At 52.1% G+C, this 57671-nt stretch carries 51 protein-coding genes and 2 pseudogenes (2 of these 53 only partly in view); 15 read left to right on the top strand and 38 right to left on the bottom strand.

The window, feature by feature from the left end; translation table 11 throughout:
* The 3 genes from A6A26_RS08255 to A6A26_RS08245 form a co-directional block, all read right to left on the bottom strand.
* Positions 1 to 136, bottom strand: partial view of an ABC transporter ATP-binding protein gene (locus A6A26_RS08255; RefSeq protein ID WP_063878285.1) — the beginning only. Its footprint begins 1202 nt before the window's first position; only the first 136 of its 1338 coding nucleotides appear in the window; it begins with the start codon at positions 134 to 136; the stop codon falls past the left edge of the window.
* Between the two features lie 10 nt (positions 137 to 146).
* Positions 147 to 1883 (bottom strand): ABC transporter permease, encoded by a 1737-nt coding sequence (locus tag A6A26_RS08250; RefSeq protein ID WP_063878284.1) that lies wholly within the window; start codon positions 1881 to 1883, stop codon positions 147 to 149.
* A gap of 719 nt (positions 1884 to 2602) precedes the next feature.
* A complete protein-coding gene (locus A6A26_RS08245) occupies positions 2603 to 2917 on the bottom strand; it encodes a hypothetical protein (protein ID WP_063878283.1) in 315 nt (104 codons plus the stop codon).
* A 392-nt stretch (positions 2918 to 3309) separates the two neighbouring features.
* Between A6A26_RS08245 and A6A26_RS08240 the strand changes: the two genes are divergently transcribed.
* From A6A26_RS08240 to A6A26_RS08230, 3 genes are all read left to right on the top strand, one after another.
* Positions 3310 to 4278 (top strand): hypothetical protein, encoded by a 969-nt coding sequence (locus tag A6A26_RS08240; RefSeq protein WP_063878282.1) that lies wholly within the window; start codon positions 3310 to 3312, stop codon positions 4276 to 4278.
* A gap of 5 nt (positions 4279 to 4283) precedes the next feature.
* Positions 4284 to 4886, top strand: coding sequence for a hypothetical protein (locus A6A26_RS08235; protein ID WP_082875166.1), 603 nt, complete (start codon positions 4284 to 4286; stop codon positions 4884 to 4886).
* A 139-nt stretch (positions 4887 to 5025) separates the two neighbouring features.
* A complete protein-coding gene (locus A6A26_RS08230; protein ID WP_063878281.1) occupies positions 5026 to 5619 on the top strand; it encodes a hypothetical protein in 594 nt (197 codons plus the stop codon).
* A 319-nt stretch (positions 5620 to 5938) separates the two neighbouring features.
* On the opposite strand, the gene A6A26_RS08225 is transcribed toward A6A26_RS08230, so the two are convergent.
* Positions 5939 to 7279, bottom strand: coding sequence for an aspartate aminotransferase family protein (locus A6A26_RS08225; RefSeq protein ID WP_063878280.1), 1341 nt, complete (start codon positions 7277 to 7279; stop codon positions 5939 to 5941).
* Positions 7280 to 7342: 63 nt separating this feature from the next.
* Positions 7343 to 8707 (bottom strand): ethanolamine permease, encoded by a 1365-nt coding sequence (gene eat, locus A6A26_RS08220; RefSeq protein WP_063878279.1) that lies wholly within the window; start codon positions 8705 to 8707, stop codon positions 7343 to 7345.
* 244 nt (positions 8708 to 8951) lie between these two features.
* On the opposite strand from eat, the gene A6A26_RS08215 reads away from it, so the two are divergent.
* Both A6A26_RS08215 and A6A26_RS08210 read left to right on the top strand, forming a co-directional pair.
* Positions 8952 to 9956 carry a phosphotransferase enzyme family protein gene (locus tag A6A26_RS08215; RefSeq protein WP_063881100.1) on the top strand — a complete coding sequence of 335 codons (1005 nt, stop codon included), beginning with the start codon at positions 8952 to 8954 and terminating at the stop codon, positions 9954 to 9956.
* 129 nt (positions 9957 to 10085) lie between these two features.
* A complete protein-coding gene (locus A6A26_RS08210) occupies positions 10086 to 11153 on the top strand; it encodes an AraC-like transcriptional regulator QhpR (protein ID WP_063878278.1) in 1068 nt (355 codons plus the stop codon).
* Between the two features lie 341 nt (positions 11154 to 11494).
* Here the strand turns inward: A6A26_RS08210 and A6A26_RS08205 are convergent, their stop codons facing one another.
* The 6 genes from A6A26_RS08205 to A6A26_RS08180 all read right to left on the bottom strand — a co-directional run bounded on the left by A6A26_RS08205 (position 11495) and on the right by A6A26_RS08180 (position 18491).
* Positions 11495 to 12823, bottom strand: coding sequence for an MFS transporter (locus A6A26_RS08205; protein ID WP_063878277.1), 1329 nt, complete (start codon positions 12821 to 12823; stop codon positions 11495 to 11497).
* Positions 12824 to 12900: 77 nt separating this feature from the next.
* A complete protein-coding gene (locus tag A6A26_RS08200; protein ID WP_244915416.1) occupies positions 12901 to 14412 on the bottom strand; it encodes a xylulokinase in 1512 nt (503 codons plus the stop codon).
* Between the two features lie 24 nt (positions 14413 to 14436).
* Positions 14437 to 15477, bottom strand: a complete 1041-nt coding sequence (locus tag A6A26_RS08195; RefSeq protein ID WP_063878275.1) for a zinc-dependent dehydrogenase — start codon at positions 15475 to 15477, stop codon at positions 14437 to 14439.
* Positions 15478 to 15507: 30 nt separating this feature from the next.
* Positions 15508 to 16317, bottom strand: coding sequence for a class I fructose-bisphosphate aldolase (locus A6A26_RS08190; RefSeq protein WP_063878274.1), 810 nt, complete (start codon positions 16315 to 16317; stop codon positions 15508 to 15510).
* Positions 16318 to 16342: 25 nt separating this feature from the next.
* Complete coding sequence (locus A6A26_RS08185; protein ID WP_063878273.1) at positions 16343 to 17308, bottom strand: D-2-hydroxyacid dehydrogenase; 966 nt, start codon at positions 17306 to 17308, stop codon at positions 16343 to 16345.
* A gap of 508 nt (positions 17309 to 17816) precedes the next feature.
* Positions 17817 to 18491, bottom strand: a complete 675-nt coding sequence (locus A6A26_RS08180) for an EAL domain-containing protein (RefSeq protein WP_244915418.1) — start codon at positions 18489 to 18491, stop codon at positions 17817 to 17819.
* Positions 18492 to 18972: 481 nt separating this feature from the next.
* Here A6A26_RS08180 and A6A26_RS08170 point away from each other — a divergent pair, with 481 nt between their 5' ends.
* Complete coding sequence (locus tag A6A26_RS08170) at positions 18973 to 19413, top strand: GNAT family N-acetyltransferase (RefSeq protein ID WP_063878270.1); 441 nt, start codon at positions 18973 to 18975, stop codon at positions 19411 to 19413.
* A 107-nt stretch (positions 19414 to 19520) separates the two neighbouring features.
* Here the strand turns inward: A6A26_RS08170 and A6A26_RS08165 are convergent, their stop codons facing one another.
* Positions 19521 to 20711 (bottom strand): alpha/beta hydrolase-fold protein, encoded by a 1191-nt coding sequence (locus tag A6A26_RS08165; RefSeq protein WP_063878269.1) that lies wholly within the window; start codon positions 20709 to 20711, stop codon positions 19521 to 19523.
* Positions 20712 to 20958: 247 nt separating this feature from the next.
* Between A6A26_RS08165 and A6A26_RS08160 the strand changes: the two genes are divergently transcribed.
* Positions 20959 to 21171 (top strand): hypothetical protein, encoded by a 213-nt coding sequence (locus A6A26_RS08160; RefSeq protein WP_063878268.1) that lies wholly within the window; start codon positions 20959 to 20961, stop codon positions 21169 to 21171.
* A gap of 224 nt (positions 21172 to 21395) precedes the next feature.
* On the top strand, positions 21396 to 22640 hold the full coding sequence (locus A6A26_RS08155; RefSeq protein ID WP_063881099.1) for an ADP-ribosylglycohydrolase family protein: 1245 nt from the start codon (positions 21396 to 21398) through the stop codon (positions 22638 to 22640).
* Positions 22641 to 23252: 612 nt separating this feature from the next.
* Here the strand turns inward: A6A26_RS08155 and A6A26_RS08150 are convergent.
* From A6A26_RS08150 to A6A26_RS24730, 6 genes and pseudogenes are all read right to left on the bottom strand, one after another.
* Positions 23253 to 24542 carry an MFS transporter gene (locus tag A6A26_RS08150; protein WP_063878267.1) on the bottom strand — a complete coding sequence of 430 codons (1290 nt, stop codon included), beginning with the start codon at positions 24540 to 24542 and terminating at the stop codon, positions 23253 to 23255.
* Positions 24539 to 25030 carry a NanQ anomerase/TabA/YiaL family protein gene (locus tag A6A26_RS08145; RefSeq protein ID WP_063881098.1) on the bottom strand — a complete coding sequence of 164 codons (492 nt, stop codon included), beginning with the start codon at positions 25028 to 25030 and terminating at the stop codon, positions 24539 to 24541. The genes A6A26_RS08150 and A6A26_RS08145 overlap by 4 nt, the downstream gene beginning before the upstream one ends.
* A 52-nt stretch (positions 25031 to 25082) precedes the next feature.
* On the bottom strand, positions 25083 to 26000 hold the full coding sequence (locus A6A26_RS08140; RefSeq protein ID WP_063878266.1) for a dihydrodipicolinate synthase family protein: 918 nt from the start codon (positions 25998 to 26000) through the stop codon (positions 25083 to 25085).
* A 46-nt stretch (positions 26001 to 26046) separates the two neighbouring features.
* A pseudogene (locus tag A6A26_RS08135) lies at positions 26047 to 26741 on the bottom strand (PfkB family carbohydrate kinase).
* 291 nt (positions 26742 to 27032) lie between these two features.
* A complete protein-coding gene (locus A6A26_RS08130) occupies positions 27033 to 27248 on the bottom strand; it encodes a hypothetical protein (RefSeq protein ID WP_063878265.1) in 216 nt (71 codons plus the stop codon).
* Complete coding sequence (locus tag A6A26_RS24730; RefSeq protein WP_306277960.1) at positions 27245 to 27835, bottom strand: DUF2778 domain-containing protein; 591 nt, start codon at positions 27833 to 27835, stop codon at positions 27245 to 27247. Before A6A26_RS24730 ends, A6A26_RS08130 begins: the two co-directional genes overlap by 4 nt.
* 649 nt (positions 27836 to 28484) lie before the next feature.
* Between A6A26_RS24730 and A6A26_RS08120 the strand changes: the two genes are divergently transcribed.
* The 7 genes and pseudogenes from A6A26_RS08120 to A6A26_RS08085 all read left to right on the top strand — a co-directional run bounded on the left by A6A26_RS08120 (position 28485) and on the right by A6A26_RS08085 (position 36489).
* Complete coding sequence (locus A6A26_RS08120) at positions 28485 to 29771, top strand: MFS transporter (protein WP_063878264.1); 1287 nt, start codon at positions 28485 to 28487, stop codon at positions 29769 to 29771.
* A gap of 402 nt (positions 29772 to 30173) precedes the next feature.
* On the top strand, positions 30174 to 31718 hold the full coding sequence (locus tag A6A26_RS08115) for a methyl-accepting chemotaxis protein (RefSeq protein WP_063878263.1): 1545 nt from the start codon (positions 30174 to 30176) through the stop codon (positions 31716 to 31718).
* Positions 31719 to 32472: 754 nt separating this feature from the next.
* On the top strand, positions 32473 to 32991 hold the full coding sequence (locus A6A26_RS08110) for a DUF2778 domain-containing protein (RefSeq protein WP_063878262.1): 519 nt from the start codon (positions 32473 to 32475) through the stop codon (positions 32989 to 32991).
* A 242-nt stretch (positions 32992 to 33233) separates the two neighbouring features.
* A complete protein-coding gene (locus A6A26_RS08100) occupies positions 33234 to 33725 on the top strand; it encodes an Hcp family type VI secretion system effector (RefSeq protein ID WP_063878260.1) in 492 nt (163 codons plus the stop codon).
* A gap of 13 nt (positions 33726 to 33738) precedes the next feature.
* Positions 33739 to 33903, top strand: a pseudogene (locus A6A26_RS25420) (chemotaxis protein); the annotation flags it as partial.
* 515 nt (positions 33904 to 34418) lie between these two features.
* Positions 34419 to 35288: a phosphorothioated DNA-binding restriction endonuclease gene (locus tag A6A26_RS08090; RefSeq protein ID WP_063878258.1), complete on the top strand. Its 870-nt coding sequence runs from the start codon at positions 34419 to 34421 to the stop codon at positions 35286 to 35288.
* Positions 35289 to 35610: 322 nt separating this feature from the next.
* The gene (locus tag A6A26_RS08085) at positions 35611 to 36489 is read left to right on the top strand and encodes a LysR family transcriptional regulator (RefSeq protein ID WP_063878257.1); all 879 of its coding nucleotides are present in this window, start codon (positions 35611 to 35613) and stop codon (positions 36487 to 36489) included.
* Positions 36490 to 36533: 44 nt separating this feature from the next.
* Here the strand turns inward: A6A26_RS08085 and A6A26_RS08080 are convergent, their stop codons facing one another.
* The 20 genes from A6A26_RS08080 to A6A26_RS07980 form a co-directional block, all read right to left on the bottom strand.
* The gene (locus A6A26_RS08080; protein ID WP_063878256.1) at positions 36534 to 37499 is read right to left on the bottom strand and encodes a DMT family transporter; all 966 of its coding nucleotides are present in this window, start codon (positions 37497 to 37499) and stop codon (positions 36534 to 36536) included.
* A gap of 124 nt (positions 37500 to 37623) precedes the next feature.
* On the bottom strand, positions 37624 to 38271 hold the full coding sequence (locus A6A26_RS08075; RefSeq protein ID WP_253851876.1) for an AMP-binding protein: 648 nt from the start codon (positions 38269 to 38271) through the stop codon (positions 37624 to 37626).
* Between the two features lie 23 nt (positions 38272 to 38294).
* On the bottom strand, positions 38295 to 38747 hold the full coding sequence (locus A6A26_RS08070) for a hypothetical protein (RefSeq protein ID WP_063878255.1): 453 nt from the start codon (positions 38745 to 38747) through the stop codon (positions 38295 to 38297).
* Between the two features lie 536 nt (positions 38748 to 39283).
* Complete coding sequence (locus A6A26_RS08060; protein WP_063878253.1) at positions 39284 to 39835, bottom strand: tyrosine-type DNA invertase; 552 nt, start codon at positions 39833 to 39835, stop codon at positions 39284 to 39286.
* A gap of 813 nt (positions 39836 to 40648) precedes the next feature.
* The gene (locus tag A6A26_RS08055) at positions 40649 to 41323 is read right to left on the bottom strand and encodes a helix-turn-helix domain-containing protein (RefSeq protein WP_063878252.1); all 675 of its coding nucleotides are present in this window, start codon (positions 41321 to 41323) and stop codon (positions 40649 to 40651) included.
* Positions 41320 to 41991, bottom strand: coding sequence for a response regulator transcription factor (locus A6A26_RS08050; protein ID WP_063878251.1), 672 nt, complete (start codon positions 41989 to 41991; stop codon positions 41320 to 41322). Before A6A26_RS08050 ends, A6A26_RS08055 begins: the two co-directional genes overlap by 4 nt.
* A gap of 71 nt (positions 41992 to 42062) precedes the next feature.
* On the bottom strand, positions 42063 to 42764 hold the full coding sequence (locus tag A6A26_RS08045; RefSeq protein WP_244915420.1) for a LuxR C-terminal-related transcriptional regulator: 702 nt from the start codon (positions 42762 to 42764) through the stop codon (positions 42063 to 42065).
* Between the two features lie 105 nt (positions 42765 to 42869).
* Positions 42870 to 43415, bottom strand: coding sequence for a fimbrial protein (locus tag A6A26_RS08040; protein ID WP_172823886.1), 546 nt, complete (start codon positions 43413 to 43415; stop codon positions 42870 to 42872).
* Positions 43416 to 43446: 31 nt separating this feature from the next.
* On the bottom strand, positions 43447 to 44532 hold the full coding sequence (locus tag A6A26_RS08035; RefSeq protein ID WP_244181367.1) for a fimbrial protein: 1086 nt from the start codon (positions 44530 to 44532) through the stop codon (positions 43447 to 43449).
* Positions 44533 to 44546: 14 nt separating this feature from the next.
* Positions 44547 to 47105, bottom strand: a complete 2559-nt coding sequence (locus A6A26_RS08030; protein ID WP_063878250.1) for a fimbria/pilus outer membrane usher protein — start codon at positions 47103 to 47105, stop codon at positions 44547 to 44549.
* Positions 47106 to 47195: 90 nt separating this feature from the next.
* A complete protein-coding gene (locus tag A6A26_RS08025) occupies positions 47196 to 47882 on the bottom strand; it encodes a fimbrial biogenesis chaperone (protein ID WP_063878249.1) in 687 nt (228 codons plus the stop codon).
* Positions 47883 to 47960: 78 nt separating this feature from the next.
* The gene (locus A6A26_RS08020) at positions 47961 to 48482 is read right to left on the bottom strand and encodes a fimbrial protein (RefSeq protein WP_063878248.1); all 522 of its coding nucleotides are present in this window, start codon (positions 48480 to 48482) and stop codon (positions 47961 to 47963) included.
* A 495-nt stretch (positions 48483 to 48977) separates the two neighbouring features.
* Positions 48978 to 49526 (bottom strand): tyrosine-type DNA invertase, encoded by a 549-nt coding sequence (locus A6A26_RS08015; protein ID WP_063878247.1) that lies wholly within the window; start codon positions 49524 to 49526, stop codon positions 48978 to 48980.
* A gap of 718 nt (positions 49527 to 50244) precedes the next feature.
* Complete coding sequence (locus A6A26_RS08010) at positions 50245 to 50979, bottom strand: SDR family NAD(P)-dependent oxidoreductase (RefSeq protein ID WP_063878246.1); 735 nt, start codon at positions 50977 to 50979, stop codon at positions 50245 to 50247.
* Between the two features lie 3 nt (positions 50980 to 50982).
* The gene (locus tag A6A26_RS08005; protein ID WP_063878245.1) at positions 50983 to 51231 is read right to left on the bottom strand and encodes an acyl carrier protein; all 249 of its coding nucleotides are present in this window, start codon (positions 51229 to 51231) and stop codon (positions 50983 to 50985) included.
* A gap of 71 nt (positions 51232 to 51302) precedes the next feature.
* Positions 51303 to 52115 (bottom strand): MaoC/PaaZ C-terminal domain-containing protein, encoded by an 813-nt coding sequence (locus tag A6A26_RS08000; protein ID WP_063878244.1) that lies wholly within the window; start codon positions 52113 to 52115, stop codon positions 51303 to 51305.
* Between the two features lie 3 nt (positions 52116 to 52118).
* Entirely contained in the window at positions 52119 to 53384 is a 1266-nt protein-coding gene (locus tag A6A26_RS07995) for a beta-ketoacyl-[acyl-carrier-protein] synthase family protein (protein WP_063881093.1), read from the bottom strand.
* Positions 53385 to 53399: 15 nt separating this feature from the next.
* Positions 53400 to 54788 (bottom strand): efflux transporter outer membrane subunit, encoded by a 1389-nt coding sequence (locus tag A6A26_RS07990; protein ID WP_063878243.1) that lies wholly within the window; start codon positions 54786 to 54788, stop codon positions 53400 to 53402.
* Positions 54785 to 56731 carry an ABC transporter permease gene (locus tag A6A26_RS07985; protein WP_063878242.1) on the bottom strand — a complete coding sequence of 649 codons (1947 nt, stop codon included), beginning with the start codon at positions 56729 to 56731 and terminating at the stop codon, positions 54785 to 54787. The genes A6A26_RS07990 and A6A26_RS07985 overlap by 4 nt, the downstream gene beginning before the upstream one ends.
* Positions 56724 to 57671, bottom strand: the 3' portion of a protein-coding gene (locus tag A6A26_RS07980; protein WP_082875226.1) for an efflux RND transporter periplasmic adaptor subunit. The gene runs 123 nt beyond the window's last position; the window shows 948 of its 1071 coding nt (coding positions 124-1071); its start codon lies beyond the right edge, outside the window; the stop codon is at positions 56724 to 56726. The genes A6A26_RS07985 and A6A26_RS07980 overlap by 8 nt, the downstream gene beginning before the upstream one ends.

The following is a 57671-nucleotide window of genomic DNA, read 5'->3' as shown; positions in this document are numbered from 1 at the left end:
CGTCATCGAGGATCAGCACTTCGCCATGCGTTTTATCGTAACCGTGCTTAATGCCTTTTACCGACAGGACCGCTTTGCGCCCTTCTGGTTTTCTGTTCGACACGTCTGCGTTCAGTGTGGATGGGTTGTTTAACATCAGGTGTCCCTTAATTAGCACGGAATTTTGATTCGGCGTACACGTACAGTGGTCGCCACAGCAGACGGTTGAACAGGGTGACAAACAGCGACATCACCGCGATCCCCAGAATGATTTTGGGAAAGTCGCCGGCGGCGGTTTTTTGTGCAATATAAGCACCTAAACCGTGCGCCGTGACCTGAGTATTTCCCCACTGCACGAATTCAGACACGATGCTGGCATTCCACGCGCCTCCGGAGGCGGTAATCGCCCCTGTAATGTAGTAAGGAAAAATGCCGGGTAACATCACCTGACGCCACCATTGCCAGCCGCGGATATGAAAGTTCGCTGCGGCCTCTTTATAGTCATTGGGAAACGCCGTGGTCCCCGCCACGACGTTGAACAGAATGTACCACTGGGTGCCCAGCACGATGAGCGGTGACAGCCAGATGTCCGGATTAAGATGGAAATGCACAATCATAATCACGAATACGGGAAACATCAGGTTTGCCGGGAAGGCCGCGAGGAACTGGGCGACCGGCTGGATTTTCCCCGCCAGGGCAGGCCGCAGGCCGATCATGACGCCCAGCGGCACCCATACCAGCGACGAAATCAGGATCAGTATCGTCACACGTAATAAGGTAATCAGCCCCAGCGTAAAGACGTGTTTCACCTCATCGAGCGTGACGCCGAGTTGAACATAGGTGATGACCCGGTAAACCACATACAGGGTCAGTAAGATCACAAAGGCACCCCAGACAATATCACCCCACCGCGAGGCGCGTTGCGTACGGCTCTCAGCACGTACCGGTCCCCTTGCTGGCCAGCGCCACGAGATACGCGCCAGCGCTGACAGCAGCAGCCGTAATGGCGTAAAGATTTGGTGAATCAGACGCGTCCTGCGCATCAGGTCACGCACCCATGATGTGGGTGCATTGCCTGAACGCGTGTTTTCCATACGGAATTTATCCGCCCAGGCGACCAGCGGCCTGAACAGCAGTTGGTCATAAGCCAGAATCACAATCACCATGGTCAGTAATACCCAGCCCACCGCGTGAATGTCTTTATGCAGAATAGCCTGCGCCAGGTAGCCACCCACGCCGGGCAAGGTAAAGGTGTTATTGCCCACGGTAATCGCTTCAGAGGCGACAATAAAGAACCAGCCGCCTGACATCGACATCATCATGTTCCAGACCAGCCCTGGCACGGCAAAAGGCGCATCCAGCTTCCAGAAACGCTGCCATCCGGTCAGATGGAAGCCGCGCGACACTTCAACCAGGTCGGCTGGCACCGTGCGTAGCGACTGATAAAAGCTAAAGGTCATATTCCAGGCCTGACTGGTGAACAGGGCAAAGATGGCCGCCAGCTCAACGCCCAGCACCTGCCCCGGAAAGAGCGCAATAAAGAAGGTGACAGTAAAGGAGATGTAGCCCAGCACCGGCACGGACTGCAGGATATCCAGAATGGGCACCAACACTTTTTCAGCGCGACGGCTTTTGGCGGCCAGCGTGCCGTAAATCAGGCTGAAGACCAGTGAAGCCAGCATCGCCACCAGCATGCGCAAGGTGGTGCGCATGGCATATTCTGGCAGATTAGAAGGATCGAGCGAGATCGCCTGCGTTTTTAAACTGTCTATCGGCATCAGCGTTTGATGAAAGCCCACCGCCACCATCGCAATCAGGCAGATAATCAGGGGAAAAGCCACGGCATCCCAGACGTTAGGCAATAACCGTCTGTTGGCCGCCAGCATGGTGAATCGGAAGTTCATGAACCCTCTCTTCTTTTCATCACGGGAGCGACTGAATTATTTCAGGTGAGGGATTATCAGGCAGGATTATTAAACGTATGCTCACCTGATGACGGGGTTTTTGTTAATTTTTTATGAAGGCAAAACCCCGATCTGATCGCTCATCCCCAAATGCATTAGTTTCCCATCAAAAACCGGCCCGGCAATGTCGTCAGGACGCCTTCAAACATCCAATGCCTACTGAAGCATAGAGTAGATTTATTGCTATAAATAAAACACGCGACGGCGCTACTAACGGCGATGGCGAATTTATCATGCCCTGTCACATAAGTTTCTGGCAGGTGAGCGTCCTGCTTGTGAGATGACAATCAGGAAGAGAGTGGCATAAAAGCATTAGAAAAGTTAAACAAGATGATGATTTCGTGCAGGCGGCTTAACGAAGGCGCTGAGTCAGGATCAACACGGTTGCTCTCAAAACGGATGCCTGGTCACTCACGCAACGTCTGTGCTTTGCGGCAGCAAGACGGCTCGGGAAGGGGAAAACATCTCACGCTGCTGATGCTGAGCGATTGCAACGTGAATATTCAGATCGGGTTCGTGCCACTAAAATGGGTACAACCGTTGAAAGAAACGCGCGTTCAAGACAGGAAACCACGGGATGGGTGTTTCTTTGATTTATTGCGAAAGGCGAACCGGTAAACGGAGATTCCCTGCCCGAAATACAGGCAGGGAAACGGTTTTTAGTTATGTACTTTAACTGGCGTACATTTTGGCACGGTGACGACCGGTTCCTGGCCCAGGATGCCGGGGATCATCTGAGACTGACAGTCAAAAATACGGCCTTTATCTGTGGTTGCACGATAAGACAGCATTTGAGATCCCAGTGTATCTGGTTTTGTCGCGGACACGTTGGTTACGGTCAGCTCATCAGAAGAACTCAAACCCAGCATTTTTGCTGTCTCGGTCTGAAGGGGAGGAATGGCGTCATTAGAAGACATCGTGCTACAGCCACTCAGCGCAAGGAGAGCAAAAGCAACAAGTACCCTGTTTTTCATGATTTTATTTATCCCAAATAAATGTAAAAGGAGAGGTTAAAAAAACTCAAGCATTTGATTAATTCCTGCACGATAGTTTTAAACCTTTCCGCCACATTAAAGCAACAAATTATGTCGCTTTGGTGCTACGCGTTTTGTTGATAAAACGGATATAACCTGGCTGACAGCGCATAAGTCGCGGCATGAAAAGGTTGCATTGTCATGAAATGTAAAGCAGGGTTAATCACTTGATAAGCCACAAACTTCTTACAGAGGGATGGCTGGCATGGATGGCGACATCGACACATTGATGGCTCTAATGGATCATTAAGACTATTCCTAATTAATTCGTTTCCGCTGCGCTTTACCCTTGACGCTTCATAACCCGGTCATCATCAGCAAGGAGTGAGCTAATGGCCTTATCAGAATCCTATTCAAATAACCTTCCGGATTACGGCCTTGGCCGACGGATGGGCCTGGTGTCCGCAGATGACATTGATTTCACCGCCCTGGCCAATCGTCTGGATTGCACGCGCGATTTTAGTCAGGTGGGCATCATCTATTCCGATGGCCGCGAACAATGGCTTGTTCGCCCTTCTCGCCGCTACGCTTCGCCAAACCGAAGTAGTGTGAGTCATGTGGTGATTACTAAGGTCAATGCCACTACGCCGCAGGTAGCAGCGAAGTCACTCACGGATACGCTGAGTAAGCCTTCTTTGGCGAATGAGATTACGTCGACGGCGTTTTCATGTGGGGCAGCTGTGGCGACAGCATTTCTCGCCATCGCAGCAGGAAGCACAGTACCATTAACAGCAGGAGCAACTGGCGTTGTTGCCGGGATAATCGCCGCTGGAACCTTTGCAACTGTAGGTCAGTGTTTAAATGGTGGAGCCCGACTATTGTTAATCAGTGCAGGAAATGAAGAAAGCGTCAGTTGGATAGATAGTCAAGGTTGGTACTCAGCAACTTGTACCGCTTTAGATGTGATTTCTTTAGCAGGTGCAGGCGCAGGACTAAAAAGTATTTTTGATACTTACAAACTGATGAGGGGTGCTTCATCCGCACGCGCAATCGAGTGGTTGAAAACGTTGAGCAGAGCAGAGAGAAAGCGAATTACTCAAGAGATCATCCGTATTCAAAACCCGGGTATTTCAAATTCTGGCATCAAAGCCATTATGCAAATGGGCGGATACCCTAAGCGTTTTCCCACTGAAGCATTGCAGAAATCACTACAAAAAGAGTTAGCTAACGCCATTATTAATACCTCTGCATTTGTCGGCAGTGCCTTGACAGGGACCATTCGTAATCCACAGAACATATCACAGTCAGGAAAATATATTATAGGATTACTCCAGTCATTTAATGCTACAGGGGTTAATTGATACACATGCTGAAAAAGCTCAAAAAAACGCTGACCCTAAGCGAAATTTATAACAAAAAAATTGATACATCTGATATTGCCAAACTGGAATTAATAAAAGATGAAATGATTGACGAGATGAAGAAACCTGTCGGTTGGCACACAATGGGCGTTCCACTTGTTGCAAGTTGCTTTCTGGCTTTATTTAGTTTTATTATTCCTCAGGTCTCGTTTTGGAAAGGCATTTATGCACTAATGGGATGGCCACAATATGCTTTAATGATTGGCATTATGGTTTCAGCATTTTCCTATGCGTTCCTCATTGTTCTTTCATTATTTTTTGTGGCAAAAGGCAGTTATCTTTTTTTAAAATTCCACTTAGTTATTCTTTCGATAACAACATTATCTTCTTTGCTCTTCATCATTTATTGTTTTTTTTCGGCATTAGCAGACTCAGACGTGCATGTATTACTATTTGGTCTTTCATTTGCGGGAGTTTTTGCTGTATACCTTTCCTTTAAGTGTCTGGATACTAGCATTTTTTACCGCATGATTGCCTACTGCTTGCACAATCGCGCATGGCGTAAGCAAATTGAAATGCAAAGAAAAAAACCACACCTCGTAAAGTAAAAAGTTTATAGCAACTAAATTGTACAATTTACAGCCTCGTTTCGAGGCTTTTTTGTTTAAATATACGATCCGTATTGTATTTGATTAAATCGATATATCCTTTTTTAATGAAAAATGCACAGGGAGGGCTTTGACAATCATGCTTAATCATTTGAAAAGTTCATTAGCGCTCAGTAAAAAAGTCACCGTACAAATTATCCAGGCTAATGACGAACAGCTTGAATCCATTAAAGATGAGATGACAGATGAGATGGACGTGCCGATTGGATGGCATACTATGGGTCTTCCACTGATAGCAAGTGTCATGCTCACATTGATAAGTTTTTCTCTTCCTCAAATCTCTCTCTGGCATGGCATTTCAAATTGGATGAACTGGTCAGAACATGCTTTTTTGACAGGAACAATAATCACAGATTTTATATATTGCATCATCATAAACCCTTTAATGATTCTGATAGCAAGAGGGCAATACTGGGCACTTAAAAGCTATGTTTACTTAACCTTTAGCACTACCGTGTTAGTCGTGCTATTTTTTATATATACCACATTTGGCATGTTACTCGGTGCAGAGATAAAAACCACTCATTTGGTAGCCTCAATCATTGGAACCATTTTAATTGCATTGAGTTTAAGATGTCTTAACAGCATGATTTTTTATCGCATGATTGCCTACTGCTTGCACAATCGCGCATGGCGTAAGCAAATTGAATCAGAACGCAAGCACGCGTCGTAAGCAGGAAGTTTACATTAATCAGATTAAACGATCTCAGGCCTTTTCCCAGGGCCTGATTAAAAAACCTTAGCAAACGCTGAGTACAAAAAATTATAATATTCAACCCGTAACAAGATACACACCTGTTAAATTAACCTCATTATAAATCCTTTAAGTTAAATTAAAATAAGACTGAAAGCCTCAATATTTAACACAATATTCCGTTTTGCTGACCTGACTGAGCCCGGCATGCGTCGGGCTTTCTTCGCTCACCAATCACCGCTACACCGCCAGCCGGGCCATACGCCGGGCAGTTAGTCATCCTGTGCCCGGCGACGGTTTATCCCTGCAGTTTTCTCAGGCAGCGATCCATGGCACTGACCACCCAGTCGATATCGCCCGTCTGGAAACAGAGCGGCGGTCTGATCTTCAGCACGTTGCCGTAAGGCCCGGCGACAGACGTCAGCACACATTCCTCGCGCAGCGCCTCAACCAGATCGAGCGCCAGCCTTTTGTCTGGCTGCTTAGTTTCTCTGTCCGTGACCAGCTCAAAGCCGATAAACAGGCCTGCGCCGCGCACGTCGCCTATGCAGGCATAACTATCCTGAAGCGACTGCAAGGCCGATAACAAGGCTTGCCCGGTTTTCAGGCTGTGTGCCTGAAGTGCCTCCTGCTCAATCACATCCATCACCGCATGCGCCGCCGCCATCGAAACCGGATTGCCGCCAAACGTATTGAAATACGGCAGCGAATCACTGAAGGCCGCCATAACCGGCGCTTTCGCCATCAAACCGGATACGGGAATACCGTTACCCATCGGCTTGCCCGTCGTTACCACGTCGGGCACCACGCCGTGGCGCGCAAATCCCCAGAATGCTTCCCCCGTGCGGGCAAAACCGGGTTGAACCTCATCGGCAATAAAAATCCCGCCGTTTTGATGAACCACTTCAATCGCCTGCTTTAAAAAGCCAGGCTCGCCGGGCAATACCCCGTCAGAAGAGAAAATCGAATCGGCCAGGAACCCCGCAAACTTGATACCGTGCGCGGCCATATCATCGATCTGTTTCTGAATTTCGTGGGCAAACCAGGCACCCTGATCGGCAGGCTGAATGCGATAAAAATCGGGCGATGCCACCAGTCGGGTATGCGATGACAGCGGCTGACCGCTGCCCAGTGCCGGTGATACACCGGACGTCAGCGCACTGGTACCGTGATAGGCCTCTTTCGAAACGATAATGCCCGTGCCGCCGCTCCAGGCGTGCGCCATGCGTATTGCCAGATCGTTCGCCTCGGAACCCGTACACATGTACATAGCCCGATCGATGGCCGTCGGCATCGTTGCCAGAATTCGTTCGCTATATTCCAGGATAGACTCATGCAGATAGCGCGTGTGCGTATTCAGCCGCATCATCTGCTGATGCACGGCCTCCACAACCGCCGGATGGCAGTGGCCGATGCTGGCGACGTTGTTATACATATCCAGGTACTGGTTACCCGCCTGGTCCCAGAGATACTGACCCTGTCCCCGCACCAGATGCACGGGATTACGATAAAACAGCCGATACGACTCGCCCAGCACCTTACTGCGTTTATCGGTTAACTGGCGAATCGCCGGGGCCAGCGCTTCCGCGTTCTCTGCACGAAAGCTGTTGGTATCCATAATGGTTGAACGTACCGTCATCATTGCTCCTCAGGTTCAATGCAGACGCTGGCGCACATCAGTGCGCGGCAGCGCCTGTCTGCGTTAGTCGATCTCCGCCGCGACAGAGGTTTGCGCGATCGTGCCGCGCCGGGAGTGGGTGGTCAGAAAATAGAGGTAACCCACGACCATAAAGGCCAGGAACAGCGCGCCAATCTCTGGGTTAAACCACAACATCGCCGCCAGGCAGATCAGCGAGCCGCACAGGGCAATCGCGGGGATAACCGGATAACCCGGCGCGCGGTAGCTGCGTTCCAGCCCGGGGGCCGTGCGACGCAGCTTAAACAGGCTCAGCATGCTCATGATGTACATCACAATCGCACCAAATACCGACATGGTGATCATGGCAGCGGTCAGGCTCATCCCCTGAAAGCTGATACCGTCAGAAAAAATGGCCAAAATCCCTACCACGCCACCGGCCAGAATCGCACGGTGCGGTGTGTTAAACCGCGACAGCTTCGCCAGAGCGGGCGGCAGATAGCCTTCACGGGCCAGCGCAAAGAACTGGCGCGAATAGCCCATGATGATGCCGTGAAAACTGGCAATCAGACCGAATAAGCCAATCCAGACCAGCATGTGCATCCAGCGCGAATCATTACCGACCAGCATTTTCATCGCCTGCGGCAGCGGATCGTTGATGCCCGATAATGTACGCCAGTCGCCTGCACCGCCCGCAAACACCATCACGCCAATCGCTAAAACCACCAGCGTTAAAATGCCGCTGATATAGGCGCGAGGAATAGTGCGGCGCGGGTCTTTTGCCTCTTCTGCCGCCATCGCAACGCCTTCAATCGCCAGAAAGAACCAAATGGCAAAGGGAATCGCGGCAAACATGCCGGACACAGAAGCCCCTGAGAAGGTTTCTTGTCCTGCCCAGCCGTGGGCAACAAAATTCGCCAGACTAAAGCCGGGTGCCACAACGCCCATAAAGACCAGCAGCTCAATCACGGCAAGCAGCGTGACCAGTAACTCAAAGGTGGCAGCGATGCTGACGCCGACGATATTCAGCCCCATAAACACCAGATAGGCGCACACGGCGATAAGCTTTGGATTGATCTCCGGAAACTGTACATTGAGATAGGCACCGATCGCCATCGCAATAGCGGGAGGCGCAAACACAAACTCGATCAGCGTAGCGATACCGGCAATCAGCCCGCCGGTGTCACCGAACGCCCGGCGGCTGTAGGCAAACGGGCCACCTGCCTGAGGAATGGCCGTTGTCAGTTCGGTAAAGCTGAAGATAAAGCAGGTATACATGACGGCAACAAAAAACGTCGTAACCAGAAAGCCCAGGGTGCCAGCTGCGCCCCAGCCGTAGCTCCAGCCGAAATACTCACCCGATATCACCAGCCCCACGGCGATGCCCCAGAGTCGCAGGGTGCCCAGGGTGGGTTTCAGTTTCTCTTTCATCACTGCGTTCCCCGTCTGTGTTAATGGAAAATAGGCTGCACAAAAGCTGTCGGGTAGATGATGGACACAGTGAGGAGGGAAAAACTTGACCGCAGAAAACAGAACGCCGTGATTTAAGGTCAACTTGCCCCAGGCCAGGCCGTCAGGTGCCTGCCAAAGTCAATTTTCCTCTGCTTTCAGGTCAAGCGTGCAGGCAGGGTTCAGCGCCATGCTGACTCCACACGCAGAAACCTGGGAGCCGGACATGAGCATTAAACAGTATGACACGCTGAGTAACGACACCATCCTTCAGCTTGCCCACCGGGCATTAATAAACTATCCCGCCTGTTCGCAGGCAGAGGTCAGGCTGCTGTGCCGCTCGGAAAACGCCACGCTTTCTGTCAGCACGCCGCAGGGCCGCTATGCGTTACGGATTCACCGCGGCGATTATCACGCGAAGCAGGATATTGAAAGTGAACTGCTCTGGCTGGACGCACTTCAGGCGGCAGACATTATAGTGCCCGTCGCTGTAGAAGATCGGCAAGGTGAACGCATTCAGATCCTGCCGCTGCCCGACGGTGGCGAACGCTATGCGGTGCTGTTCCACTGGATAGAGGGCGATATGCTGACCGACAGCGTCGATCCGGCAGCGTTTCGCCAGTTAGGTGCCATCACTGCCCGTCTGCACCAGCACAGTCGGCAATGGCAAAAGCCGCAGGGATTTCGCCGCATTATCTGGGATCACCATACGATGGTTTCTCCGTCCGGCCATTGGGGAGACTGGCGTGACGTAGCAGGCTTACCCGCCGCCGAGCACGCGGTAGTGGAAGAAACACTGGAACATGTGCGCCGCCAGATGATGGATTTTGGCCAGTCACCCGCGCGCTATGGGCTGATTCATGCAGACCTGCGTCTGACAAACCTGCTGGTAGATAAAGGTGAAACCCGGGTGATCGATTTTGATGATTGCGGCATGGGCTGGTACTTACACGACCTTGCCGCCGCGATCAGTTTTGTTGAACATCATCCGAGCGCGCCCCAGTGGGTAGAAAACTGGTTAAAGGGATATGAACAGGTCGCGCATATCAGCGATCAGGAACTGGCGATGATCCCGGCCATGCTGATCCAGCGGCGCATCCAGCTTACCGCCTGGGTGGCTTCCCACCGTGAAACCGAGATGGCGCGCAGCCTGGGTCACCAATGGGCCAGCCACACCGTGCGGCTGTGTCATCGTTATCTTGAGGGCGCTGCGCTGCCGATTGGCGTTTAACGCACCGCCGCAGTGCCTGATTGCGGTGCAAAAATAAAAGCGCACCGGGTAAGCGGTTGTTATCACGGATATTCCAGCTGGTATGTTTTTTGCAGAATAACAAGACGTTCACTTTTTGCGGAAAACAAGATGACCATCAGAGTTCCAGAAGCCGCTTTAACGGCCATCTCCGGCGCAGGCAGTGGCCATCGCGGTGTGTTATCCGCCGCCGCAACGGGCTTAGGCGAATTTATCAATGCACAGGGCGGCGATGTCGATCGCATTTTCGGGATCAGCGGGATCGATCCCGATACGCTCGCCTGCCCCACGCTGAGTCTGGATTTGGTCAGCTACTGCCGGGTGCTGGAGGAAGCCGCAAGCCAGGCCGGCGTGGACAACTTTGGTCTGCAGTACGGTCACCAGTTCCGGCCACAGTCCCTGGGGCTGATTGGCTATATCGGATTGTGTTCCGCCACGCTGGAACAGGCCCTGCATAATGTGGTGAATGCTTTTCCCTTTCACCAACACAACACCTGCATCCGGCTGACAGAACGCAGCGACTGCTGGCAACTGGACTATCAGGTACGTCATGGTGTGATCCTGATGCGCCGACAGGACGCCGAGCTGACACTGGGCATGTTCCTCAACCTGATCCGCCATGCCGCCGGTCGCCACTGGGCACCGCGCGAAGTGCATTTTGAGCATCCGCGTCCGGAGCACTGGCATGAACACTGCAAAGTGTTTGATGCACCGGTTTACTTCGATCAACCCTTTAACTCGATGATCATCGCGAAGGCGGATCTGAACCGAAAAATGCCGGATCATGATCCTATGCTGCTACTGGTCATGCAGGATGCCATCCGCCGGCTTAGCCCGCCCGTCGTTCGTCAGGATACCGTGAATCAGACCCGAACCGACATCCACCTTCAGTTACTGAACGGAGAGCCGTCGTTAGAAATCATTGCTGAAAAACAGGGCTTATCCGCCTGGTCGTTGCAGCGGCGCTTGCGCGATGAGCGCACCTGCTTTTCAGCACTGGTCGACAGCGTTCGCAAAGAGATGGCTACCCATTATCTGAAACAGCATCATCTTTCTGTTTCCGAGATGGCGCTGCTGCTGGGTTACTCTGAAGTGAGCGCCTTTTCGCGCGCCTTCCGCCGCTGGTTCGGTTGCAGCCCGCGCGATTGCCGTAAATCACAAGAGGGGCTGTTCTTGTAGGCATTAAATGAGGGCGATACGTGGCAGCACAGACGCTTTCCCTGCCCGGGCACCACCGGCGCAGATACGCCACAGGGTAAAATCTCCGCGCTGCTTTTTATCAATGGCAAAATGAAAAGCGCACCGACCAGCGCGTGTCCGATCGGTGCCCGATGCTGCCTTTCTGAATTAAGCGGTTTGCCAGCGTCCGTACACCGTCGGCGCCATCATCACCACCTTGTCATACCGCACACCGGCTATTCGGTAAACGGGTCAGCGCGCCAGAGACTGACACAACGTTATGTTCTGCTTTGCTGACGGGCAAAGACGTTACTGTGCCTTTCATTATCAGGCTGTGAGTCTTACTTCGGCTCATCAATAATCAGCAGCAACACCAGACCAATCACCGCGCAGATACCGAAATACGTAAACACTGAACTAAATTGCCCGGTTTTATCCAGTAAATAACCCGCTGCCATAGGTGATACAAAGCCGCCCAGATTACCGCCGCTGTTCACCAGTGAAATGGCGATAGGATAGTTTTTCCGGTCTACAACGCCCATTGGATAAGCGGTAAATGAAGGCCAGCCAATGTTGAGTAACAGCCCCACCATAAACAAGGCTCCCGCGACCATAGCGGTACTCTGCGGCACGTGAATCATCACCACCATCATAAGAATGGTCGCCAGTGCAGTGAAAATCATCGTGGGCTTACGACGTCGGCCAAAAATGTTGTCAGAGATCCAGCCACCAAAAATAGAGCCAATAAATCCGCCGATGAACGGCATGGCCGCGACGAAGCCCATTTTGACAAATGAGAAGCCTTTCTCATTCACCAGATAAGAGGGAATCCAGGTCAAAATGCCGTACATGATACTGACCATCATAAAATAGGCGATGGTGTTTCCCCAGACATTGCGCGAACGGAAAATCCTGGCGGCAGAATCAAGCGGCTTAATTTCCCTTACCCTGATGATTTTATCCAGTGTTGCAAACCGGCTATGTTGCACAATATTCTCAATAGTGACCTCATCACCGGACTCTGTTTCAGACGCACGGATATATTTCAGCTCACTGGGAGAAACAAATTTACTCTCTTCCGGTCTGGATTTGACCAGGAAATACCATATGACGGCCAGTAATAGCCCGGGAATGGCAAACAGGAAAAACACCCAACGCCAGCCAAAGGTTAAAGAGATCCACACCACTAAAGGCGGTACAAGGATAGGCGCAAACATGGTGGAAGCGATGTAGATCCCTGTTGCAGTCGCCTTTTCTTTTGGTGGAAACCAGTTGTTAATGGTTGATGTTAACCCGACCGGCGTTGGAGCTTCGGTAACCCCCAGGCCGAGCCGTAACCATTTGATGGAAAGCGCCGAAGACGCTGTACCGATTAACCAGGTAAAGGCCGAGAAACCGAGGATGGAAAGCGTGACAATCCCACGCACACCGCGTTTAGCCAGCAGGAAACCGGCTGGAATCTGGCAAATGGCATAACCCAGGAAGAACATACTCGCAATTTGACCTGCTTCGAAATTGGTCATATTAAATTCTTCAGTAATAAAGGGTAATACCGAACCTATATTTGAACGATCTGCATAATTCACGGCATAAACAGCAAAGATTAATGCCAGCACCACCCAGCGAAAATTCGTGGCGGGTTTTACCTGTGACAGAGAAGAGGTTTTCATAATTTTCCCTTTTGCAAAAGAAAAAATAAAGAGACGTTATAAATAACGATTCCTGTTTGGTTATTATTTTAAAAAAATTACAGTGTGTTTTTATTGCTCGCTAATGAATGCATGGTTGATTTAAGTATCGGGTAAAGTGAATCGTAAATACGGTAATGGTTGTGATAAAGGTCGATCAGTTTTTTATCATTACTGGGTTTAAAACTGGCTTCTTCCGTTTTTAATATCGGCAAGTCGGGATCGTTAATACCGCAAAAAAAGCCGGCCCCGGTTGCGCCTGTCATTGCCGCACCAAATGCTGCTGCATCACTGGTTTGGGCAAGGTTATATTCAATATGGAGGATATCTGCCTTTATCTGCGTCCATAACGCATTACGAGAACCGCCCCCTACACTTAAAATTTCATCAAGCCTGACGCCCCACTTTTCATAAGCGATTTCCAGGATCTGTTTCATGCCATAAGCGGTTCCCTCCATTGCTGCGCGGATTAAATCGTTTCGTTTGTGCGACAGTCTTAACCCCACCCAGGCGCCAGAAGCCCGCGTGTCCCATAAAGGGCTGCGCTCGCCCGCCAGGTAAGGAAGATAAATCAACCCGTTAGCGCCAGGCGCAGACATCGCGGCCAGTTTTTCCAGTTCGCCGATATCCTGCATTTCTGGCCACAAGGCCTGATTGAGCCAGCCAAAGGTGCCGCCGGTGGTGGACATTGCGCCATGGGCCAGCCACTGATTAGGCACAACGTGGTAACGATTCATGAAACGGCTGTCGAAGTTCGGCGTTTCAAGGCAAAACGTGATGACGCCCGAGGTGCCGGTCGACTCAAAGGCCGTCCCACCATCGATAAGCCCTACAGAAAAGGCCGCCGCCGCGGTGTCAGCAGAACCAAGAATAACAGGCACGCCTTCCATTAAGCCGGTTCTGTGACTGACGGCTGCAGTGATATGCCCCACAACCGACGTGCACTGGTAAATTGGCGGCAGGATGTTATGGTCAAACTTCCAAAACCTGAGAAGATCGCTCGACCATTTTGGTGCAGAAGACAACACCACCGCGCCAGAATAGGCCGCCTGCGTGGGATCGATACCCGTTTTCTTCGCACCGAGTTGCAGCGCAAGATAGCCGTTTAACAGCACGACATTGTGGACTTTTTTCATTAACTCCGGCTGCTCTTTCTGCAACCAGCCCAGCGTCCCCACCCAACAGGCAGAAGGTCCGGGGCTGTTATGCGTTAATGAACGGACATACTCTTTCTTGTCTCCCAGCGTTTGGTTAATAAACGCCTCTGAACGCCCATCCAGATAAGTGATCGCGTTACATACGGGCTTACCTTGTTTATCCAGCAAGACCAGTGTTGGACAAGCGACGGAGAAGCCAATCGAGACAATATGCTTTACTTGCGCCGTTACCTCTCTAATCGCGTCTTCAACCTGTAACCCGTATTCCTCAACGGCTATTTCATGGCTTAAGGCGGTTTTCGATATAATGGTGACATCACGTGCGGCCTTAGCCAGCAACTCTCCGTGAAAATTAAAAGCGCAAACTTTAACGCCACTGCTTCCCGCATCAATACCAAGAAAGGCTTTTTCCATCGCTATGACCTCCATTGGCTGACGTTAATCGTTATGAATAATGATCTTCACCGCATCGCCATTTTGCGCATGGCGGAGCGCTTCGTTTATCTCCGATAAGCTAAAACGGTGCGTAATTAAGGCTTCGACGTTTATTTGCCCCGATGAAATAAGCGCAAGGGCCTTTTCATAACCTTCGCGGCTGAGCGCACTGGCACCGGTAATCACCAGTTCGTTGTAGTGGATCAGATTGACATCAATATCGGCCGTATCATCTTTTGAGAAACCGGCAAACAGATTGGCTCGACCGCCTTTTCTCAGTAATGCCAGCGACGGATTAACCAGCGCGGGAATGCCGATAGCCATGATCACCACATCTGCTCCCAGCCCGGCCGTCTCAGACAGTACAATGGCCTTCAGGTCCTGCTGACTGGCGTCAACGGCCTGGGTGGCCCCGCATTTCAGGGCGACCTGACGTCTTTTTTCATTGAGATCGCTGACGATGATTTTCGATGCGCCTGACAGCTTCGCCAGCGCGACGTGCATCAGCCCTATTGGGCCTGCGCCCATAATGACCACCACATCCCCCAGATGGATACCCACGTTTTTCTGCCCGTTAATACAGCAGGCTAAAGGCTCTGCCAGCGCGGCGGCATCATAAGAGACGGTGTCGGGTAGTTTGAAAACATTGCCGGCCTCAAGGGCAATGGCCGGTATTTTGACGTACTCAGCGAAAGCCCCATCAAACTCGTAACCTATAGCCTGACGGTGCTGACAGACGTTTTCTTTTCCACTGCGACAATACAGACAGGAACGGCAAGGAATAACAGGATCAACAGCAATGCGATCCGAGAGCGCAAAGTGAGTGACATCCTGCCCGACATCAACCACTTCACCGGCAAACTCATGACCGATAACCGAAGGAAAACGTACCCCTTTTGTTTTTCTGCCGGTTATGATGCGGCTGTCTGTACCACAGATAGCCGCTGATTTAACACGCATGACCAACTCACCTTGCGCCGCTTTAGGTGCATCAACGTGAATCACTTCAAGTTTGTTGGCCTCAAATAGCACTGCTGCTTTCATACTGATTTCCTCATTTATGCTGTCGCGGACTTAGTTGCCGCCGGCTTGTTTGTAAACCGCGATCGCCTCGTCTACGCTGCAATCGTCATTAATCATGGCGTCCAGTGCGCGGACAACGGCGGTGGGGTTGTCGTGCTGCCAGACAAAGCGGCCATAGGTGACCCCGCCCACGCCGATATCCAGTGCTTTCCGGGTGTTGGTCAAAAAGCTCACCAGATCTTTACCCATGTCCCCACCGGCCAACGCCACCATTGCCGGACAGCACGCCACGACCTCTTTAAAGGTGTCAGCAGAACCGGACCACAGGGTTTTAATGATATCCACCCCCAGTTCAGCACCGGCGCGGACGCAGTAGGCCAGATTTTTGGCATCGAAGGGGTTATCTACCATCGGCCCTTTGGGATAGATGTGTGCGACAACCGGCAGCCCTGCCGAGCCTGCTGCTTTGGTGATCTGCCCCAGAAAGGTCAGTTGCCTGGCCTGTTCCGGCCCACCCAGAATGCAACCCACCGAGATGGCGTCTGCCCCAAAGCGAATCGCTTCGTCTACATCCGCAACGGGCGTATCAAACGCCTCGTGATAAGGAATGGAGTAACTGGTGGCTTTCATGATGATGGAGACATCGGAATCGGCATAAGGCGCAAAGGATTTTTCAATGATGCCTTTGTGCATCGTAATGGCATCGGGTTTACCGGCGACAACCTTGCCCATGACCTCGTTTATCGGGCCAATGCCAGGTAAAACGCCGCGTGTAATAGGATGGTCCATGGTGATGGCCAGCAGACGTCCTGATTTTTTATTTAGCAGTCGTTTTAAGCGGATTTCTTTTCCCAAAAACATAATTATTCTCCTGGTGTTTTATGTACTACGGGTTAACGATATTTATTGGTTTGCCACTCAGCCAGGCATTAATATTGTCGATGAGTTTGTCGGCTAATGATTGAATCGCTTCCTGGCTGGCCCATGAAATATGTGGCGTTAAGATAAAGTTCGGGAGTTGCGTGAGTTTCATGATCGGCGCGTCATTGTCTGGCGGCTCATGTTTTGCCACATCAAAAGCGGCCCCGGCAATACGCCGCGTCATTAATGCACGATATAAATCCTCTTCATTGACGATGCCACCGCGTGCCGTATTAATAAGCAGGACCTCAGGCTTCATGAGTGCAAACTCATTTTCGGTAATCATATTTTCCGTTGAGGGTAATAACGGACAATGAAGTGATAAGATGTCGCTGGTTTTCAACACTTCGTCAAAATCGGTATAAAGCGGCCCCATATTACTGACCCCTTTATACGCAGCAAAAAGCACCTTCATTCCCAGACTTTTCGCTATTTCGCCCACTCGCTTACCGAGTACGCCATCGCCAATAATGCCCAGAGTCGAACCGGCCAGATTTTTAATGCTGTAGTCGAAAAAACAGAACTGGCCTGCCTGCTGCCAGCGTCCTTTCTGCACGGCCTGATGATAGGCCGTAATGCTGCGGCGCAGGGCGAACAGCAAGGCAAAGGTGTGCTCAGGTACGGTATCCACCGCATAATCCCGAATATTCGCGACGGGGATATTTCTGGCTTTGCAGGCGTCGATATCAATTGCATCAAAACCTGTGGCAGCCACCGCAATAAATTTAAGATCCGGTGCCTGAGCGATCAGCTCTGACGTTAACTTGACTTTATTAGTAATGACCACATCCGCCTTTGCAATGCGTTCAGCGCATTGCTCCGGTGAGGTTCTTGCGTGCAAGATTAAATTATGCGCGCCATGAATCGTTTTTAACTTCACACTCCCGGGAAAGGTAGCGTAATCAAGAAAAACGATATTTTTATTGTCCATTGCATGAGCATCCTTTGAATGTCTTGATATTCAGCCATTATCCACACAGACATTCATCAGGCTATATGCAAAAAAACATAATAGTGCGCAATAATTATCATACTTCCTGTGTAATTAAACAAATCGCTGCGAGACTTCTCGCATAAACTTCGTTTTAATTAATTAAACCCGTAATAAAAAAAGAGGATCATTCGGTAAGGTTCGCTCGAATTTATCCTTTCTGTTTTTACCCGCCCTTCCCTTTTATTTAGCTGAACACGTTAATGGAATAGCCTGTTGGCCTCCGGTTGGCGGCTGCAATATTGCGTCAGCAAAGCGGGGGGCAGGAAAGCGGTATGAAAAGGCGGTAAAAAGGGGTGAGGACAGAGAGGGAACGTCACCCTGCTTTGGCAGGGCCGGGATGCATCAAGAGAGGCTATCAGCGTGCGGGCGGCCCGGGTAGTGAAGCGTGGGATTGCGCCGGGTGTGGCTGAAACGACCATTTCTGGTTAGCGGCTAAACGCGATGTTCAGCCCAATGCCTCAAAATTGATGGCGTCAAACAGGTAGCCCTGGAATGCCGCGGCATAGGGTTTAGCAAACTGAAAGTAAGTTTCCTGTTCAACGCCTTCTACAATAATAAACTGACAATAGTCTTTAATTTGCATCAGGGTATCTTTCCAGAGCGGGCTGTTATGGTGCTTCCAGAAAAAAAACTTATCGATTTTAACGGCCTCATATAATCCCTTTTGCAAACAGGGAAAATGGGAAGAGGCACTGCCAAAATCATCCAGCCATAAGGTGTAATGATTATATAACTTTCGCAGTAAGGGATTATTCAGCCCCTCCGCCAGATTGGGGAAGTCTTCTGATACTTCAATGCGCAGAAAAGAATGCGCTGTGGCGAGTTCGTAAATATCCCGTTCTTCCAGCAGCGCAAAAGCCATCTCTACATCGACATTGACAGAACACAGCAACTGGTGACTTTCAAAGAAATGTCTTTTTTTATCAATCAAGAACAACTGGTCTCTTAAGAGACTTATTTTCTGTTCTTTATGCATGTTATTTATATGGAAAAAAGGCGTCCCTGGTGCGGCAAATCGGGTTAAGACTTCAACGGCAATACGTTCAGATTTCAGGTTTACAATAGGCTCAGCAATGAACCGCCAGGCACGGTTGTTATTATCAAGATTCTGGATTTCCATTCCCATGCTCTGATTAACGGCATTAAAGTAGATCGATTATTGATCGTCGCCAGCTATCAATCAAATGAATTTTAACGGATTGGTCTATGATTAAACCTATCAAACTTTAAAAATCGATCGTTAAACCCTTGTTATTTAATGAAGACTCGAAAACTGAAAAACTCCAGTTACGTCTGGATCGTATTGTGGTCAGGTTATGCAGGCTCAGCCAGGATACCTTTATTAATTCCTTTCAGCGTACAAGGGAAAGGGGGAATACGGCTCAGGCCGCCGGTCATCGCCGCATTAAGTCCAGCGTAAAACAGATGAAACTGGCAGGCCGATGACGCCAGGATGCCAGGATGCCAGCGAAATGACAAAACAAGATTAAAAACGGTATTTGTAGAAAAGCGGCACCCCATGACGTTTTACGCCTTGAAACGCCGTTATTCAGGCGATACTGTTTGACCACCTGCCATCGTCATTTTCATTCAGAGCTGCCATGCGCCTCTCATTTTCTAAACTTGAACCTCATCATCTTAAAGAAATATATGAAATACGCTTTTCCGTAACGGAAAATCGCCTGCACGCGCATCAAATCCACTATTTACAGCGTGAACAAGCGCTCGACGATATTCGTCAGGGCGGCGGCTGGATTTGCCAGGTGGACGGTGAGTATGCCGGTTACGGGTTAGGGATCAATGCGCCCGAACCGCTTATTGGCGGGCTGTTTGTTAAACCTGAATATCAAAAACAGGGCATCGGGACACAACTGCTGAACGCTATCACACAGTGGTTTATCGATCAGGGCGCGGAGGCCATCGTACTGACCACCGATCCCGGCTCGAACGCGGAAGGGTTTTATCAGGCAAATGGTTGGGTCGCAGAAGGCAGTGATGCGTTTGGGCAGCGGGTGATGCGTAAGCGCTTACCGCGTGGCTGACATGATGCCATCCGCCGCCAACGAAACCGCAGCGTTCCCGCCGCGTTGGGGAGAATGCGCACAGGATGTCCTGCTCATCCTGTGCGCGGTCCGCGTTGAAGCCGGGATTAGTGCGACTGGGGTTTAAACAGCTGCTGCACAAACTCCACATATGCCGGTCGCCAGACGTCCATCTCATGCCCTAAGCCCGGATACTGGGTGTAATGGAAGGTTACGCCCTGCTTTTCCAGCTCGGTTTTGAGTCCGGCAATGTCTTTGCCTGTCACGATATCTTTATCGCCCACCACCAGCGTAAAGTTTTTCAGCTGCTTATTCACGGTCTGCGGCTGGCTCAGTTGGCGCGTCACGACCTCATTAGGCACGGTACTGGTGGTCACGCCGCTAAAACTGGCCAGCCAGCCAAAGTCGCTCAGGTGCGTCATGCCTGACACCAGCGCCTGATAGCCGCCCTGGGACAGCCCGGCAATCGCCCGGTCATCCGGTTTACGACTCACGGTAAAGCGTTTTTCCACCAGCGGGATAATGTCCTGCATTAACTCTTTATCCGCAGCGGCGGCATTGAGGGGATAAAAGTCTTTGCGACGATCCGCAGGTGGGAAGTTTTCAGGAATAGCCTGCACGATGTCGGTTTCGGTATCGGGCACCACCACCAGCATCGGCTTGATTTTGCCCTCTGCCAGCAGGTTGTCCATGATCTGCGGCAGGCGCAGTTGCGAAATGGCGGACAGCCCGGTATCGCCAAAACCGTGATAGAAGTAGAGCACCGGCAGCGGTTTATCATCGGCCTTGTAACCCGGCGGCGCCCAGACAAACACCTGACGTTCCGACTTCAGGGCGGTGGAATGATAGGTCAGGGTCAGCACATCGCCGTGCGGCACGTTGCGCTCATCCAGAATACTGCCCGGCACCAGAATCATACTGGTGTTCACCTGGCGCTGCGGTTTAGGGAAACGGCTGCCGGTATCCGGCGTGCGGAAACCGTCTACGTCGAAATAGTATTCATACAGGTTGGGCTTCATCGGCGCGCTGGTCCACGACCAGATGCCGGCACTGTCCTTTTTCATGTCATGCGATTGCTGGCTCAGCGGCGTGGCGCCGGTCACCACGGCAACCTGCTTCGCGGCAGGCGCAAAGAGACGGAAGGTAATGGAGTGATCAGGATTGAGCGCCGTAACGTAGCGGCTCACCGGGATACTTGTATCCGGGGTTTGCGGTAAAGGTGCGGCAATCAGTACAGGGACATATCCCGTCAGCAGGCTTCCTGCCAGGAATGCAAAACAGGCTAAGTTTTTTTTCATCGTGGGTTCCGTTTTGTGTATGGCGAGGTAGTTATTACATCTTTCTGTCCCCGGAAGAGAGAAAATGGATTCGCAAAAAATGCAGGGTGTGATGCGGTTCAAAAAATTCCGCCACGCTCTGGCATGCAAAACCCGCCCTTTTTTCTGCAACCATCGTGCAACGACTCGCATTTTCTCACCCGCCAGCCTCGCATTAGGGTTATCGTCGCAGCATTAACACCTTCCCCTTTATAAGGACTGAGTATCGATGCGTAAACTTCCCTTTCTGCTGGTCACACTGGGCCTTTTGATGTCGGTCGCCTCTCAGGCACAGGCCGAAGGCTGCCTGAAAGGCGCGCTGGTGGGCGGCGTGGCGGGCCATCTTAAACATCATGCGGTTGCCGGTGCCATGGCGGGCTGCGCGGCGGGGCATTACCTGGCGAAAAAGCATAAAGAAGAAGACAGTAAGCAAAGTCACTAGCGGTTCAGTTGGGGTTGCCGGTGGGCCGCCCCGCTAAAGGTCAGGCTTCGGCGTGGCAATGAAATCCACGCCTGTCTTTCCCGTCCTGCTTTCCTCCCCCCTGCCCGCCAATAGCCTTTGATCGACATCGCTTTCAACTCGCGTTAATGTGTCAAATCGTGTTTGAAAAGCCGAGAAGCGTGCCGCCCTGGCTGGCTGGCGCTGAGGTAAATCAGGACAAATGGATGAATGCTGATAAAATCAATCGGGCTAAAGGCGCATTAGTTGGGTTGGCGCTGGGCGATGCGTTAGGTACCACCCTTGAATTTCAGCCCAGACCGGCAAAACCGGTGGTAACCGACCTGGTTGGCGGTGGCCCCTTTATGCTTGAACCCGGTCAATGGACGGATGACACGTCCATGATGCTGTGTCTGGCTGACAGCCTGATCGAACGGGGCGAAAATGTACCTGCCGATCAAATGCGACGCTATATCAACTGGCGCGATTATGGTTATAACTCCTGCACCGGAACCTGTTTCGATATTGGCACGACCGTCGCCCTCGCGTTAAAAACATTCAGCGCTGAAGGCATTGCGCTGGCGGGCAGCACCGCCCCCAGAAGTGCGGGCAACGGCAGCCTGATGCGCACCGCGCCTGTGGCATTATTCATGCATCACGCCCCTCTCACTGCGGTCTTTGAAGCGACGAAACTGGCCAGCGCCACCACTCATGCAGAACAGCGATGTATTGAGGCCTGCCAGTACATCACGGGCCTGATCCACATGCTGCTCAACAGCGATAACACGCCGACCAAAGCAAGGCTATTCAACGCGTTTCATTCTGCGCAGTACGCATGGATAAAAACACTGCATCCGGACTCCTTAGCCATTATTCAAGGTCGCTACCGTCTTAAATCGCGTGATGAAATCAGCAGTTCTGGCTATGTGATTCACTCACTGGAAGCCGCTCTCTGGTGTTTCTGGCACAGCGAGACATTTGAGGAAGGGGCATTACTGGCGGCAAATCTTGGCGATGACGCGGACAGTGTCGCCGCTATTTATGGTCAGCTTGCGGGTGCGTATTACGGTTACCATGCCCTGCCAAAATCCTGGCTTTCACGGCTGGCCTGGCACGATGACATCGTGCAACGGGCTAATCTCCTGATTATCAGACAAGACAATACCGTACTAAAACGCTTCATCGCTGACTGCCAGGACGATATTGAAAACAACATGCCGCTATCCGCCGAAAAAAATCAACTTATGCTGACGGGTTTTGGCTGGAACCAGTGGATAACCCACAATATGTCGCTGAGAGAAAAAGAAAGGATTTCGCACGCGTCTGTCGCTGAGTGCCTGAGTCTGGTGACCGTTTATACTCGCGGCGATCGCTATATTGAGGGATTGCTCCATACATCCGCATCGGATGGGACGCTCGACGCCATTATTAACAGGCTGGCGATATTGATTCAGGATGAATATGCCCTTTGACGCCTTGCTTCTGCTTAAAGCAACGCGGCTTATTTTTCACAGGCCCTGCCCCTCTCGTTAAGTCAAAACCCTGCCAGATGACCTGGCGTTGAGTCGGGCGTGATCACTGCTCGCCGTCTTTGCCAAAGCGACCGCTCAGTTCCCCTGTATTTGTATCGCTGCAACCGTCAACGCAAACGGCGTCGGCGTGCACACCGCCAGACTCAGGCCGCCCACCTGCAGTGCACCGCCTGATGCCATGATAAACGGCCGCAATGTTGTTATATTTTCTCTTTTAGTTCAACAGAATTTAATTAAACCGATTTATTGTCTGGAAGAGAAAAAACGATAATTACGCGCCGGGCAAAGAGGTTAACCCGAATAGAAAAGACGATGACAGACGGAGAAAACGCCCCCGTCTGGATGAATCATTTTCTTTAAGGGCAATCGATGCGCCGATCATCCTGAACCGGCGTGATCGGCCCCCTGCTCTGCCGATTACCGCGTTAAACGGTTTCGTACTGGTACATCTCACGTCAGCCCTCGTTAACAGAAGGTAAACCCTGTCAGCGATAACCGTCAGCGTGGGCTGCCACCTGGTGCAACCCTGGCTCGCCGCCAGGGTTGGGCTTGTTAGCTTGCCTGCAGCGGCTTACGCACAAACAGGCCATAGCTCAGCGCGCCCAGCATCAGCAGCGCGGCACCGAGCAGAAACACATTGGTGAATTTCCCCGTGGTATCCAGAATAATGCCGGTCACGATGGGCGCCATCGCCGCCCCCAGGAAGCCGCCAAAGTTCTGAATCGCCCCCAGCGAGGCAACCTGTGACTTCGGTGCAATATCGCTGGCCAGCGTCCAGAGCGCGCCCTGCGGCATTTGCGAGAAAAAATAGCCCAGGGACAGCAAGCTAATTGCCAGCGGCGTGCTGTCGACGAACGGAATCGGTGCCACGAAGCAGGCGGCCAGAGCAGCCCCTGAGACGACAGGGACTTTGCGCGCGGTGATGGCTTTGACGCCCCGACGCACCAGATTGTCCGAGAGCATGCCGCCAACCAGCACGCCCAGAATACCGGCCAGAAACGGAATAGAGGCAATCCAGCCCGTGGCTTTCAGGCTGAAGCCCAGCGATTTTTCCAGATAGCCCGGCAGCCAGGTCAGATAAACCCAAATCGTGAACATAATAGAGAAATTGCCGATCACCATAAACCAGGTGGTGCTGTGTCGGAACAGCGATCGCCAGCGAACCGCGGTTTTCTCTTGCGGTGTGGCCGCGCTGTATTGTCCGGCATGCAGCAGCGCATCCTCACGGGCATTGGGATCGCGATAGAATTTCCACCACGCCAGCAGCAGGGGAAGCCCCATCACACCGATCGCAACGAACATGCCGCGCCAGCCCAACGTCAGTAACAGCACGGTGAGGATGGGCGGCGCAATGGCGTTGGCAATTTGCGAACCGGTATTGATAATCGCGGTGGGCAACCCGCGTTCACTGTCACCAAACCAGCGGTGGGTGATTTTTATCCCCGAGGTAAAGAACGGGGATTCAGACACGCCCAGCAGCATACGCAGACCATAGAAATAGCTGTAGCTGTTGGCAAACGCCGTCAGCACGGTAAAACCCGACCACAGCCCCAGCGCCCAGGAGAACATCTTTTTGGGGCCGAGTTTGTCCACCAGCCAGCCCGCAGGCAGGTTCGCCAGTGCATAGGGCCAGAGAAACGCCGACAACAGTAAGCCCATTTCGGTCTGGGAAAAGCCAAATTCCGCCGCAATGGTGGTGTTGGCAATGCTGAGGTTGGCGCGGTCCAGGTAATTCACTATCGCCGCCAGCAGTAACAGCGTAACGATGCCCCAGCGCAGTCGCCCTTTCAGCGTGCCCTGCTCGCTTACCGTCGTCTCTGACATCGGTGCAGAAGGCTTCATGGCAACGCCTGCACGGCAAACAGATCGAGATGAATTTTAATCACCGCCTTGCGGACAGGCTGGGCCAGCGGAGACGCGCAGCCAGGGCGATGAATATCGTGGGGAAAGAACAGCGCAAACTGCCCTGGCGTCAGCGCGATGCTGTATTCATCCGTGATGTCCTGATAAAACACGACATCGTTTTCAATCCGACGGTCTTCCGCTATCACATGCTGCGGCTGGGCACGCGTCACGCCGATCGTTTCACGTCCGGCCAGCAGGTACTGGATATCGACATAGCGAAAATGGGATTCGGCCCGGCGGGCGCTGGCAGGCTCGGTCTCCATTTCCTGCAGCAGGCAGAACATTTGGTTGTCAGGCAGCAAATCGTATTTTCCCGTTTCCATCTGGCTGAAATCGCTGGTCGCAATCCAGCGAATCGCCTGGTCAACGATGGGATGAAACGCATGGCGCTCACGCGCCCAGTCAAGTTGATCGCATACAATCATGGTGTTTTCCCCTGTAGTAAACCGATGCATAAGCAGCGTAAAGCGATTTTTATCAAAGGCGTGACTGCCACAGCGCACTGCCTTCGCGAATCTGGTCAAGCAATACGCTCAGTCCCCAGCATTTCTCCAGCACGTTGTCCCGGTTGACGCGGCAGTGCTCGCTGGTAAAGGTGCCCAGGCGCTGGTGATAAATTTTGGCGTTTTTGGGATAGCCCAGGGTTTCGGTGACGGCGCTCAGCGACAGGAACAGCGACAGCTCATGGGCTTTTTCAGGCTGCTGTGCGCCCTGGTGATAAAGCCAGACATACAGGTTTGGATGAAAGTTAGTGAACACGCCGCTGAAACCGCGCGAACCGGCCTGGATAGCGGGCCACGCAATGGCCGCATTGGCGTTGATTACCGCCAATGGCGTGCCTTCGGCCAGCCTGACGCGACGCTGTACCGTGGGCAGATCGCAGCTCACGTCTTTCAGCACCACAAAGCGATTGCTGTTGGCGCAGAAGCTGAACTCTTCATCGCTGAGCAGGCGACGATACGGTGCCGGGCACTCGTAGAGCCCTAACGGAAGATCGGTCGGTAGCGCCGCGAGGAGATGATTGAGGTGAGCATAAAACGTCTCACTTCCCTGATTCTGCGGATCAAGGTGATTGGTGACCAGCACCAGGGCATCAATGCCCGTTCCGGCCATCGCCTGCAGCTCCTGAGTCTGTTCAGTTAATCCATCGCTGATGTGGCCGGAGGCAATCACCGGCACGCGGCCCTGCACTTTCTCCACCACAAAACGCGCCAGCGCAACGCGCTCCTCCAGGCTGAGAAACTGCATTTCACTCGACTGACACACCGCAAACAGCGCGTCCACGCCCTGCGCCAGATACCAGTCGATCAGGCGTGACAGGCCGGGATAATCGATCTGATCATCCGGGGTGAACGGGGTCAGCATGACCGGGACAATACCTTCAATCTTTTTCATGGTTTCTCCTGCCAGCGCCAGCGCGCGGCGGTTGCGTTACGTCGGGTTATCGTTGATTAAGTCGGATGACCGCCTGATGCCGTTTGGGCATAGTGCTTGCGCCTTCCCGCGCGACGGCCTGGGACGCAAAGGCCGATGCCCATGTGTCGGCCTGCGCGCCGTTAAAGGCATCACCTGCGCCGGTGGTGTCCACACTGAGCGCCGGAAAAGCGGGAGCAGCAGGACATCCGCCTCGGTGAATGCGTGGGTTAGCCCGGCAATCCCGGCATCCGTCAGGGTTTTACTGGCCCCGGAACAGGCAGCAATCATGCTCTCACCGTTTTCCTGCGAGACATCGAGGATGGCGCTGCCCGTGGGTTCGGTATCGGTCTGGTATAAACGGAAAGAGTGAATGTCTGATGACGAAAGGTGATCAAACGCGAACTGGCTGACCCCTTCGGTGCCGACTTTGGCAACCAAATGAACGCGCGATCCGGCGCGGCTGGCGGCCATCGCCTGCCTGGCACCCTTGCCGCCTGGCCCAGAGGTGCTGCTGTGCGCCATCGGCGATTCACCACGTTTAGGAAATCGCGCCATCCTGGCGACGCTATCCACATGACATGCGCCCGGAATGCAGACCTTGCCCTGTCTGCGCCTGGTTTTCCGCGTGACACGCCGCTGACTCGCCAGCCCGTTAACGGTGACGCGTTCATATTCGTCCAGCCATTGCAAAATCTGATTGCGTCGTTCTTCCAGAAACATTTCCGCCCCTCCAGCCTGGCCGTTAAGCGTAAGGGAGCGCACGCGGCATGAAAGTGATGCAGATCTCAGCACCCGGGGAAAACGGAAGCAAACGGAAGTCAACGAGTCAGCCGCTACGGCATTATCAAGACGGGCAGTGTGAGGGCTGAAAAGCGGCAGGTGTGATTCGCGACAAACTGTCTTCGGGCGGTAACGGCGGGAAATACCCGCAAACGCGCGTTGAATAGAGATCATCCTGTTCAGGAAACGCCTGGCCGCGGTAAGTGCGTCCCGCCAGGCATGTGCGGCGGGCTAACGTTTTAGCTTTCGGTATCCCCACGAGGCCAGGACAGCCAGCACGAGCGACAGTACGAACTTAACCACGATGAACGTAAACGAATAACTGTTCATCGCCTCTTCGCCATCGCCTTCGATGGTGATATGGCTCATAAATAACGTGTTGATCCAGCTATCCGGGATCAGCACAAAAGCCGCCAGCAACACAATAATGAATACCGCAATTTTCATCTCACACCACACTGACTAAAATCTGGAATGCCGCGCACATCAAGGCGGCCATAAGCCATCAGGTCTTTCCCGCCCGGCACTTTTATCTTGGGTATCCGCAGCAACGCATTTCTGAGGGTTTGAAACTCCGATGAGCTGTACAGCGTTACGCAGCCCCATGAAACACCGGTGCCGTCGCTGTTCAAAGGATGGAGACGAAAGCTGCCCCGCCGTGTGCCATTGACGTAAACATGATCACTCATGGTTTCTGCGTTGTATAAACCAAACCATTCGGAATGATGATTTTTGTACAAATGATAAGCATCAATCACTTCTGCACGCAGTTGGTTTAGCACGCTCCCTTTCGGACGATCGACTATCCAGTATGTGCCCGGCGGGATCGCGGCCTTTTCGATATCTGAACAGTCAGGGTTATTGATATAGCGGTCGATGCCTGACAAAACATCAAATGAACCGATGCCATAGCAGTCAAGCTTAACCCTTTTTCCGTCTGGCGAGAGACGATCGTAGTCCATCGTACAGATTTGCATCTCACTTCCTTTAGAGGTGGCACAAGCTGAAAATAATACTGAAACCCTGTTCAACATCAAACGACTACCTTTTAAGATTCCTCTTATAACGTTGAAGCGCCTTCCTGCAGGTTATTATGTTCACCAACGCTGAACGTCGCCCTTAATTTTTATTTTCTGTAAAGCATAAAAACACCTGCGCTGGCAGGTTAAGTTACCAAAAGAGAATAGCATTTGAATGTGTATATAACGCCCCGGCCTTATTCGCGTTAACAACTACAGACGGCTTTATTAACCATCAGACTTAAAACCCATCGTGATAATTAACGTAACGCCTAAAACCCGGCGAAATAAAAAACCTAAACAGCCCATCAACCTGTAAGGGACCTTCCCTTCTGCCCGCCAGTAAAAGGCTTTCGTCATGACGTTATGGCTGGAACAGCTTAGCGTTACCATGATGCCAAACCCGCATCTCGCCATTTAGTCGCTTTAGCCATGTCGGTTACGCCGATCACATTATTTACCGAAAGTTATTTTCACGATATTAAACAATGCGCGTAATCACACCACTCGATTATGCGTTTATTGCAAAATCGCTTACCCAATAATAACAAGATGCAATCATGAGATTAACTAACACTCTATTAATTAACCTACATCTAATTTAAGCAATCATGTTACCTGTTTAGCGAAAGCATGAGGAAAAGGTAACAATAAAGGAACAATCATGAAAACAATCCGCTATTACAGATGGCACATGATATTACTGGTGTGCTTTATTACGATCATTAATTACCTCGACCGCACGGCGTTGGGCGTGGCCGCGCCGACGATGATGAAAGAACTGGACATGACCAAGGAGCAGTATTCCTGGGTGGTGAGCGCCTTTCAGCTGGCTTATACCATCGGTCAGCCGGTGATGGGATGGTTAATTGATACTATCGGCCTGAAGCTGGGCTTCTTTCTCTGCGCCATCGTCTGGGGGCTGGCCACCTTAGCCCACTCTCTGATCGGTTCCTGGCAGGGGCTGGCGTGTATGCGCGCCATTATGGGCTTTAGTGAAGCCTCGGCGATTCCGGCCGGGGTGAAAACCGCGGCCACCTGGTTTCCGGCCAGGGAGCGAGGCATTGCTACCGGGGTATTTAACATGGGCACCTCCTTTGGGGCGATGCTGGCTCCGCCGCTGATTGCCTGGTGCATTATGTTCCACAGCTGGCAGTTTGCATTTGTCGTTGCCGGCGGCCTGGCTATCGTAGCGGCCTTTGTCTGGTTTATCTTTTATCACGATCCTAAAGAGGCCAAACGGCTGTCGGCGGAAGAGCGCGCCTACATTGAAAGCGGTCAGGAAAAACACCTTCACACCGGGAAGAAAGAAAAGACCTCTGCATTACGCATACTGAAACAGCGTAATTTCTGGGGCATTGGCATCTCGCGGTTTCTGGCCGATCCGGCATGGGGAACCATTAACTTCTGGGTACCGATTTTCTTTGTGGAAACCCTGCACTTCAGCCTGAAGGAGATTGCTATGTTCGTCTGGCTGCCCTTCCTGATGGCCGATCTGGGTTGCCTTGCCAGCGGGTTCGTGGCGAAGTTTCTGAACGACCGTGGCATTGGCCTGATTAATTCTCGCCGCATTACCTTTACTCTCGGGGCGGTGCTGATGACCACCATCGGCCTGGTCAGCATTGTTGACAACCCCTATATCGCCGTGTTGCTGATCAGCATTGGGGGGTTCTCGCATCAGTTGCTCTCCACCGTGGCCGCCACGCTGGGTGCGGATCTGTTCAGAAAGGATGAGGTGGCGACCGCCGTGGGGATGGCAGGTGCCTGTGCCTGGTCGGGTCAGTTGATCTTTAACCTGTTTATCGGCGCGTTCGTCAGCATAATTGGCTTTGGCCCGTTCTTCATTGCGCTGGCGGTGTTTGATTTGATTGGCGCGGCGGCGCTGTGGATCTTGATCAAAGCGCCAAAGGATGCCGGAACGTCGGATGCAGGATTAGCCGTATCGCCGTAGTGTTGTGGCGTGATATGACGTGGAGGTGCGCTGCGGGGCGTGCCTCTTTTTTCTCATCCAAGAGAAGCGCTGGCGGCGTGAGAGTCCGATAAGGAAGCGCGGGATGATATCCGCCGGCGTCTGACGCTGATGCATTAACCCAATGCGTGGGCCTGTCCCCACCGGATGCTCAGCAAGATGCTGGCGCGACGCGGTTTCCACTCGCAATCTGCCGTTTTCTGCCGCGGGCCGAGCCATAAATAAACCTATAAATAAGAAATATTAACAGACCCGCGAGAGGGGTTTTTCCTGTAAAAGTTTATGTCGTGATTGCTTACATTTTAATTATCACGGCCGGGATAAAGATTGCCGAGTCTGCGCCGAAAGATCGTCGTCTCCCCCACCCTTCTTCAGGAAAGATTTATGAAAATCTCAACACGGCTCGGCTCGGGTTTTGGTACGTTAATCGTCTTCTTTTCCCTGTGCATAGTCGTTGCCATTCATTCTTTGTATCAGTCCAAAAATGCCCTTGAATCAATCGTTCAGGGAGATATGAAAAAAACAAAACTGATCACAGACCTGACGCTTATCCAGCGCGACATGGCCATTACAGTAAGGAATCTGTCGTTATTTACCGATGAAAAAGGCATCGCGGAGCAATCTGCGCGGCTCGGAAAATTAAAGACCCGCTTTGTCGACAGCAGCACTCAACTGGGGCAGATGATTGACCAGTCGGGCAACAATGAAGAAATAAAAGCGTTTGAAGCGATAAAAAGCAGTGAAAAAGATGCACTGGAATCATTCAGTAATACGGTTCCACTGGCGCTGGGGAAAAATAACGCCGCAACAGTGAAGTTTCTTCTGGATACCGTCAGACCCGCGCAGAATCCCCTGATTGACGGACTGACGGCCATGGGGCAGGTGCTCACGCAGCGATCTGATGACGCCGTCAGTGCCAACCGTAAAACGACGGAACAGGCTTACGTCATCTTACTGGTACTGTTAGCTGTCGCGGTCATTTTTGGCCTGTCCACGGGCATCTATTTGATTCGTAAGCTGATGAGTGAACTGGGTGGTGAGCCTGTGACTGCACAGCGCCTTGCCTATGCGATTTCTCAGGGGGATTTGACCTCAGCGGTACAGCTACGCAAAAATGACACCCGGAGCCTGATGGCCTCTTTGTCCAGTATGCAGTCGCGGCTCCGCGGGGTCGTATCCGACATTAAGTCTGGCTCTGCTTCCGTTGCGCTTTCAGCAAACGAAATCTCACAGGGTAACAACGAACTGGCTTCCCGCACTGAAGAGCAGGCCGCTGCACTCCAGCAGACAGCGGCAAGTATGGAACAGCTGACAGCCACCGTGCAGAGTAACAGCGCCATGGCCAGACAGACGGCCAACGCCGCGAGGGATACGGCTTTACACGTAAAAAATGGTGAAAATGATGTCCGCCGTATGTCAGGCACCATGGGCGAAATTTCACAAAGCGCGTCTAAGGTCAGAGACATTACCTCTGTCATCGAAAGTATTGCATTCCAGACGAATATTCTGGCGCTTAACGCGGCAGTAGAAGCGGCACGCGCGGGTGAAAGCGGACGTGGATTTGCCGTGGTGGCAGCGGAAGTCAGGACGTTGGCACAGCGAAGTGCTACGGCGGCAAAAGACATTAAATCACTCATTGAGCAGGCAGTGAGTCAGGTGGAATCTGGCGTCACGGTGGCGAATGAAACAGGCCAAAATATTCTTAAAGTGATCGATCTGGTTGACGAGCTGGCCACATCAATGGATACCATCGCCCTGTCGTCCGCTGAGCAGATGCAGGGGATCTCTCAGGTGAGCGTGGCGGTCAGCCAGATGGATGGTGTAACGCAGAACAACTCTGCGTTGGTTGAAGAGTCTTCAGCCGCCTCACAGTCGCTTTCTGAACAGGCTCAGACGCTGCGTCTCGCCGTAGAGACATTCAAAGTCTGAATGTAAAAACACTGCCGATTACAGACGTATTCGCGGTCGGCAGTGATCACCGTTATTCTGCAACCCGCTGACGGCATGGTCAGCGGTAACAGCTCCCTGCCCTGAATGGGCTGACCCGCAGCGCAGTGACAGAGCGATGTTGTGGTGGCAACCTGTGCACTGACCGGCGTGATGATATGTAGCCTGTACGCGCTGATTTTGGCTTCGTAAACCGCAGAGAAAAACCTCAATCGGTCACGGCGTTGTGATCTGATCTGTACGGGGGGTTTATGCGTCGGCGGCGGTGGTTTTCGGTTTCGCTGGGGTAACGTCATTCAGAGGCCTTCGTTATATTCGCGGAGACGTAATCCGCGCTATCCTTCATCCATCACCGGTTTATTGTATAAGAAGATCGCCGTTGGCTTATTAGGCCGCCCTTTATAGAAGGCCAGTGAATTTCAATTTACATTCTTGTTACTGAAAAAATAGTTTTCACTTCTCATTATATGAGTTACTGAAACAATTTTTTTAAACCACTGACCTGATATACAACTCACACTATTCACTAATGAAAACCAAGAAACACAAAATCAATCCATTTAAAATAAAAATCACATAAAACTCATCAGTAAAGACAGTCCTTAACAAAGCAAATCGAAAAATCAAATGCACAGCACATTAATTGAATATAAATTCAAAATCGTAAGGCTAAAGTTGATGACTTAATTTTTCATTTATATGATAAGCCACAAACCTCATCAGGGAATGGTATATCATGGCATTACAGGGAAAGTTGACGCTTGATGGTGCAGATTATGCGCCTTTTAATTTATATGGGGTGGGTGTTTTCATGGCCTTTTCAGGCAATGGTATCTACCGTAATCACGGTGCATGTGGAGCCATTAAAAGTAATGGTCCGTTACCACTGGGTAAATACTGGATTGTAGAACGTGGCTCTGGTGGCGTATTTTCTAAAACAAAGACGCAAATTCAGGATGCATGGAATAAATTTTACCATGGGACGGCCTTTGGACGCGACGAGTGGTTTGCTTTGTACAAAGATGACCTGAGTATTGATGACGGAACATGGACAGAAGGCGTTTACCGCGGATTATTCAGACTGCATCCGGGGCAAGTCTCAGAGGGATGTTTAACCATTCCACATAATTCGGACTACTCGCGCATAAGAGATGCACTCCTCAAAACAGATCCTGTTCAGGTGCCTTGCATGCGGGATCTCATGGCTCGTGGCTGGATTGAGGTGGTAACGAATGGTTACAGCGCTTGCCCGTAACGCGGTTAAAATCCTCTTTTTTTTGATTATAACGTTCGCTGTTGCTCGCTCACTCGGTCATCCCGAGAACTATGCAGACCATGAATTTGTCAGTCAGTTAGCCCTATTTTTAACGGGTGATGTTAATGCAGAATCAATCTACGATGCATATTTCTACATAGACTTTTTCACTGTCGTAACGATCAGTATTGCTTTTTATTTAATAACAATGATGTTAATCAGAAAAACAAGGAGAAAATAGTATGCCAATTCCTCCCTATATGTGGCTTAAAGACGACGGCGGCGCAGATATTAAAGGATCGGTTGACGTTCAGGATCGGGAAGGGAGCATAGAGATCATCGGACTGGGTCATGGCGTTAACCTCCCTGTCGATAGCACTAACGGGAAAATTACTGGTACGCGTCAGCATTCATCCATGATGATTGAAAAAGATGTTGATAGTTCTACACCTTACTTTTATAAGGCTGCGGCTACTGGTCAAACGTTAAAAAGTGCAGAAATTAAGTTCTATCACATAAACGATGCAGGACAAGAAGTTTGTTATTACACAGTCCTTATGGAAAATGTAAAAGTGACTGGCGTCAACTGCGGCGTGCCTAATGTCCGCTTAGCGGGTAATGATAAAATGAACCACGTTGAAAGTATCAGTTTGCAGTATGAAAAAATTACCCGGCGGATTGTTGATGGCAATATTCAGTTTACTGATGCATGGAATGAGAGACTCACGGCATAAAATAGCACACCTTAATCAGCAGATGCAGGGGATCTCTCAGGTGAGCGTGGCGGTAAGCCAGATGGATGGTGTAACGCAGAACAACTCTGCGTTGGTTGAAGAGTCTTCAGCCGCCTCACAGTCGCTTTCTGAACAGGCTCAGACGCTGCGTCTCGCCGTAGAGACATTCAACGTCTGAATGTAAAAACACTGCCGATTACAGACGTATTCACACTCGACAGTGATCACCGTTATTCTGCAACCCGCTGACGGCATGGTCAGCGGTAACGGCTCCCTGCCCTGAATGGACTGACCCGCAGCGCAGTGACAGTGCAATGTTCTGATGGCAGCCTGCGCACTGACCGGCGTGATGATATGTAGCCTGCATGCGCTGATTTTGGCCTCGCAAACCGCAGCGAAAAACCTCAGTCGGGCACGGCGTTGTGATCTGATCTGTGCGGGGGTTTATACGTCGGCGGCGGTGGTTTTTTTGATTTCGCTGGGTAAACGAAGCCCTGTTAAGGGGCTTTTATTCGGCTTCGCACAGCCTCATCTGTCATAACCTGTTGATGTGGGTGGAAGAGGATTCTGGGAGCCGGTTTTCGTTTCGCTATTTAGCATCGCCTTCTTTCCCTGTATTTCCCCGTCGCTAATCGATTGATCAAGCGATAATTTGCGAGCATTATCGCAATTATTTCCCTATCAAACTGCGTCATGACATCAGCCAAAAACCTGCAAAAATTACTTTCTCAAATCACCGTCTGGCGTAAAGGCGAACAACGCGCGCCCCATAAACCACTACTCGTGCTCTATGCGCTGTCTCAATATCGCCATGGCCATGGCCGGTTTTTTGACTACGCATCTGAAGTTCAGCCTGTGCTTCATGCACTGTTAGAACGTTATGGCCCGCAACGCCGTCAGTATCGTCCTGATATGCCCTTCTGGCGCTTACAGGGTGACGGTTTTTGGGAGCTGGTTAATGCAGAGCACTGCTCATCGACAGGAAGTAAGCAACCTCCGGCTGGGGAACTGAAACGGTATCAGGTCGCCGGTGGCTTTGATGCTGAGCATTATGAACGGGTTAAAAGTGATAGCAGGCTAATCGATAGCCTGGCACAGCAAATCCTTGAAGCGCATTTTCCCGAAAGCATTCAGGAAGCGCTGGCGGATGAACTGGGTTTTGGCATCAGTGAGATGCGGAAACAGCGCGATCCTCACTTCCGGCAGCAGGTGCTGCGCGCTTATCACTATCAGTGTGCGGTATGTGGCTTCAATATGCGCCACGATAATGCGCTGGTGGCGGTAGAAGCCGCGCATATTAAATGGAAACAGTACGGCGGCCCCTGTGAAGTCGTTAACGGGCTGGCACTCTGCGCCATTCATCATAAAGCCTTTGATAAAGGATCGATTGGGCTGGATGAGAATATGCGCGTTGTAGTTTCCGCGGGCGTAAACGGCGGTGGCATTGTCGACCGCCTGTTCTGGGACTTTTCAGGTAAACCGATTAAATTGCCGCAGGTCAGTCAGCATTATCCATCAGATAAATTCGTGGAATGGCATTCACGAGAAGTTTTTAGACGATAAGTAATAACGAATTTTTCCCTGCCATTTTCAATACCCAGATTTCCGCTGGCAATTTTACGCTATGGATTACATTTATTTTCCACAGAAAAACCAGACAACTGTTTCTTACTAATCCCAAAAAAAAGTCTTTTTCACCACCAGGTTCAATCCTGGCACGTTGTTCATTTTATTGCCGAACAAAAAGGGTAGCAGACCATCACTTCATCATCAGGAAAGTGATGCATAGCCGTTGGTATTTTAACGTAAAGTAACAATTTCTAATGTAAATTAAGTCAGTCACAGACACTGACGCATCATCTAACGACAACAGGCGGGAAGCGTAATGGATTTAAACCAACTCAGAACCTTTGTGACCGTCGCAGAAACAGCAAGCCTTACAAGAGCAGCCAGTCTACTTTTTCTCAGCCAGCCCGCGGTAAGCGCCCATATAAAGTCACTCGAAACCGAATTTAATGTTCGACTGTTCACGCGCACCCCTCGTGGTATGGCGCTAACCGCACCCGGTTTAATCATGCGGGATGAAGCCCGCCTCGCGCTTGAGGCCGCCAGTAAATTTGTCAACAAGGCCCGCTCGCTTAATGCGATTGGTACTTGTGCGCTCGGAACGATTTCAGTTCCAGTGATCCTTAATCTGCCACAGGTTCTGACCCAACTGCGTCAGCGGCATCAAAACGTCAGTCTGACAATCCGCCAGAATATCTCCGGCCTTATCATTGATAGTTTGCTCGCCGGTGAACTGGACGCGGGTTTCATCATCGGCAACGTGCATGAAGAGCGATTAGGCATGATTGTGGTTTCCCCTATTACGCTATGTATTGTTGGCCCCCGCGCCTGGAAAACACAACTTGAGACGGCTGGCTGGGATGATCTGCGAGAATTGCCCTGGATTGCCACGCCTGAAAAATGTTCTTTTAGTTCAATAGCCAGGGATTTTCTCCAAAGGCACGGCATAGAGATAAGGCCTGCTATTATCGCTGATCAGGAAAAAACGCTCGCTGAGTTGGTCGGTATGGAAGTCGGTATCACCCTTATGCGGGAGGATATTGCGCTTACGCTTCAGGATAGTGGTGAGTTGTATATCTGGCCCGGCGAAAAAACGGTGAGTCAGCTTTGTTTTGTCTGGGACCGTGAAAAAGAAACCTCCCCCGTGGTGGCTGCGCTGATCGAGACGGTAAGAGATATTTGGCATGTAACAACGTGAGGCCTTAAAGCTCCCCTCTTGCTGGGAGAGGAGCATAAAGAACCTCAGCGGCGGGCGACAGACGTTTTCATGATGGTGTTGTTTACGGCCTGCCGTGCCATTTTGCGCTGGTTAAGGTTGTTGAGCACCAATGCAGTGGCGGTGATTGCTGCACCAATAATCTGCATATTCGTTGGCAACACGCCGTTCAGTGCTGACACAAGAAAGGCGGTGACGGGAACAACATCCATAAAGAGTACGCCGTTAGTGGGGGTGATAATCCGGTTACCTATGTTCCAGCACAAAACTGCCATCAGACCTGCGACGAGTGCCATGTAAAGCAGGTGCGGAATCACAAAGATCATTGCAGCGGTATCTGGCACAGCAATCTTACCTGTAGCCATTAGCAGCACATCAATGCTGATGACGCTTGTCATGCCCAGCAGCGTCGTTAGCGTGGTATAACGCAGCGGACTCCAGCCCGGAAAATAGCTTCCACCGATGGTATATAAAACCCAGCAGAGTGCCCCACCAATCAGTAACAGATTCGCCGTTACGCTCATTGGGGAGTCCAGGACTGCTGACACATTACCGTTGGTGATGACCAGCACAACGCCGCTAAAGGACAGCAGGATAAATCCAAAGGTACTTGCTTGTGGACGTACCTTTTTCAGTGCCCAGATAGTAAGTAGCCCCAACATTGGCATCGTTGCCATCATAATAGATGCGGTCAGTGCGCCAGTTGGCCCTGCAAGATGCTGGCCCAAAAACACCAGAAAACCAAATCCAGCAAATCCCAACGTTCCAAACAGCCAGGCCAGTCCCCATTTTTCGCCCTTCAGCCTGAAAGCAGAACGCCCTTCCCGGAAAATCAGCATGAGCGCGAAAGCAATACCTGCGATGCCATAACGGAGCGTGGTGAAATTAAACGGATCGATTCTGGTTAGCGCTTGTGTCATGACAGGAAACATCGCGCCCCATGAAACCGTGGCTAAGAAGCAGCAGAGCAGTCCTTTAATATAAACATTCATTTATTCACCTTCATCATGTATTAAGAATAAGTTAGGCAGGAAGTGTTTTTATATTTTCATATTCGCGATGTATTAACTATTCGCGAGTTTTTATTCTGGTATCAGAAATTCTGATAGTGGTTGTTTATGCCGCATCAAGAATACGTATGATTTCACTGAACCGAACTTTTCCGCTGGGGCTGTAAGGGATGTCGTCAACACAGTGGGCTGAAAAATTAATGACTCCCGTTTTGACGGCCTCCTCATGGATTTTTTCAAACAGGCGGATAAATTTCTCTTTATCATTCTGGTCAGTGCTAAAAATACACTTGATGTGATTCACACCTTCAAGCTGGATAGTTATCAGGGCTACATCTCTAATACATGACAGCGCGCGAATTTTTTCCTCAATGTAGTAAACATCATGTTGACTATGGATTTCACCGTTACGGTTCATAAGAAACAGCCTGCCGCTATCATCCAGATAGCCGTAATCAGCCATCAGAAAGTAGCGCTCCCCCTCAAGCACCATAAACGGTTTACTTCCGTCATGGTACTCATCCATGAGCATATAACTGGAGATAGCCACTCTGCCTTTTTCTCCTGCATTAAGCGGGTTATTGTTGCTATCAAGAATCCTTACCTGGTTACCGTCATAAGGACGTCCCACGCTCGCAGGGCAGTCCAGCATGTCGGCAGGATCTGACAGAACATTCACTCCCGTCTCCGTACAGCCGTAATACTCACAAAAAATATCGCCCAAGGCAGCACATGCGGCTCGTTTGGTTTTCACTGGAAAATAGCAGCCTCCAACGTTTACAGGCGCAAGCGTGTCATTTTTTCAACTTCTGCTTCAGGATTGGCTGCCCGAACGGCTGAAAGAAAACCGGCGAAATCCTGATTAAATACTGAGTAATTATGCAGAATGCTGACTGTTTTTTCTGTCCGGGATGCCCCGGAGAGGTAACGAACCTGCCAGACGCGGCGATTGCTGATCATCGTTCCGGTCGATCTGACCTGAATAATTTGGCCCAGCGAGATTGTATTAAGGATGTCTTCCTTACGCTTTTGATAGAGAAACTCTGCGTCGTAATAGTAATCCTCCATGTTCATCCCAAGACGTTTAAGCAAAGGTGTATCAATGGAGATTTTCTTTAACTCACCTTTAGCAGCAAAGAAATCATCTCGTTTGAACATCGGCAGAAAGAAATACTTTATCAGCAAAATGACGAGCGCCAGCGGTAAGACAAATGATAAAAAAATATGCATTTCGTTTTGAGCGCCTTAGCAATTTGCATCATGGTTCACGCAGCGTTTCGCGATGATTATCAGGGTTTCTGAGCCGTTTATAGCCTGATGGTTACGTAAAATGAAGGCTTAAAGGCGTCCTCTGTCAAAGCACCACACTTATTGCCGCAGAGTAAACTTTTCTCTCCGTCCTCCTCAGTCACAGAGTCTCATAAGCGACTTCCCTTTTCGCAGTGACGCAAGCGGCCGAACGTGACTCAAGATTCTCTTTTTCGCGCCGCCTGTCTGCCGCAATAGGTTGTGAGGCAAGGAAAGGGTTGGCGTTCTCCGCTGGAGTCCAGTGCACTCAGGTTCTCTCCATCACTTTCGCGTAAAGGAGCGCGAAGACGCCAGCCACGATAACCTCGCCCCTGCCAGCCGACACAGGAACATCGTGCCGACAGGTTTTTGCCAGTGCAATAACACGCCAGCGACCATAACTCACGCCACCTCTCAGGTGGCGTGAGTCTTTTTCCTCATCGCCGGTCTGGTCGTTAAAAAAGGCATTCCCCCGCAGGCTAAAACACGACAGATTTAAAACGGGCAGCATTCGATGCCGTGTAAATGACGGTGTTTTGAATATTCCTGTGGCCTAAATAATCCTGTATCAGTCGCGTATCACATCCCTTATCCGCCAGGGCATAGCCGCAGGCATGCCTGAACATATGCGGATGCACATCAATGTTGATATTTGCGGCTTTACCGGCCACCTTGAAAATACGGTATAACTGCTGCCTGGATACTTTTTTACCGTGTCGCGATAAAAACAGATATTCAGAATCCGAACCCAAATAGCTTGAACGCTTCTGCATCCAGGCCTCTAACGCTAACAGTTCGCGATGCTGCAAAGGATGCTGGACTGAAAATCCATTCTTCAACCTCGATATATAGATGATTTTATTGGAAATCTCCACATCTCTCAGTTTCAGTTGCGACAACTCACTGACTCTGAGTCCGTGTATAAAGCACATCAGCAACATGCATTGGTTTCTTTCACTGTTTTTTGAGGTGCCCACGGCAGAGATCAACCTTTCGACCTCGTTCACCGTCAGGTATTTTCTTCTTTTCATCTTTTTATTTTTACTCTTCCATAAGATTTCAAACAAAAACTGTAGATAAGAATATAACCAACATAATTACGGCCTTCTTCCTTCAATCCACCTACCTATTTAAGGTGATATAAACGCATAAAAAACACATAGCAAATTGTTACATCCGTTTATTGTTTCAATGTAAATTCATACAGGCATCATCGGTTGTGATGTAGCGAATCCGAATTCGGGTATTGTCATAAGCTTATGGGCCAAAGATTAAATCACACAGATGAATATATTTGGAAGTGTGTTTTTATAAAAACGGAATATTTAATCAGCGGAGTTGTTGTAAATATGAATATTAAAGAACTTAACCCCACAAAAAACAAGACAACCAGAATATTAAACTGCAAAAATGATAAAACAGACAAAATAAAAGAATGATTTACCCCAGTAATGTTAACAATAACAGACTGAAAATAATAAATTAAAACTTAACGCCCGCTTTTAGGATTATTTATAATTCATATCAAACCGGCATTATTTTAAGACAAATAAAATCCATAAAAACAGCAACTTAATCCAAGGTGATTTGTCCAGAACATTTTGCTTGTGCAAGGGCACATTCGTTTAGCCCCGCATTCAATCAGATACATTTATCTATGCTGGTATTTATCTTAAACCTGATGTTCCACAGGATGAGGAAAATGATCAGTCGCTAAATGACAGCCTGACATTCAGCGTTCCCTTTTTGGTAGAAAAACGCTTATCCATTCTGTGCGGTTGTCACCTCATGGAATAATAAGCACCCTGTTTTTCTGGCTCAACAGGTTCAACCTGCCTCATGGCTCACTGACGCTGCTGGACATGAAATGCGTGCGTTCTGTTGGTAAAAAAGGGAAAGAGTATGTCGATATTTTTGAAAAGGATAAGCTGAAAGAAATATGCATTGTCGAAGCCAAGCTTGCTCATCAGTGTTGATCGGACATGGTAGACTGACTTCAGAGATAAGCAGGCACGCTCAGAGATGGTCTGAATATCCTGGTCGGCGGCCAGGTATTTAATCATATAGCGCTCTTTTTTGGTTAAACTTGTGCATGGACTTTTCGCGATCCGTAATTCCTGGCCGCAAAAAATGTCATTCAAATCACGTTCAAATTCGAAAAGGGCTTTTTTCTTCTCGACCAGAAAACTTTTGGCATGATCGACGGGAATAAATGCGCCGGTTTTATCCCCTTTTAGCCAGATGATTTTCAGGAACGTACAGACCTCAAACATCCCCAGCATCGATAACCACTCACCCTGAATAAAGATATCGTTATCAATAATTAATATGACTGAATCAGCATTACCCCATAACTTGCGATAAAGCGCTTCATCAAGAAACCTGACGTGGATAACCTTCGAATGCGGGTACAGTTGTGAGACACCGAAATACAACCAGTAATTATCAGAAAGGACGATAATCGGTGCCTTATTACGAACACACTGACACAGGCTGCTCAAATGCGCGTGTTGGATCATGAGAAATCGAATCCTTGATTAAACATAGTATTTAACTGTAGAAACAACTCTGCGTCGGTCCTGACATCGAGTTTTCGCATCGCATTGCATTTATGGGCGCTAATCGTCTTGATACTTAACTGCTTCATCCGCGCAATCTGTTGCAAATCCATGCCATTAAAAAGGTGCCTTAAAACATCACGTTCGCTGCGCGTTAATTTCGACGGCGTACAGTGATGGGTTTCATTGATTCGTGCAAGGTCACAGCAGATTTTGGGGCTGAGCACACGCTTCTGTTCAAACGCCTGTTTGAAGAATTCCTGTGTATTGGCCAGGGATTCCCCGCGTGCGATCACGCTGATATTGTAATGATTCAGTAAGGTCCGCAGTCCGTTACTGTCATGGCATGAGGTATACACCACAATATTCATGTCGGGGAACTGCGCGTTCAGGCGCAGTAAGAGATCAATGCCTTCCTGGAGCGTCTCCTCCGCGCTCTGCAAGTCGGTGATAAGGATATCCACGGACTGGTACATCAGGGCATCGAACATTTTGCCCAGGCTCGGTTCCCGAATGATGATGTCACAGTCTGTATCGACAGACTCAATGAGCGTCGAGAGGCCAGCGAGCGTTAAAGGATGGCTGTCCATTAGCGCCACGGTGCGGGGCGATGTGCAGGTCTGATTCATCAGGCGGTTGCTCCTTGCAGGCCGGGGCTGCCGGCCGTTTATCCATTAAGAAACACATCCAGAGGTAACGCTTAAAGTCCGGTAGCGGGACCGATTTGCGCCATCCAGGTGCCCTGCGCAAAGAGTTCACTGTCATTGTGAAAACCCAGCTTCACCATGGCATTGCGCTTATGGGTACTGATGGTTCGGATATCGCGATGAAGCGCCTGCGCCACCCGGGAAACGCTCAGGCCGGAAAACAGGTAAGCAAGAACATCCAGCTCTCTGGCTGTCAGCGCGGTATTTTTCGGGGTGGTCTTTGCCAGCAACTGCTGCACTTTGGGGCTTAGCCACTGCCGCTCGCCAGCGAGACATCGGGTGACACCCTGCGCCAGCGCGAGTGCCGGTTCGTGTTTTAACAAAATGCCGTGCGCTTTCGAGGAGACAAGCATCTCAAGTATCCGGTAGTCGCTGAAATCCGTGCAGATAATGATCTTCAGGGCCGGGCAGGTTTCATGCAGTTGCCCCAAGAGGCGCAGTCCATCCAGCATGCGCTCTTTTTCGCCGCAGATATCCATAATCAGTAGCGCTGGCGGCGCGCTGGCCACGCGCGATGAGATGCCCGCCAGACTTTGCACATAGCTGATGGCATCGGTTATTCCACATGACCCGACCAGGATCTGCTTTATGCCCAGCGCGGTCGCCGGGCAGGCATCCATAATCAGTACCCCTGATCCGGCAGGCGACATGCCTGATGGAGCAGGGTCTGGCGTTAAATGAGTGACGACGTTCATCTTACCTCCTTGTTTTCTTCGTAACGCGCCCTGACGGCAGCCTCCTCTCGACCAGAAGATGGACGTGCTGTGTGGGTTTTCCTCTCTCTGTTCGTGCCCTTTCAACTACTGATAAGTAAAGGTGACCTGCATGGTTCCAACAATGGTTCCTGGCGTGGCATTGCCCTGCGCACTGTAGGCGCGCGCCTGCATCTCGAAGGTGGTGCCACGACCGGCGTTATCCACGCGCTGTACCCTTTGCGTGGCGTTGCCGAGCGGCACACCGTCACGGCTTTGCACCTCGATTTGTACCTGAGAGGCGGTGCCTGTATTCGCGTACATCGTGCTTTCGACCTCATCCGCCACGCCGTTCAGCGTCATCGTCGCCTCCCGCGTCGATGCCGGGCATTCGCTCAGGACAATCGAAAAGGGTCGCCAGTCGGTTGACGCGCCCGCCTCAGCCAGGGATGTCGCTAAAATGTTCTGGCCTAAATCCACATTCAATCCGCTGGCTGGCAGGTCAATGTGACAAGGCGAGGCTTTGATGTTGCCAGTAATATTAAGCTGGGTATTCGCCCTCACCGGCGAGGCCAACATGACGGCCGTCAGCCACAGTATCAACGCCGGCGTTTTTGCTTTGTTGCTCAAACTGAACGCTGCTTCCTTAACCATTTTCGTTTCCCTTACGCGTTGCATCACGGAATTACTCTATTTCGGCGCGAATCGTCGCTGTCGCCGAAAAATCCCCGGTCTCAGGTGCCTGACCTGTGCTGTTAACGGGAAATAAGTTAATCCCCGAGGTGCCGACCTGCGAGGCGTAATCCATCCTCAGCGGCAAGCGTCCACTCAGCGGCACGATGGTTGTGCCAGCGGTATCCTGAATCCTGACGCCTACGTCGCGGTTGGTGGTGGACAGCAGCGTCGGATCGTTTGCATCTGGCGTTCCCTGGAAAGAGAGGCTGACCTTCACGCCCTCGGAAATATTGGTGCAGGCGACGTTGAAATTGACGTTCTTCGGCGTAAAGTTTTTCGCCATTTCCCCTTTGGTGGCGATATCCCCTGACATGATGTCGCCGAAAGGAACGGTGATCACGCCCCCGCCATTGATCTCGCAGGATTGCGGCACGGTTACCGTGCCGCTCATCCAGACGGTTGAAACCGGTACGCCAGACTGCGTTGTCGGATCTGAAGCGAGATAAACATCAACCACCTTCGTCAGAGGAATGGTTTGTTCGCCGACAAAGGGCCGCTGAAAATACAGTGAGATCGAACCGCGTGAGCCGGTGGCGTAAGGATACCTGCCGCAGTTGGTCGCGCTGTTCAGGTTGCTGACGCTGGTGAACGGTGTTGCCCTGTTTGCACCATAACCGCCGGCGATGTAAACCTCGCTGGCCACCGCCAGATATTCGTTGATGCTGTAATAATTGAGATTACCGTCGCTGTAGACCAGCCCGGTATCCGGCACTTTTGCCGTGACGTAGGCCCCGGTATAGCTGCCGGTACATGAGCAGGTCACGTTGTAGTTCCCGCTGAGATTCCACTGATAGGCATTGTTAATCACCCTGCCCGTGGTGTTCTGTGACGGGTCCGCCAGCAGGTAAGACATATTGAAGTTGTACGATTTTGTCCCGTCTGTCGGGGCGCAATCACTTGCCTGCGCCTGGGCACTTAACATGCCGCCCGCCAGCGCCAGGCAAAGCCAGGCTGCGCGTTTGCCCCCGAAAGAACGGCGCAACGAATTGCGGTGTGAGGTCGTGTCCAGAATAAAGGTCTGCATGCGTTCGTTCATATCCCTGTTCCGCCTTACCGGCAGGCTCCATTAATAAGTTGAATCCCCGAGGTGGCCGACTGTTCATTCAGGCGATAACTCACCCGGCAGGTCTGTGCCGCCGCAGTCCCCCATTTCACCGTCAGCGTTCCCCTATCCGGCATGCCCGACAGATAAACCTGCCCACCGTCGCCGACAATGCTGCCAGTGCTCTTTTTGTCATCATCAATGCCCGCGGTTGCGCCAAACGGCACCGGCTCGCCGTTAGCGCGGGTGAGCGTCATCAGCACGCGTTGGCCCACGTTTGGCTTGAAGTCTGCACGCACCACGGCCCCCCGCGTGGGGATGACCGACGCACTGGTCAGCGTCATATCCACGTTGTCCGGCAAGGTCGCGGTATCAAGCGAAATCTGGTTACGGCGATAGGCGGTGGCGTAAGGTACGACGGCATAACCGCGCCAGTCGGTTCGTACCCCGGTATTGCTGGCGATGCTCACATCGTTCGCGCCCGGGGCTTTCACCAACACCAGCGTTTCACTCAGGGGCTGTGAAAGCGTGACCCCATTTTCATGGACCACAATGCCGCCCTGCAGGCCATAATCCATGCGGCGCTGGCTGTGGTCATAGCCGTAACCGGCGTTCATTTCACCGTAAGTGCCTTTATAGTCGGCACTGGCATAGCCGTTCGCGCCTTGCCCCTGAGTGGTGTAACCCTGACTGAGGCTGTAATTCAGGTTGTCGTCACGTAACGCCGTACCGCTTAGGCCCACGTTATGCGAGGTATTGCCATTTTTGCTGCTGTTCAGGTTATAGGTGGCATAACTGCCCGGCAGCCATTTGCTCAATGGCACGCTGAGGTTCAGGGCGATAATCTGGTCGGTGTAATAGGTGCGGTTGCCATTGCCGTCCATGCCGTTGCGGTTATAGCTGTAGTTCACACCGTATGAGATCCCTTTCCAGGTGTTGTTGTAGCCGATGCTGGCCGACTCACTGGAGCGGTTGTTATTCCAGTAGGCTTCTTTCACCAGGCTCAGCGAGAGTGCGCCCCCCTGCTGCCATAAGTTCTGGCTGAGCGTGAGTTCGGCACGGCTCTTCTTGTGATCGCGGTTATCGTCATTGCCTCTGCCGTAGCTTTCGAGCGCTTCCTGCAGGGTATAAAATCCCGCCGTCGAATAACGGTAACTGGCAAGGCTGAAGTTGGTTCCGGTTTCAACGAAGCTCTTACCGTAGCGCAGGCGATAGGACTGCCCGTTTTCTTTCACGGCATTCTCCTGGCGGCTCCACGCCTGGGTCACGTCAGCAGAAAGTGCCCCGATGCGCCCCATATTTTGTCCCAGACCAAGGGCCAGCGACTGGTATTTACTCGCGGCCTGCAGCCCGCCGTAGACGGTCGCGCCATGTGGCAAACCATAGATGGCGGTGCCCTGCGTAAAGGGCGTTTTTTCGACCTCATCGTTGTACGACCGGTACTGACCGCTGGTGAAGCTGTATTTCAGGTGCCCTTCACGCTGAAGAACCGGTACGGAAGCAAAAGGAACGATCAGGGTGCGTTCGGTGCCGTCCGCTTCTTTGATGGTCACATTCAGATCGCCACTGCCCGCCGTTGGATAAAGGTCAGAAATGGCAAACGGCCCGGCAGGGACATAGCTCTGATAGATCACATAGCCGTTCTGGCGGATGGTGACCTGGGCATTACTCTGCGCGATGCCGCGTACGACAGGTGAATAGCCCTTCTTGCTGTCTGGCAACATATCGTCGTCAGACGCGAGTTGAATGCCACGGAAAGGCACGGTATCAAACACTTCCGTTGGCGAGTTACTGTCGCCCAGCGTCAGCTGACTCCGCAGTATCTGGATATCGCGCTGCAGGTAAGTATTGATGGAGTTCCAGCTGTCTTGCCCTTTGCTGTCCCGGTTCCACGTTGAGTAGTTGCGCAGACGCCAGGCACCAAGGTTTGCGCCGGAACGCAGGTTCAGATAATAGGTATTCGTGTTTCGGGCATCATTTTCCCGCGCTTCGGTGTTGGCACCGCTGAAGCTGTAATTGAGCAGCAATGCCGGAATGCCCGGGTCCCACAGCTCTGGCGAGACATAACCGCGCGCTTGCGAATTTAACGCCGCCTGCGGAATGCTCAGTTCCAGCCGCTGCTGATCGAAACGGAATATTGCGGAGGATTGCGCTATTGCCTCGGTAAAATTGGCGCAGGCATCCGTGGCCTGAATATCCGGGAACATGCCAATTCTTACGCCCATCTCCCGCAACTGCTCGCCACTCAGACAGGGCTGAAGGCGTTGCTTACCGGACGCATCCGTTGCAAGGGTAAAGGTGACATCCTGTGTATCGACCTCGGAACCATTAAGATAAATATCCACACGATAGGTGCCGGGTGGCTGCAATTCGCCGTCTTCGAAAATGGATAAATCCGCTTTTCCCTGTACAGGGTTATCGATTTCTAATAAGGCCGGGTTGAAGTATTCCGCTGCACTGACCACACCCGTTCCGCCGATGAACAACGCAACCTGACAGGCCACGAGCTGTGCAAGACAGGACAGTTTGAAACCGGCTGACGCGGGAATATTTGTTATTTTTTTCATTGTGTTTGTTCCAACTCATCACGCAGTTTGGCGCCTGCGTGCATCACTTCCTTATAGGCGACAGGCGTAATGCGCCCCCCGACGACGAGATCAGAGACTGCCCGTCAGAACCTTGCTGGTACCGCCATAGTCATTGATAAACTGCCAGGTCAGCGATCCGCCGGCGACGCTGGCCGGCAAATCGAACATGGCATCGGACTCAGGGGCGACCAGGGTGGCATTTTTGACGTCAGTGCCGTTGATCCTGACGTTGAAAAAGGTGATGTAATGCGGAGAGGGATTCGTCACCTGAAGCTGGTTACCCACTCGTTTCCAGGTCAGCGTTTTGGCCGCCTCTTCCAGCGTGCTTTTCAGACCAGCCGGACGGAAAATCAGTTTGATACGCGTTTTCACCGCAATTTGCAGGGTGTTTTGCCGCTTCTCTACAGAAGGAATGGATTTGATATTGAGCCAGAACAGCGACTCTTTGTTCTCTGGCAGATCGCCACCTGCCCGTACCACGCGCAAAATGTTTTGCTGATTCCCGTCCAGACGGAATAAAGGCGGCGTCACGATAAACGGGGCTTTATTCGCCTGTGCGCCCGGCGCGGTATCCCCGCTGTCCACCCATGACTGGATCAAGTACACGTTTTTGTCGGGATTACTGATATTGATGGATGACTCTTTGTTTGCACCGTCATAGATCAGACGCGTGCCGCCGACGACGACGCCAGCCTGCGCGATCGTGCAAAAAGTCGTTAATACCACTGCCAACGCTGTTTTGCGCCAATTCTTCATGGTGTCCCTACCTGCCCTGAAACATTCAAAAAGATCAGAGGCAACAGCGGCCTCTGATCTGCTACTACGAACGCGAAATTACTGATAAACGACGGTGAACTGGGTTACCGCGTTTGCATCACCCACGGTGACGGAATCCGCTACAGAGATGTAGCGCGCACTGAAGTCCAGGTTGTTAGGACCGGTGCTGACCAGAGGGTAAACCGAAGAATCTTCATACAGCGGGACGACCCGGTTCTGGCTGTCAGAAATCTGCACACCCACACCTGTTGCTGTGCTGTCGCCAGCGGTCAGGGCCAGAATGCTGTTGTCGCCAGAAACCTGGGTACCGTCAAAACGTACGGTTGCACCCGTTACGGTGTCAGGGCAGTTAGTCAGGACCAGAGTGAATTTCTTCGGCGCAGCCAGAGAACCAGCACCCGCGAAAGCGGTACGTGCGATGTTGCCCAGGAACACGTCCTGGTTCTGAGACGCGGTGTCAATCGTACAGGCTGCATCGGTAATGGTTCCGGTGAAGTTCACGGCGCCATCAGAAGCGAAAGCAGAAGAAGAAATAGCGGAAGTCGCCATCAGAGCAATAGCAATAAGCGTTTTTTTCACGAGAATTATCCTGTAAACAATTAAAATCGATATGCCTATAACGCGGCGATCGAATTCGTTATGACAAAACCATCTGTCATTCCTTTATTTAGTTCATGAGACTCCGTCTCAAATTAATAAATCGCCGAACGGTTTTACCCGAAAGACAAACGATTCATTTTGAACTAAAGTGACTCCTTTGGTTTTTTACACCTTAAAACAGGGATAACTCAGGATAAAACACTTAAAAAAAACGATTTAAGAAGATATAGATATAGTATTTTTTAAGCTAACGTAATGCGGAATATAAAGGGGTGACACAGAGATAAGAAAAAACCGAGGGGTGCAGGGAGGTAATTAAACAGAAAATCTTCACATAACACTTTGAAATTTAAATAGTTAAAATAAAATGTTACTCGATAATACAAACAGTATTGACAGGAATATAACAGCTCACTAAAGTAAGCTCCAATTTAGTTCAAAATGACTCCATTGTAATAACTCGTTACAGCTTATTTACCACACTTCTTTGAATCGCTGCGCGTTACTTGCCGTATAGATAACGGTGTTCTGTATATTACGATGGCCTAAATAATCCTGAATCAAACGGGTATCTATTCCCCGGTCAGCCAGCGCAAAACCACAGCCATGTCTTAACATATGAGGATGCGCATTAATTGTCAGATTTGCCGCCTGACTATAATTTCGGATTAACCAGTAAATGCGTTGCCGGGATAATTTTGTGCCTCGGTTAGAAAGAAATAACCAGTCTGTTTCCGCACCACGATAATGATTTCTTTTATTCATCCACAGCGATAATGATTTACGTTCACGTCGGTAAAGCGGATGAACGGTAGAAAAGCCGTTTTTTAATCGATGAATATAAATATTATTCCCCTCTATATCGATATCGGACAGTCGCCAGCTGCTGATTTCACTGACTCTACAGCCGTGGATGAAACACATCCAGATCAGGCAGTAATCCCGCTCTGGGTGCTTGCCGTGCAGGGTCGCTTCAAGCAGCTTCTCGACTTCAGACGGCGTCAGGTATTTACGATTTTTCATAGTGTCTCTTCATATTCATGTGGTCTCAGATAAACATTCAGTCCGGTGGCACTCACCCAGAAATGCTTTTCTGACAGGGTCAATACGCGCGCATTAATACAGCGCGTGCGAAGGATGTTTTGTGCAATAATAGCGATCAGTTTTCCCGGCTGTTTATAAAACCTCCTTTACGTAACACGTGAATAACTTACGGATGTATTTTTAATATACGTCTTAACAGACAATACATCAAACAGAAGGCAATGAAAAAAACGGCGGGATTAATCCCCGTGAAACTGTGAGGATATAACCGAGGGATTTAATTACATTAACATTTTAAATTTCTCACAGCATTTAATCTACGGATTAATGGTTTTATTTAACATCAACGCCGTTACCGCACGACCTAAAACGCCTGACTAACGGCTTATGCCCACCCTTTCTGTGCTTTTCTGGCCGGGATGACTTATTTAGGCGCACGTATTTACAAGGATTTATCTCAGATCCCGCGCCGGATTCGATAAGAGCCGTGCAACGTTTTTTAGATGAGGCTGACTGACCCGGCGAAAGGCCCCTTTTGCCCGCCGCATTGAGTGCCGTTGAGTGCAATCAGCCGCAGAAGGGACAGGTTAAGGATAGCCAGCAGGAAAGAGGCAGAACGCGCCTGACAGGTGGTCGTCAGTAAAAAAAACAGGACGGGTCACGTCCTGTTTAAGCAGAGCAGAGATCAGGCCGGGGATCAGGCAGAAAGACCGCCATCCAGAATGAGGGTTTGACCGGTCATATAGGTGCTGTCGTCACTGACCAGCCAGGCGACGGCACCCGCCACTTCATCCACTTTGCCAAAGCGTTTCAGCGGAATAGTTTTTCGCAGTTCCGCCCGTTTGGCGTTGGGGATGGTGGCCATAATCTGGGTGTCAATATAGCCAGGCAACAGACTGTTGACCCGCACCCCAAAGCGACCCAGTTCCACCGCTAAGGTGCGCGCCAGACCAATCATCGCGGCTTTGCTTGCCGCATAGGCGCTTTGCCCGCTGTTGCCTTTCACGCCGGTCACCGACGACATCAGCACCACCGAGCCTGTCCCCTGCATCATCATGGGTTCGAGCAGATGATGATTCCAGTAGAAGAGAGTATTCAGGTTGGTGTCCATCACCTTACGCCAGTTCGCCGGGGTTTGATGAATGTGCAGGGCATCAAGGGTAATACCGGCATTGTGGACCAACGCATAGGGCGCACCGTAGCGCGCCAGCAGATCGGTCGCCAGCCGGGTCACCGCCTGCTCATCCCCGCCGTCACATTGATAACCTTCCACCCTGCCGGGCAACGCCTTGCAGGCAAGCTCCACCTCGCGCGCTGCGCTTTCATCCTTGCACCAGGTGAACACCACATTCCACTGTTTTGCCAGCCGCAATACCGTCGCACGGCCAATCCCACGGCTTCCACCGGTGACTAAGATCCATTGATTACGCATGGCTTACTGGCTTTTTTCGCTGAGGTACTCGCACAACTCGCTCAGCGTCATGTTGACGTTACTGGCGAACATCTCGGCCTCAATCGTGACGCCAAACTCTCGCTTCGCCAGCACCATCAGTTCCACATAATCCAGACTGTCGAGTTTCAGCAGATACAGCGGCATGTCCGGCCGGAGACTGGTCATCTCCAGATCTTTTGCATCACACAGCATCTCGCATACCTTGGTGTAAACTTCATCAAATTGAGCCATTTTTTATTCCTTTAGTTCAATGATTTACTTATGTTCAGATCGAATTTTTGGTTAGTGGTTTAGATATGTTGTTATTCAGCCAGCGGCCCGGTTTTCAACGTTACCGTGACGGTCATCAGCGGCTCATTGATGCGCCATGCCTGAATGCCCGTCACTAACACCAGACCGGCCGCTTTTTCGCCCATGACCAGCGTCGGCTGGATGGCATAATGCAAGGGTTCACATTGCAGCGCGTTTCCCGCCGTCTGGAGCAGCCACGGCGAAAAATGGGTCTGATGATGGGTCTGCACCACCTGTACCCGGCTGAATATGTCCCCCAGGCAGGTCGCGTGATGATCGGGCAGAAGACGGTGTACGGTGTCGAGCGTTTCCGGGGCGTTCACCAGTTGACGAAACAGCACGGCATCAAAAAAGCTCCATAACGGAATAGGGAGATTTTCCACCGCCTGAAACTGGCGATACAGTGCCGCCAGCGCCGCCCCACGCAGGGTCTTCGCCTGGCTGACCGGCGATAACGCCAGCGGTTTCGCCTCGGTCAGCTTGCTGCTGATGCTGCTCTGCAGGGTGTAGCTGTTAACCAGGTTGCCGCTGATCTGTACCCGGTCACCGGTGTGCGTTTCGTTTAACGCCAGCTGATAGGGAACGCTGCACAGCACGGGATCGCGCAGCCGGCTGGTGAACAGCAGACCGTCCGACCACAATGTGTGTTTTTCCAGCGCCTGGCTGAGTCCGGCCTTCACATCCAGCAGCGCGCGCATACCGTGGACGCATAATCCGTCCAGGCCGAGACGTCTCGCCTCGGCGGCATCAAAATGAATCGGATTGCGGTCTCCGGAAAACGCGGCCCAGCGCTCCGCGTCACGCAGCGTATAACGCACCGACATGCTTTATTCCCCCCGACCGATAACCAGCGCCGCGTTCGCGCCGCCGAAGCCAAAACTCAGGTTGAGCGTTGTGTTCAACGCCGCCGGACGGTGCTTATTGGGCACATAGTCCAGATCGCACTGCGGATCGGGCGCATCGAGATGGCAGGTGGCGGGGATAATCTGATGCTGCAAGGCCTGCAGGCAGATAATGGATTCAAAGCTGCCTGCGGCCGCGATCAGATGACCGCTATAGGATTTGGTACTGGAACAGGGCGTGGCATAAGCCGCCGCCTCACCCAGCGCCATTTTGAGCGCCTCGGTTTCGTTGAGATCGTTAAGCGGCGTGGAGGTGCCGTGCGCATTAATGTAATCCAGTGCGCTGGCGTCAATACCGGCCTGGTTCAGCGCGCCGCGAATGGTCTGTACCCGGGCAATTTTGTCGTCAGCCGGTGCGGTAAAATCGAAGGCGTCCGAGTAATTGCCGTAGCCGAGAATTTCGCCCAGTATTGTCGCACCGCGCGCTATGGCGGATTCCCGTGCTTCCAGGCACAGCACCGCCGCCCCTTCGCTCAGGACAAAGCCGTTGCGATGCTGGCTAAACGGGCAGCAGGCACGGGTTAACGCCGTTTGCTCACTGGCCAGCGCGCCCAGCACATCAATATTCCATACCGCCGAATCCGAGCGCAGCGACTCGCCTGCGCCTGCCAGCATCATGTTGGCGCGCCCCTGGCGGATCAGCTCAAAGGCATCGCCCACGGCGATGGTGCCGGTCGCACAGGCGGCCACCGGCGTGTTCTGGTATCCCCGAAGCGCCCACAACAGACTGACGGCCGCCGTGGCGGCGTTGGGCATGGAGAAGAAACAGCCAAACGGCGATCCTACGCCGGTGCGCAGGAAGTCCTCATAATGCAACTGGGTTTCGTCCTGCCCCGCCCAGCCGGTACCCATGATGACGCCGCAATCGCGCAGATCGTAGTGCTGCCCGGGCTTTTCATCACCAAAAGCCATCTGCATGGCTTCCCGCGCGGCGGCCAGGGTAAGCCGCGCGAAACGCGGCAGGCGGCGGCGGATCGCGGCAGGAACGCCGTTGAGTGAGGGTTCTTCATCGATCAGCCCGTAAAAACGGGATTTGATCCCTGCGGCAGACTTGTCGCAATAGCGATAGCCGGGTTTGTAGTCCATGATGGCCGCCCAGCTTTCAGCGGCATTCATCCCCAATGGCGTGACCGCACCATAACCGGTGACCACCACCCGACGTGGCGCGTTCGCCGCCTGTAAACTGTCCATTTGCATGATTCATCCTTAGTGATTCACTGTGTCGTCTTCCCCGCCGCCCAGCGCCAGCCAGAGCTTCATCGTGGAATAGAGGTAGTTGTATTGCGTGTTCAGCAGCGCGTTTTCGCTGTCCAGCAGCGTATTCTGCGCATCCAGCAGCGTTTGATAGGCCACGGCACCGTGGCGATACTGGCTTTCCACCAGCGTCAGCCTTTGCTGGCTCAGTGCGAGGTTATCCCGCTGCCGCTGTTTTTCCTGCTGCCAGGTCAGGCGCTGTGACATCGCGTTGTCGATGTCCTGTAACGCGCTGTAGGCGGTTTTCTGGAACTGGATGGCCGCGCTTTGCACCTCCAGATCGGACTGTGCAATCGTCAGTCGCACCTTATTCCACTGGATAAAGGGCAGATCGAGCGCCGATCCGAGCGTTCTGGCGGGATTGCTGAACCACTGTTGGAACACCGACGCCCCGGCATTCAGGGAGGCATTGAGCGTCAGCGTGGGATAAAAATTCAGCCGTGCCACGTCCGAACCGGCCAGCGCCGCGCGCAGGTTCAGCTCGGCGGCCCGCACATCCGGCCGTTTGGCTATCGTCTCCAGCGGCAGGCGCTGCGCCACCGGCACAGACTGTTCGCTGTCCAGCGAACGGCGCTCTGCCGGATATTGCCCCGGCGGACGGCTCAGTAAAATCGCGAGGGCGTTACGGCTTTCCTCGCGCTGCTGACTGAGATCGTGCAGGCTGTTTTCCCGGTTCAGCACCGTTTGTTGCGCCTGCAGATAATCAAGCTGGCCGAGATCCCCGGCTTTCCAGCGCGACGTCACCCGCAGCAGCGTATCCCGGGCAATGTCCAGACTGCGCTGCAGGTTCCCGATTTGCTGATTCAGACTGGCTATCTGCCAGTAGAGCTGGGACACCGTGCCGATCAACGTCAGGGCGGTGGCACGCAAATCCTGTTCTGAGGCTTTGGCCTGCCAGTCCGACTGCTCACGCGTGCGCGCCAGTTTTCCCCACAGATCCAGTTCATACGCCGCCGTCAGCGTGTTGCTGTAATTTTCCACGGACGCCGTATCACGCCGTAAATTCTTACTGTTACTGGCGCTGGCGTTGACCGAAAAATCAGGCGTCAGCGTGAGATCGGACAGGCCCGCCGCCAGCCGTGCCTGCTTAAGCTTGATGCCCGCCAGGGCTAAATCGTGATTACTTTGCAGCGCGGCGACGATAAGCCGCGACAGCTGCGGATCGCCAAAGTTGTCCCACCAGTGCGGGGTGAATGTCGCCACGCCTTCGCCGGTATCCTGTACGCGCCAGGCGTCAGGCACCGAGAGCAAAGGCCGCTGATAGTCGCTTTTCAGTGCCTGGCCGCAGCCGGTCAGCATCAGCGCCATCAGCACCGTGGAGAATTGCGTCAGCCTGTTCATTCGCGTGCCAGCGCCTCGGTCGGGTGCAGCCGGGCGGCGTTGCGCGCCGGGAAAAAGCCAAACCCCAGCCCGATCAGCGCGGAAAACCCGCAGGCCAGAAGGATGGGCGGCCAGGTGAAAATCATGCGGAACTCCTGGGTAACCTGAGAAAAAATCAGCCCCGCGATGCCCGATCCGACAATGCCTGTCAGGCCGCCAAGCGTACAAATCACCATCGCTTCAATCAGGAACTGGCGCATGATGTCCACCGGACGCGCCCCGACAGAGAGACGAATGCCGATCTCATGGGTGCGCTCCGTCACGGATACCAGCATGATGTTCATCACGCCCACGCCGCCCACCAGCAGCGAGATCCCGGCAATCGCCGTGATCAGCAACGTCATGGATTCTGAGGTTTTGCGGATCGTCTTCGTCAGTTGATCGTTGGTCAGGGTGAAGAAATCGCGTTTGCCATGGGCCGAGTCCAGCCGTTGCTCAATCTGCTGCTGCGCCGTTTCAATCGGATAACCGTCAGCAATGCGCAGGGTAATGGACTGTAGCGGTGTATCACCCGACATGCGTTCAAGCAGCGAGGTATAAGGTATCCAGGCACCTGGCTGCTCGCCGACAGACTTCGGCCCGTGCTTATCCGCCACGCCAATGACCCGGAACGGCACCCCGCCAAGCTGGATAATCTCGCCCAGCGGTTCCTGCCCGTCGGCAAACAGCGTGCTGCGCACGTTGGGATCGATGATGATCACCGGCTCACGATCGTCGAGGTCGCGTGGCGTAAAACGGTTGCCGGCAACAAAATGCAGGCCCTGCACGCGGAAGAAACCGTTGCTCACGCCCAGCAGCGATACCAGCACCTGTTTCCCCCCACGAATCGCCCGCACGGTTTTGCTCACCACCGGCGACAGGCTGTCGGTAAAGGGCTGTTTGCCCAGCAGCGCCACGTCTTCCAGCGTCAGCGACCGCTCAAAATCCGGGCGCGGCTGATCCCAGCCCAGACCGGGCTGGATTTCGATGGTGCTGGTGCCCAACTGGCTTATCTGGCTCAGAATGTTTTGCCGCGCGCCCTCGCCCACCGCCATCGAGGACACCACAGAGGCGATGCCGATAATGATGCCGAGCATGGAAAGAAACGCGCGGATGCGATGCCCCAGCAGCGAACGCCACGCCATGCGCAGCGCTTCTTTGATGCTTTGCCAGACGGTGGTGCGTCCGGTCGCGGCAACCGTGGGTAATCCCTGCGGCTGGCCCTGTTGGCTCGCCGGGTTGGCATGGTCGGCGACGATCTGGCCGTCGTGGATTTCCACAATGCGCTGACACTGCGCGGCGATGCTGCGGTCGTGCGTCACGATAATGAGCGTATGACCGGCCTGGTGCAGACCATGCAGAATGCCCATCAACGCCTGCCCGCTGGCGCTGTCGAGTGCGCCGGTGGGTTCATCCGCCAGAATCACCGGCGCGCCGTTCATAAGGGCGCGCGCGATACTGACGCGCTGCTGCTGACCACCGGAAAGCTGCGCTGGTCGGTAGTGCATGCGCTGCCCCAGCCCCAGGCGCTCCAGCAGATATTGGGCACGCGACTGACGCGCCGAAACGGGCATGTCGGTATACAGCGCCGGGATCGTGACGTTCTCGATGGCGGTCAGATAAGGCATCAGGTGATAGCGCTGAAAAATAAACCCCAGATACTGACTGCGCAGTTGTGCCAGCTCGTCACTCGTCGCGACCTGAGTGGACACATTCATAATGCGCATCTCGCCTTCTGAGGGTTTATCCAGGCACCCCAGAATATTCATCAACGTGGACTTACCGGAGCCGGATGCGCCGACAATCGCCAGCATTTCACCGGCGTGCACACGCAGGGAAATGTCCTTCAGCACCGTCACCGCTGCGTTGCCCGTCCCAAAACGACGGGAGATATGAGAGAGTTCAATCACCGGCGCGCTAGCCATTGGCGGCCCCTGCGGTGTTTTGCGTGACCACACGTTCGCCTTCACGCAGGCCCTCTTTCACTTCAATAAACTGCCGGTCGTTGATCCCCACGCGCACCAGCCGCTGTTCGGTTGTCTCCCCTTTCACAACCTGCACAGCGTAGCGGCCATCACCCTGCGGCTGACCCAGCGCCATCACCGGCAGGCGTAACGCGTTTTTGACCTGTTCGGTGACGATAAAGACCTGTGCCGTCATGGAGGTGCGCAGCCGGTGGTCGGGATTCGGCACGCTGAACACGCCGTTGTAATACACGGCGGAAGACTGCTGAGGCTGACCGCGCAGGCTGCTATCCTGTAAGGCCTCGTCAGGCGCGTCCTGCAACGCGCCCATCACGCTGTGATAACGATGATGCGGGTCCGCGACCACGTAGAAGGACAGCGGCTGGCCGGGATGGACTTTCAGGATGTCGGTTTCTGAAATACGTGTTTGCACCGTCATGGTGTCCACGTTCGCCAGCACCAGGATCGTCGGCGCGGTTTGCGAGGAGACCACGGTCTGGCCCTCTTTGGTGACGATCCCCAGCACCTGACCGTCCATCGGTGCCAGAATGCGCGTATAGCCCAGGTTGGCTTTCGCCGTTTCCAGCGCCATCTGCGCCTGCACGATCTGCGCTTCATTCACTTTGATCTGTGCCTTCTGGGTATCCACTCTGGCCTGCGCCTGCTCCAGGTTGCTTTTGGTGCCTGATCCTTCACGATCCATCTGCCGCTGGCGTTTCAGCTCCTGCTGGTACTGGGTTAAGGTAAATAACGACGCCTGTTTCTGCGCCATCGCACTGTCCAGCTCGGCCTCGGATTTACGCAGTTCGCTCTGTTGCAGTGTTGGATCAATTTCCGCCAGCAACTGCCCTTTGGTGACCCGATCGCCGGCACGCACATAGAGCTTTTTTAACTGGCCGTT

The organism is Pantoea sp. OXWO6B1, assembly GCF_001641135.1.
Lineage (GTDB): Bacteria > Pseudomonadota > Gammaproteobacteria > Enterobacterales > Enterobacteriaceae > Pantoea > Pantoea allii.
Note: the sequence above shows the minus strand (reverse complement) of the source record. Positions and strands in the feature narration are given on the sequence as shown.

Excerpts from the sequence above, each read along its gene's own strand:
- A6A26_RS08250 (WP_063878284.1), bottom strand. The coding sequence starts at position 1,883 with ATGAACTTCCGATTCACCATGCTGGCGGCCAACAGACGGTTATTGCCT.
- A6A26_RS08245 (WP_063878283.1), bottom strand. The coding sequence starts at position 2,917 with ATGAAAAACAGGGTACTTGTTGCTTTTGCTCTCCTTGCGCTGAGTGGC.
- A6A26_RS08240 (WP_063878282.1), top strand. The coding sequence starts at position 3,310 with ATGGCCTTATCAGAATCCTATTCAAATAACCTTCCGGATTACGGCCTT.
- A6A26_RS08235 (WP_082875166.1), top strand. The coding sequence starts at position 4,284 with ATGCTGAAAAAGCTCAAAAAAACGCTGACCCTAAGCGAAATTTATAAC.
- A6A26_RS08230 (WP_063878281.1), top strand. The coding sequence starts at position 5,026 with ATGCTTAATCATTTGAAAAGTTCATTAGCGCTCAGTAAAAAAGTCACC.
- A6A26_RS08225 (WP_063878280.1), bottom strand. The coding sequence starts at position 7,279 with ATGACGGTACGTTCAACCATTATGGATACCAACAGCTTTCGTGCAGAG.
- eat (WP_063878279.1), bottom strand. The coding sequence starts at position 8,707 with ATGAAAGAGAAACTGAAACCCACCCTGGGCACCCTGCGACTCTGGGGC.
- A6A26_RS08215 (WP_063881100.1), top strand. The coding sequence starts at position 8,952 with ATGAGCATTAAACAGTATGACACGCTGAGTAACGACACCATCCTTCAG.
- A6A26_RS08210 (WP_063878278.1), top strand. The coding sequence starts at position 10,086 with ATGACCATCAGAGTTCCAGAAGCCGCTTTAACGGCCATCTCCGGCGCA.
- A6A26_RS08205 (WP_063878277.1), bottom strand. The coding sequence starts at position 12,823 with ATGAAAACCTCTTCTCTGTCACAGGTAAAACCCGCCACGAATTTTCGC.
- A6A26_RS08200 (WP_244915416.1), bottom strand. The coding sequence starts at position 14,412 with ATGGAAAAAGCCTTTCTTGGTATTGATGCGGGAAGCAGTGGCGTTAAA.
- A6A26_RS08195 (WP_063878275.1), bottom strand. The coding sequence starts at position 15,477 with ATGAAAGCAGCAGTGCTATTTGAGGCCAACAAACTTGAAGTGATTCAC.
- A6A26_RS08190 (WP_063878274.1), bottom strand. The coding sequence starts at position 16,317 with ATGTTTTTGGGAAAAGAAATCCGCTTAAAACGACTGCTAAATAAAAAA.
- A6A26_RS08185 (WP_063878273.1), bottom strand. The coding sequence starts at position 17,308 with ATGGACAATAAAAATATCGTTTTTCTTGATTACGCTACCTTTCCCGGG.
- A6A26_RS08180 (WP_244915418.1), bottom strand. The coding sequence starts at position 18,491 with ATGGAAATCCAGAATCTTGATAATAACAACCGTGCCTGGCGGTTCATT.
- A6A26_RS08170 (WP_063878270.1), top strand. The coding sequence starts at position 18,973 with ATGCGCCTCTCATTTTCTAAACTTGAACCTCATCATCTTAAAGAAATA.
- A6A26_RS08165 (WP_063878269.1), bottom strand. The coding sequence starts at position 20,711 with ATGAAAAAAAACTTAGCCTGTTTTGCATTCCTGGCAGGAAGCCTGCTG.
- A6A26_RS08160 (WP_063878268.1), top strand. The coding sequence starts at position 20,959 with ATGCGTAAACTTCCCTTTCTGCTGGTCACACTGGGCCTTTTGATGTCG.
- A6A26_RS08155 (WP_063881099.1), top strand. The coding sequence starts at position 21,396 with ATGAATGCTGATAAAATCAATCGGGCTAAAGGCGCATTAGTTGGGTTG.
- A6A26_RS08150 (WP_063878267.1), bottom strand. The coding sequence starts at position 24,542 with ATGAAGCCTTCTGCACCGATGTCAGAGACGACGGTAAGCGAGCAGGGC.
- A6A26_RS08145 (WP_063881098.1), bottom strand. The coding sequence starts at position 25,030 with ATGATTGTATGCGATCAACTTGACTGGGCGCGTGAGCGCCATGCGTTT.
- A6A26_RS08140 (WP_063878266.1), bottom strand. The coding sequence starts at position 26,000 with ATGAAAAAGATTGAAGGTATTGTCCCGGTCATGCTGACCCCGTTCACC.
- A6A26_RS08130 (WP_063878265.1), bottom strand. The coding sequence starts at position 27,248 with ATGAAAATTGCGGTATTCATTATTGTGTTGCTGGCGGCTTTTGTGCTG.
- A6A26_RS24730 (WP_306277960.1), bottom strand. The coding sequence starts at position 27,835 with ATGTTGAACAGGGTTTCAGTATTATTTTCAGCTTGTGCCACCTCTAAA.
- A6A26_RS08120 (WP_063878264.1), top strand. The coding sequence starts at position 28,485 with ATGAAAACAATCCGCTATTACAGATGGCACATGATATTACTGGTGTGC.
- A6A26_RS08115 (WP_063878263.1), top strand. The coding sequence starts at position 30,174 with ATGAAAATCTCAACACGGCTCGGCTCGGGTTTTGGTACGTTAATCGTC.
- A6A26_RS08110 (WP_063878262.1), top strand. The coding sequence starts at position 32,473 with ATGGCATTACAGGGAAAGTTGACGCTTGATGGTGCAGATTATGCGCCT.
- A6A26_RS08100 (WP_063878260.1), top strand. The coding sequence starts at position 33,234 with ATGCCAATTCCTCCCTATATGTGGCTTAAAGACGACGGCGGCGCAGAT.
- A6A26_RS08090 (WP_063878258.1), top strand. The coding sequence starts at position 34,419 with ATGACATCAGCCAAAAACCTGCAAAAATTACTTTCTCAAATCACCGTC.
- A6A26_RS08085 (WP_063878257.1), top strand. The coding sequence starts at position 35,611 with ATGGATTTAAACCAACTCAGAACCTTTGTGACCGTCGCAGAAACAGCA.
- A6A26_RS08080 (WP_063878256.1), bottom strand. The coding sequence starts at position 37,499 with ATGAATGTTTATATTAAAGGACTGCTCTGCTGCTTCTTAGCCACGGTT.
- A6A26_RS08070 (WP_063878255.1), bottom strand. The coding sequence starts at position 38,747 with ATGCATATTTTTTTATCATTTGTCTTACCGCTGGCGCTCGTCATTTTG.
- A6A26_RS08060 (WP_063878253.1), bottom strand. The coding sequence starts at position 39,835 with ATGAAAAGAAGAAAATACCTGACGGTGAACGAGGTCGAAAGGTTGATC.
- A6A26_RS08055 (WP_063878252.1), bottom strand. The coding sequence starts at position 41,323 with ATGATCCAACACGCGCATTTGAGCAGCCTGTGTCAGTGTGTTCGTAAT.
- A6A26_RS08050 (WP_063878251.1), bottom strand. The coding sequence starts at position 41,991 with ATGAATCAGACCTGCACATCGCCCCGCACCGTGGCGCTAATGGACAGC.
- A6A26_RS08045 (WP_244915420.1), bottom strand. The coding sequence starts at position 42,764 with ATGAACGTCGTCACTCATTTAACGCCAGACCCTGCTCCATCAGGCATG.
- A6A26_RS08040 (WP_172823886.1), bottom strand. The coding sequence starts at position 43,415 with ATGGTTAAGGAAGCAGCGTTCAGTTTGAGCAACAAAGCAAAAACGCCG.
- A6A26_RS08035 (WP_244181367.1), bottom strand. The coding sequence starts at position 44,532 with ATGAACGAACGCATGCAGACCTTTATTCTGGACACGACCTCACACCGC.
- A6A26_RS08030 (WP_063878250.1), bottom strand. The coding sequence starts at position 47,105 with ATGAAAAAAATAACAAATATTCCCGCGTCAGCCGGTTTCAAACTGTCC.
- A6A26_RS08025 (WP_063878249.1), bottom strand. The coding sequence starts at position 47,882 with ATGAAGAATTGGCGCAAAACAGCGTTGGCAGTGGTATTAACGACTTTT.
- A6A26_RS08015 (WP_063878247.1), bottom strand. The coding sequence starts at position 49,526 with ATGAAAAATCGTAAATACCTGACGCCGTCTGAAGTCGAGAAGCTGCTT.
- A6A26_RS08010 (WP_063878246.1), bottom strand. The coding sequence starts at position 50,979 with ATGCGTAATCAATGGATCTTAGTCACCGGTGGAAGCCGTGGGATTGGC.
- A6A26_RS08005 (WP_063878245.1), bottom strand. The coding sequence starts at position 51,231 with ATGGCTCAATTTGATGAAGTTTACACCAAGGTATGCGAGATGCTGTGT.
- A6A26_RS08000 (WP_063878244.1), bottom strand. The coding sequence starts at position 52,115 with ATGTCGGTGCGTTATACGCTGCGTGACGCGGAGCGCTGGGCCGCGTTT.
- A6A26_RS07995 (WP_063881093.1), bottom strand. The coding sequence starts at position 53,384 with ATGGACAGTTTACAGGCGGCGAACGCGCCACGTCGGGTGGTGGTCACC.
- A6A26_RS07990 (WP_063878243.1), bottom strand. The coding sequence starts at position 54,788 with ATGAACAGGCTGACGCAATTCTCCACGGTGCTGATGGCGCTGATGCTG.
- A6A26_RS07985 (WP_063878242.1), bottom strand. The coding sequence starts at position 56,731 with ATGGCTAGCGCGCCGGTGATTGAACTCTCTCATATCTCCCGTCGTTTT.